This window comes from Flectobacillus longus (assembly GCF_030056705.1).
Classification (GTDB): domain Bacteria; phylum Bacteroidota; class Bacteroidia; order Cytophagales; family Spirosomataceae; genus Flectobacillus; species Flectobacillus longus.
Genome location: NZ_JASHIC010000013.1, coordinates 115,343 through 173,013, shown reverse-complemented (window position 1 = coordinate 173,013; position 57,671 = coordinate 115,343). Strand labels below are relative to the sequence as shown.

General features: G+C 37.3%; 45 protein-coding genes and 1 tRNA gene (1 of these 46 cut by a window edge). 26 read left to right on the top strand and 20 right to left on the bottom strand.

Going from position 1 to position 57,671, the window contains the following annotated elements:
* Both QM491_RS11300 and QM491_RS11295 read left to right on the top strand, forming a co-directional pair.
* Window positions 1-106: the 3' end of a glycoside hydrolase family 2 protein gene (locus QM491_RS11300; RefSeq protein ID WP_283327599.1), read on the top strand. 1,781 nt of this gene lie to the left of the window's left edge; the window shows 106 of its 1,887 coding nt (coding positions 1,782-1,887); its start codon lies beyond the left edge, outside the window; it ends in the stop codon at window positions 104-106.
* Complete coding sequence (locus tag QM491_RS11295; RefSeq protein WP_283327598.1) at window positions 19-1,191, top strand: DUF4982 domain-containing protein; 1,173 nt, start codon at window positions 19-21, stop codon at window positions 1,189-1,191. The genes QM491_RS11300 and QM491_RS11295 overlap by 88 nt, the downstream gene beginning before the upstream one ends.
* 138 nt (window positions 1,192-1,329) lie before the next feature.
* Here the strand turns inward: QM491_RS11295 and QM491_RS11290 are convergent, their stop codons facing one another.
* Window positions 1,330-3,393, bottom strand: a complete 2,064-nt coding sequence (locus QM491_RS11290; RefSeq protein ID WP_283327597.1) for a M48 family metallopeptidase — start codon at window positions 3,391-3,393, stop codon at window positions 1,330-1,332.
* Between the two features lie 292 nt (window positions 3,394-3,685).
* Here QM491_RS11290 and QM491_RS11285 point away from each other — a divergent pair, with 292 nt between their 5' ends.
* The 4 genes from QM491_RS11285 (at window position 3,686) to pheT (ending at window position 12,432) form a co-directional block, all read left to right on the top strand.
* On the top strand, window positions 3,686-5,659 hold the full coding sequence (locus QM491_RS11285) for a DUF3858 domain-containing protein (protein ID WP_283327596.1): 1,974 nt from the start codon (window positions 3,686-3,688) through the stop codon (window positions 5,657-5,659).
* A 219-nt stretch (window positions 5,660-5,878) separates the two neighbouring features.
* Window positions 5,879-7,843, top strand: a complete 1,965-nt coding sequence (locus QM491_RS11280; RefSeq protein WP_283327595.1) for a DUF3858 domain-containing protein — start codon at window positions 5,879-5,881, stop codon at window positions 7,841-7,843.
* 4 nt (window positions 7,844-7,847) lie between these two features.
* Entirely contained in the window at window positions 7,848-9,764 is a 1,917-nt protein-coding gene (locus QM491_RS11275) for a DUF3857 domain-containing protein (RefSeq protein ID WP_283327594.1), read from the top strand.
* Between the two features lie 244 nt (window positions 9,765-10,008).
* The gene (gene pheT / locus QM491_RS11270) at window positions 10,009-12,432 is read left to right on the top strand and encodes a phenylalanine--tRNA ligase subunit beta (RefSeq protein ID WP_283327593.1); all 2,424 of its coding nucleotides are present in this window, start codon (window positions 10,009-10,011) and stop codon (window positions 12,430-12,432) included.
* A 227-nt stretch (window positions 12,433-12,659) separates the two neighbouring features.
* Here pheT and QM491_RS11265 read toward each other — a convergent pair whose 3' ends face one another.
* The 4 genes from QM491_RS11265 to QM491_RS11250 all read right to left on the bottom strand — a co-directional run bounded on the left by QM491_RS11265 (window position 12,660) and on the right by QM491_RS11250 (window position 16,180).
* Window positions 12,660-12,926, bottom strand: a complete 267-nt coding sequence (locus QM491_RS11265) for a hypothetical protein (protein ID WP_283327592.1) — start codon at window positions 12,924-12,926, stop codon at window positions 12,660-12,662.
* 98 nt (window positions 12,927-13,024) lie between these two features.
* Window positions 13,025-13,966 (bottom strand): metallophosphoesterase, encoded by a 942-nt coding sequence (locus tag QM491_RS11260; RefSeq protein ID WP_283327591.1) that lies wholly within the window; start codon window positions 13,964-13,966, stop codon window positions 13,025-13,027.
* Between the two features lie 320 nt (window positions 13,967-14,286).
* Window positions 14,287-15,102, bottom strand: coding sequence for an aldo/keto reductase (locus tag QM491_RS11255; protein ID WP_283327590.1), 816 nt, complete (start codon window positions 15,100-15,102; stop codon window positions 14,287-14,289).
* A gap of 97 nt (window positions 15,103-15,199) precedes the next feature.
* Entirely contained in the window at window positions 15,200-16,180 is a 981-nt protein-coding gene (locus tag QM491_RS11250; RefSeq protein WP_283327589.1) for a phytanoyl-CoA dioxygenase family protein, read from the bottom strand.
* Window positions 16,181-16,424: 244 nt separating this feature from the next.
* On the opposite strand from QM491_RS11250, the gene QM491_RS11245 reads away from it, so the two are divergent.
* From QM491_RS11245 to QM491_RS11210, 8 genes are all read left to right on the top strand, one after another.
* Window positions 16,425-17,270 carry an AraC family transcriptional regulator gene (locus QM491_RS11245; protein WP_283327588.1) on the top strand — a complete coding sequence of 282 codons (846 nt, stop codon included), beginning with the start codon at window positions 16,425-16,427 and terminating at the stop codon, window positions 17,268-17,270.
* Window positions 17,271-17,311: 41 nt separating this feature from the next.
* Window positions 17,312-18,790 carry an ATP-binding cassette domain-containing protein gene (locus tag QM491_RS11240; protein ID WP_283327587.1) on the top strand — a complete coding sequence of 493 codons (1,479 nt, stop codon included), beginning with the start codon at window positions 17,312-17,314 and terminating at the stop codon, window positions 18,788-18,790.
* Window positions 18,791-18,913: 123 nt separating this feature from the next.
* Window positions 18,914-19,405: a MarR family winged helix-turn-helix transcriptional regulator gene (locus QM491_RS11235; RefSeq protein ID WP_166579506.1), complete on the top strand. Its 492-nt coding sequence runs from the start codon at window positions 18,914-18,916 to the stop codon at window positions 19,403-19,405.
* A gap of 104 nt (window positions 19,406-19,509) precedes the next feature.
* Window positions 19,510-20,295 carry a PhzF family protein gene (locus tag QM491_RS11230; RefSeq protein ID WP_283327586.1) on the top strand — a complete coding sequence of 262 codons (786 nt, stop codon included), beginning with the start codon at window positions 19,510-19,512 and terminating at the stop codon, window positions 20,293-20,295.
* Between the two features lie 259 nt (window positions 20,296-20,554).
* On the top strand, window positions 20,555-21,022 hold the full coding sequence (locus QM491_RS11225) for a GNAT family N-acetyltransferase (protein WP_283327585.1): 468 nt from the start codon (window positions 20,555-20,557) through the stop codon (window positions 21,020-21,022).
* 246 nt (window positions 21,023-21,268) lie between these two features.
* Window positions 21,269-22,150: an NUDIX domain-containing protein gene (locus tag QM491_RS11220; protein WP_283327584.1), complete on the top strand. Its 882-nt coding sequence runs from the start codon at window positions 21,269-21,271 to the stop codon at window positions 22,148-22,150.
* Window positions 22,151-22,381: 231 nt separating this feature from the next.
* A complete protein-coding gene (locus QM491_RS11215) occupies window positions 22,382-23,752 on the top strand; it encodes a nicotinate phosphoribosyltransferase (protein WP_283327583.1) in 1,371 nt (456 codons plus the stop codon).
* A gap of 15 nt (window positions 23,753-23,767) precedes the next feature.
* Entirely contained in the window at window positions 23,768-24,166 is a 399-nt protein-coding gene (locus QM491_RS11210; RefSeq protein ID WP_283327582.1) for an NUDIX hydrolase, read from the top strand.
* Window positions 24,167-24,245: 79 nt separating this feature from the next.
* Here QM491_RS11210 and mgrA read toward each other — a convergent pair whose 3' ends face one another.
* The 7 genes from mgrA to QM491_RS11175 all read right to left on the bottom strand — a co-directional run bounded on the left by mgrA (window position 24,246) and on the right by QM491_RS11175 (window position 32,720).
* The gene (gene mgrA, locus QM491_RS11205; protein ID WP_283327581.1) at window positions 24,246-25,235 is read right to left on the bottom strand and encodes an L-glyceraldehyde 3-phosphate reductase; all 990 of its coding nucleotides are present in this window, start codon (window positions 25,233-25,235) and stop codon (window positions 24,246-24,248) included.
* A gap of 37 nt (window positions 25,236-25,272) precedes the next feature.
* Entirely contained in the window at window positions 25,273-26,274 is a 1,002-nt protein-coding gene (locus QM491_RS11200) for a Gfo/Idh/MocA family protein (protein ID WP_283327580.1), read from the bottom strand.
* A gap of 469 nt (window positions 26,275-26,743) precedes the next feature.
* Window positions 26,744-27,826, bottom strand: a complete 1,083-nt coding sequence (locus QM491_RS11195; protein WP_283327579.1) for an aminotransferase class V-fold PLP-dependent enzyme — start codon at window positions 27,824-27,826, stop codon at window positions 26,744-26,746.
* Window positions 27,819-28,454 (bottom strand): DUF4276 family protein, encoded by a 636-nt coding sequence (locus QM491_RS11190; RefSeq protein WP_283327578.1) that lies wholly within the window; start codon window positions 28,452-28,454, stop codon window positions 27,819-27,821. The genes QM491_RS11195 and QM491_RS11190 overlap by 8 nt, the downstream gene beginning before the upstream one ends.
* Window positions 28,448-29,662 carry an AAA family ATPase gene (locus QM491_RS11185; protein WP_283327577.1) on the bottom strand — a complete coding sequence of 405 codons (1,215 nt, stop codon included), beginning with the start codon at window positions 29,660-29,662 and terminating at the stop codon, window positions 28,448-28,450. Before QM491_RS11185 ends, QM491_RS11190 begins: the two co-directional genes overlap by 7 nt.
* 69 nt (window positions 29,663-29,731) lie before the next feature.
* Complete coding sequence (gene serA, locus QM491_RS11180; protein WP_283327576.1) at window positions 29,732-31,645, bottom strand: phosphoglycerate dehydrogenase; 1,914 nt, start codon at window positions 31,643-31,645, stop codon at window positions 29,732-29,734.
* Window positions 31,646-31,742: 97 nt separating this feature from the next.
* Window positions 31,743-32,720: a YheT family hydrolase gene (locus QM491_RS11175; RefSeq protein WP_283327575.1), complete on the bottom strand. Its 978-nt coding sequence runs from the start codon at window positions 32,718-32,720 to the stop codon at window positions 31,743-31,745.
* 304 nt (window positions 32,721-33,024) lie between these two features.
* Here QM491_RS11175 and QM491_RS11170 point away from each other — a divergent pair, with 304 nt between their 5' ends.
* On the top strand, window positions 33,025-33,921 hold the full coding sequence (locus QM491_RS11170; RefSeq protein ID WP_283327574.1) for an Rpn family recombination-promoting nuclease/putative transposase: 897 nt from the start codon (window positions 33,025-33,027) through the stop codon (window positions 33,919-33,921).
* Between the two features lie 74 nt (window positions 33,922-33,995).
* Here QM491_RS11170 and QM491_RS11165 read toward each other — a convergent pair whose 3' ends face one another.
* From QM491_RS11165 to QM491_RS11155, 3 genes are all read right to left on the bottom strand, one after another.
* Window positions 33,996-35,348 carry a M20/M25/M40 family metallo-hydrolase gene (locus tag QM491_RS11165; protein WP_283327573.1) on the bottom strand — a complete coding sequence of 451 codons (1,353 nt, stop codon included), beginning with the start codon at window positions 35,346-35,348 and terminating at the stop codon, window positions 33,996-33,998.
* A 143-nt stretch (window positions 35,349-35,491) separates the two neighbouring features.
* Window positions 35,492-35,574, bottom strand: a tRNA-Phe gene (locus QM491_RS11160).
* A 341-nt stretch (window positions 35,575-35,915) separates the two neighbouring features.
* Window positions 35,916-37,148 (bottom strand): isocitrate dehydrogenase (NADP(+)), encoded by a 1,233-nt coding sequence (locus QM491_RS11155; RefSeq protein ID WP_166550332.1) that lies wholly within the window; start codon window positions 37,146-37,148, stop codon window positions 35,916-35,918.
* 258 nt (window positions 37,149-37,406) lie between these two features.
* Here QM491_RS11155 and QM491_RS11150 point away from each other — a divergent pair, with 258 nt between their 5' ends.
* Complete coding sequence (locus QM491_RS11150) at window positions 37,407-37,817, top strand: GNAT family N-acetyltransferase (protein ID WP_283327572.1); 411 nt, start codon at window positions 37,407-37,409, stop codon at window positions 37,815-37,817.
* 225 nt (window positions 37,818-38,042) lie between these two features.
* The gene (gene purU / locus QM491_RS11145; RefSeq protein WP_283327571.1) at window positions 38,043-38,888 is read left to right on the top strand and encodes a formyltetrahydrofolate deformylase; all 846 of its coding nucleotides are present in this window, start codon (window positions 38,043-38,045) and stop codon (window positions 38,886-38,888) included.
* Window positions 38,889-38,980: 92 nt separating this feature from the next.
* On the opposite strand, the gene QM491_RS11140 is transcribed toward purU, so the two are convergent.
* Window positions 38,981-39,436 carry a hypothetical protein gene (locus QM491_RS11140; RefSeq protein ID WP_166550329.1) on the bottom strand — a complete coding sequence of 152 codons (456 nt, stop codon included), beginning with the start codon at window positions 39,434-39,436 and terminating at the stop codon, window positions 38,981-38,983.
* 352 nt (window positions 39,437-39,788) lie between these two features.
* On the opposite strand from QM491_RS11140, the gene ffh reads away from it, so the two are divergent.
* The gene (gene ffh / locus QM491_RS11135; RefSeq protein ID WP_283327570.1) at window positions 39,789-41,114 is read left to right on the top strand and encodes a signal recognition particle protein; all 1,326 of its coding nucleotides are present in this window, start codon (window positions 39,789-39,791) and stop codon (window positions 41,112-41,114) included.
* Between the two features lie 76 nt (window positions 41,115-41,190).
* Window positions 41,191-41,559, top strand: coding sequence for a VOC family protein (locus QM491_RS11130; RefSeq protein ID WP_283327569.1), 369 nt, complete (start codon window positions 41,191-41,193; stop codon window positions 41,557-41,559).
* Between the two features lie 56 nt (window positions 41,560-41,615).
* Here QM491_RS11130 and QM491_RS11125 read toward each other — a convergent pair whose 3' ends face one another.
* Window positions 41,616-42,125, bottom strand: coding sequence for a hypothetical protein (locus tag QM491_RS11125; RefSeq protein WP_283327568.1), 510 nt, complete (start codon window positions 42,123-42,125; stop codon window positions 41,616-41,618).
* A 611-nt stretch (window positions 42,126-42,736) separates the two neighbouring features.
* Here QM491_RS11125 and rhaT point away from each other — a divergent pair.
* The 5 genes from rhaT (at window position 42,737) to QM491_RS11100 (ending at window position 48,249) form a co-directional block, all read left to right on the top strand.
* Complete coding sequence (gene rhaT / locus QM491_RS11120; protein ID WP_283327567.1) at window positions 42,737-43,789, top strand: L-rhamnose/proton symporter RhaT; 1,053 nt, start codon at window positions 42,737-42,739, stop codon at window positions 43,787-43,789.
* A complete protein-coding gene (locus QM491_RS11115) occupies window positions 43,786-44,817 on the top strand; it encodes a GntR family transcriptional regulator (protein WP_283327566.1) in 1,032 nt (343 codons plus the stop codon). The genes rhaT and QM491_RS11115 overlap by 4 nt, the downstream gene beginning before the upstream one ends.
* 96 nt (window positions 44,818-44,913) lie before the next feature.
* On the top strand, window positions 44,914-45,774 hold the full coding sequence (locus QM491_RS11110) for a LysR family transcriptional regulator (RefSeq protein ID WP_283327565.1): 861 nt from the start codon (window positions 44,914-44,916) through the stop codon (window positions 45,772-45,774).
* 252 nt (window positions 45,775-46,026) lie between these two features.
* A complete protein-coding gene (locus QM491_RS11105; RefSeq protein WP_283327564.1) occupies window positions 46,027-46,884 on the top strand; it encodes a shikimate dehydrogenase family protein in 858 nt (285 codons plus the stop codon).
* A gap of 108 nt (window positions 46,885-46,992) precedes the next feature.
* Window positions 46,993-48,249 carry an MFS transporter gene (locus QM491_RS11100; protein ID WP_283327563.1) on the top strand — a complete coding sequence of 419 codons (1,257 nt, stop codon included), beginning with the start codon at window positions 46,993-46,995 and terminating at the stop codon, window positions 48,247-48,249.
* Window positions 48,250-48,385: 136 nt separating this feature from the next.
* On the opposite strand, the gene QM491_RS11095 is transcribed toward QM491_RS11100, so the two are convergent.
* The gene (locus QM491_RS11095) at window positions 48,386-50,305 is read right to left on the bottom strand and encodes a tetratricopeptide repeat protein (RefSeq protein ID WP_283327562.1); all 1,920 of its coding nucleotides are present in this window, start codon (window positions 50,303-50,305) and stop codon (window positions 48,386-48,388) included.
* A 553-nt stretch (window positions 50,306-50,858) separates the two neighbouring features.
* Here QM491_RS11095 and QM491_RS11090 point away from each other — a divergent pair.
* Window positions 50,859-53,675: a TonB-dependent receptor gene (locus QM491_RS11090; protein ID WP_283327561.1), complete on the top strand. Its 2,817-nt coding sequence runs from the start codon at window positions 50,859-50,861 to the stop codon at window positions 53,673-53,675.
* A 180-nt stretch (window positions 53,676-53,855) separates the two neighbouring features.
* On the top strand, window positions 53,856-55,178 hold the full coding sequence (locus QM491_RS11085) for a beta-helix domain-containing protein (protein WP_283327560.1): 1,323 nt from the start codon (window positions 53,856-53,858) through the stop codon (window positions 55,176-55,178).
* Window positions 55,179-55,705: 527 nt separating this feature from the next.
* Here QM491_RS11085 and thiH read toward each other — a convergent pair.
* A complete protein-coding gene (thiH, locus tag QM491_RS11080; protein WP_283327559.1) occupies window positions 55,706-56,818 on the bottom strand; it encodes a 2-iminoacetate synthase ThiH in 1,113 nt (370 codons plus the stop codon).
* A gap of 7 nt (window positions 56,819-56,825) precedes the next feature.
* Entirely contained in the window at window positions 56,826-57,590 is a 765-nt protein-coding gene (locus tag QM491_RS11075; RefSeq protein WP_283327558.1) for a thiazole synthase, read from the bottom strand.
* Window positions 57,591-57,671 lie beyond the last annotated feature (81 nt).

Genomic DNA, 57,671 nt, shown 5'->3' with positions numbered 1-57,671 from the left:
GAAAGATGGTTTTTATGAATGTGGGATGGTTGGGTCGATACTGAGAAATTTCGAGTACATATTATTGGTCACTGGAATTACCAGACTGGCACTGTCAAAGACATAAATGTAGTGGCATCGGGCGAAAAAACAGAGCTGTTTGTCAACGGTAAATCACAAGGCTTTGGCGCTCGTAGCAGTAACTTTTTATTTACTTTCAAGAATATTACTTGGCAAGTTGGAAGCATCAAAGCTGTGACTTACGATGCTAAAGGCAAAGTTTTGGCACAAGACGAAATCAAAACTGCTGGCGAGCCTGTAGCACTCCGTTTGACAGCACGTAGCAATCCGACGGGTTTTCGTGCTGATGGCGCAGATGTAATTCTGGCTCAGGTAGAGGTCGTAGACAAAGACGGAAATCGCTGTCCAACGGCTTTAAATATGATTCATTTTACTTTGACAGGCGAAGCCGAATGGCGTGGGGGAATTGCTCAAGGTCCAGATAACTACATTTTAGCCAAAAGTCTACCTGTAGAATGTGGTGTCAATCGGGTATTGATTCGCTCGACAACAAAAGCAGGAAAAGTAAACCTTATAGCCAATGCCGAAGGATTAAAAAGCGCTGAGTTGAATTTTGAAACGACTCCCGTAAAAATCAATGCAGGGTTGAATGAACAATGGCCTTCGGGTGGATTAAAGCCATCATTGACAAGAGGCGAAACACCACAGAGTCCTTCTTTTGTAGCTACTCGGAAGTCTCTTGAGATAGCAGATATTGTAGCTGGTGCCAATCAAGAAAAAGCCCAAGCAAGTATCGATGATAACGAATTGAGCGATTGGATAAATGATGGGAAAATCAATACTGCTTGGATTAAATATACACTCAAAAAAACAGCAACACTCGATGAGGTAAATATTAAACTTAATAACTTCCGTACCAAAGTGTATCCACTTCGTATTTTGGTTGATGACAAAATCGTATTTGAGGGAAATACCGAAAAATCATTAGGCTATTTCAAAGCGCTTTGCAAGCCAACCAGAGGAAAAGTAATTACGATTCAATTAATGAATGAAAATTCTGGAAAAGACGATTCACAAAGCGGTGTAGAAATGGGCGGTAAAAAACTCGATGATGGTATTGCCAGAAACGATGCCAACACCAAAGGCAATTTGAGTATTATCGAAGTAGAGTTTATCGAAAAAGTTAAATAGCAATAGGGTTGTACGAAGGATTTCTCTGATTGTGGAGTTGGGTAAATTGAGCTAGTTTAAATCTAATCTCAAAAATCCAAACTCTGCAATCAGAAATCCGATATAACAATTAAATCCTTCGTACATCATTTATTACTTTCATTTTAGTTCTTTTTCCAACCATGGCAATTGCACCTGTAAAAAGCTTCGTTTTTCTTCAAAAAACACCTTCCATTCCATTTTTTCAAAGATTTGTATAGCCGTAAAAAGAACATTCAGCGCTTTTGTGTCATATTCGGGATTGCTGAAATAAACAAAAGTTTCATTCAAAAACGTTTGACAAGAAACTCGGTCTTCTGCTTCCCAATATGTCTGCCAACGCTCGACTTCGAGTAAGTGTTGAAGGGCTGATTTAAGCTGTTTTTCAATTGGTAGAAAATCTTCGAAATACTTTATGATTTCCTGAAATGGTGTATTCACATGAGTAAACTGTAAGGCACCATATATTTTTTGCACCAACTCATAATTTTGTTCATGTAGTTGTTGAGTCTCAAGAAGCAATAATAATTCAGTTTCATATTGTTGTCCTTGTCCTTTAGCTGTAGCATGTTGAAAACTGAGAGCTGAAACCATTTGTTCATGTTCAAACAATGCTTTTGTACCCGTTTCCATTGCATCTTGAAGTTGTTCGAGAAGGTTATTTATCTCCGTTTGTGGCACTCTTTTATTATCATATTCAATAAAATCTGGTAGCTCAGGTAAGATAATGAGTTGTTGAAGTTTGGTGATATCGTTGTTCAGAATTGTTATTTCTTCTAATTTTTCGAATATCTCAGGTGAAAATAGGCTTTCTTGATCAATATTGGCATTTTTTAGAGATTCTTCAATAGGAGCAGGGTGACGCCAATCAAAATATCCTTTGTACTCAGGCGCATAACTATTATGTTTTTTTTCTTCCTGTATTATTTCCACAAATTGCTCATAACTCACTATCTCAGTAATCCTATCATATTGTACCATAGCAAACAATTGTTCAGTTTGGTGTTGTAAAATACTTTGAGAGTTTTGCAGTAAATTTATGGCTAAATCTTTGTGTGTTTGTTGTATAGAAATATTGAGTTTTTGGAGATGTTGTACTCTTTCAGTCATGCTTGGATGAGTAGCCCATTGGTCTTCAATAATGAGTTTAGACTGGATGATTTTGTCAAATTTTTCTAAGGTAACTTGTGGTAAATCACGATTTAGTGGTACATCATTGATTTCGGCAATGGACTTCATTATCCAACTTTGTTGAGGGTAAATGTTGTTGGTAATCTTAGCTTTACTAATATTTTTTTCATAAAAATTCAAAACAGTATAGTAGGCACTATTTGCTAAGTCAATTCTGAGAAGTGCATTCGCCAAAGCCTCAGACCCAGCTACGTGTGCAGCAATGGCATCGGCATGAAACTCCATTTCTCTCGAAAGTTTGAGATAATTAACATTGATAAGTTTGTAGAAAAACTGAAGAACTTTCTGGATACCAATGATAATATAAATTGCCACACGTACCCCCAATTTAATAAACCAATGGATGTTTGCCCATTGATCTAATAAACTTCCAAAGGCGTCATTTTGAAACAAAAGATTATGAATCACTTGGTTGGTATAATACACATAGCTACCAATTTTCATGGATTTTTGAGAAAAATGTCCAAACTCATGAGCAAGTACAGCTTTTAATTCGTCTTGTGTCAGACTGTTCATCAGTCCTAAGCCTATTTGGAGGTTTTTTTTGATAGGTAAAAACATACTTAAAAAGCTAGAATCATAAAAAACAGACGCATTGACCTCTGCTGTGAGATATACCTTTTTAGGAAAACTTGTTCCAACTTTTTGAACAATTTCATCTAGTAGGGCAAATAACTGAGGTTGTTCATTTTTAGTAATTTCTGTATATCTGTCTAAATTAGTAGTGTTTCGGATAAAGATAAATTTTATAAGAAAAATCAAAACTACTACACCAATACTCATCAGTCCTATACCTATGAATGCCCCCCAAATGTGAATTCGAGAAACCATAAGAATCATACAACTCAAACCAGCGACACCAAGAATTGCAGTAAGTCCGAGTGCAAGTATCAACAATAAAATGTAAATGCCAATAAATACAATTATTGAAATAGTTGCTGCAATAGCGGCATCTTTAAAGGTTTTTGAAGGAGGAGCAATAATTGTAGACATATTATAAAAGCATTGAGTTGAAACTAGATTTAGAGAGAGTAAATAAGATGGAGACTAGTACAAACTTATAATAATAACCAATAGATAGATACTCTAAAAGTTTAATTTTTTGATGAAATGTATTTTTAATTCTTGAAAATGTCTAAAGAAGTATAGAAAATAAGCAAAAATATTTTTGTCACATAATCTTAAATACCTCTTAATCAAAAACACTAAATATTTCTGGGAAAATTGTTGCTGAAGTTTTTTATTTTCTCTAAAATTGAAAGAATAAACTAACTTTTCATACAAAATGAATTATTTTTCTGCACTTAGATTTAAAGCTTTTTTTATTGCTTTAATCTTTAGCATCAATGGCCTTATAGCCCAAAAATCCCCCATTAAGTTTGGTGATGTACCAATCACAGATCTCGAAACTAAAGTATATTCTATCGACTCGTCGGCCTCTGCTGTAATTCTTTGTGATTATGCGACCTTAACTTATGTCTACTATCCCTCAGGTCTAAAAACCATGTTTACACATCATCGTCGAGTCAAAATTTTGAAGAAATCTGGCTATGACTGGGCTACTTTCGAAACCATCACACGAGGAGGAACTCAAGAATCTATTTTAGGTGTCAAGGGGGCAACTTACCGTTTGGTTGGAGGTAAAGTACAGGTTGATAAATTGGAAAAAGCCGCCATTTTTGAGAATAAATCTGATAAAAACTTTACGTCCCATAAGTTTACATTACCCAATGTACAGGAGGGAAGTGTGATTGAGTTTACGTATCAAATACAATCCAACTATGATACAGAGATTCCCACATGGCGTTTTCAACATTCAATACCTACACTTTGGAGCGAGTATTGGGTAAATGCACCTAATTTCTATGTGTTTAGATTACATACACAGGGATATGAGCCTTTCGCCATTTCCAAACAAGAGAAGTCAAGCCTAATGCTTGAAGGATCTAGTTATGAAAGTACTGAATATCATTTAGCTGTAAAAAATGCTCCCGCTATCAAAGAAGAGCCTTACACTACTACCATCGAGGATTTTACTGCTAAAATTCAGTTCGAAATTGCTGCGTATGTGCCACCAAATGGCATTAGTAAAAACTTTTCATTGACTTGGGAAAATCTTGATGAAGCCTTATTGGGGTATGACTCCTTTGGCAAATTAGCTAAACCTGATGGTGCTGTCAGAGACATTGTACCTTATCTCAAAAACACGGGATCCGATACCTTAGCACATTTAAACAAGGTACTCGATTACGTTCAAAAAACAGTACTCTGGAACGGAGATGCTAGTATGTATGGGTCAAATACTCGTAAAAAATTATTGGAAAGCAAGCTAGGGAATTCAGCAGACTTAAATCTTCTGTTAGTTGCTATTTTGAAAGAACTTAAATACGAAGCACAACCTCTGATTTTAAGTACTCGTAATCATGGTATGGTAAATGAATCGCAAGTGTTGGAAAAACGCTTCAACTATGTGGTAGCTGGCGTTTTGATGCCTAATCAACAATGGCTGTTATTGGATGCCACCGAACCGATGTGTAAAGCTGGTAGCGTACCATTTCGTTGTCTTAATCAACAAGGACGAATTGTGGCTTCGGGTACTGGAGAATGGATTGAAATTACTCCAAAAGAAAAATACACCTTTGCTCAAAGTGTACTTGTTAACATAAAAGCCAACGGTGATGCTGAGATAAAAGGAGATTTACTTTTCCAAGGATATGCAGCTATGAGCATGCGAAAAGTCTATCAAAAGGAAGGTGATAAAGCTTTAAGTGAATATTTGAAAAAGGAATATCCCAACCTTCAAATCAAATCCTTCAAAGTGACAGGTCAGAGCAAATATGAAGAAGCTTTTGCTATTTCTATTGATGCTGAAGTGTCAGAAGCTGTCAATATCGTTGGCGAGCGTATGTATATCAAACCAAGTTTTGGCTTAATCGATACCGAAAATCCTTTTCATAATAAAGACCGCAAGTTTCCTGTCAACTTTGGGTATCTGCAAGATGACCTATCTACCATTATGATTAATCTTCCTGACGGCTATGTGGTAGAAGAATTGCCGAAATCAGTAAAAGCCTTGACTCCTGATAAAATGGTAAATTATACTTATCAGCTATTTGCCAATGGAAATCAGGTTGCTTTTATGAATAAGCTATTTGTCAAAAAGAACTATTTTTATGCTGAAGAATATCATGATTTAAGACAAGTATTTGATTTTGTAGAACAACGTAACCTCCAACAGATTGTGTTGAAAAAGAAGTAATAAAGGCAACGACCCAATAATTCGAAAACGTCATTGCTACTATTTTAAGGTCGTCTTTTCTCTTGAAAAGACGACCAATTTTGCTATTAGAAAGTGGGTCAACTATGAGCGTTCTGCGATATGATTATGCTACTCGCGAAATATCCCTTCTGTAATATCAAAATCGATTCTCATCAAGCATAGTCTTTCCTGAACAACCCAAATAAAACCTTAACACTAATGAAAAGAGTAACCATTTTACTACTAATGTTTTCAATGGCTTTTATTGCCCATGCTCAACAAGACTTGCCTAAATTTCCACAAGTTACAGTCGAAGACCTGATTAAAAAAGTTTATCCCAAAGACTCTTCCGCTGAGGCTTATATCATGACCAATTACGGAAATGGCTGGGTGTATCAAAATTCAGAAGGTGGATATGAAATCGCCTATCAACATTTTATAAGAATTAAAATCTTGAAAAAAAGTGCTTTTGAGCGTGCTACTAAGGCTCTCTATCTATATATCGACAGCAATCAGCAGGATATAGAACTTGCACAAGAAATAAAAGGTAGAACGTATAATTTCAATAATGATGTCATCGAAATCGATGAGCTTCAAGCAAAGGATATTTTTAAAACCAAATACAATAAATCCTTCGATAAAGTGAGTTTTACCTTGCCCAAAGTAAAAGAAGGCTCGATTATAGAATATTCCTATGTGATACGCTCTCCTTTTCCTTTCAAACCCAAAGATTGGGATTTTCAAACAGATATTCCTTGCGAGCGTAGTGAATATACTTTTGGAAGTCCTACTAATTTTGCCTACCGAATGCTGATGCAATATTGTGAAGGAAAACTTTCTGAGGAAAAATGTAATACCTCTGATGATTTTAGATCTTGTAGATGGGTAATGGTCGATATTCCAGCCATGAAGGAGGAAAAGTATGTTGCTAATTTGGATGATTATACTCGTAAACTCCACTTTGAGTTGGCCGAATATGTGGTAAGAGGAATGGATACAGCCAAAAAACTATCCATGGATTGGCCTGACTTTGATAAACAATTACTTATGGATGATGATTTTGGTGGCAGAATTGGTAAAATATCCGCTTTTGACGCCACTGCTCAAAGTCTAAAAAGCCAGAAAACGGATACTCTTGAACTCGCCAAAGAAGTGTACAAATACGTTCAAAGTAATTTTACTTGGGATGGTAATAAGCGTTTGTTTACCCAAAGTTCGCTCAAAGAAGTATTTAATCGTAAAACGGGTTCAAGCTCAGAGCTAAATTTATTACTTATTTCATTACTCCGCCAAGTTGGAATAGCCGCCAAACCTGTAGTAATTAGCACTCGTGACCATGGTCGAATTTGGAAAGATTACCCCATGATTTCAAGATTTAACTATACCTTGGCGCAGGTAAATATCAGTGGACAAAATGTACTGTTGGATGTTACCGACAAAAATCTTCAATGGGGGCTATTGCCAGAGTATTGTATGGTTGGCGAAGGACGCTTGTTGATTTATAACAGGTCTCAATGGATACCTATTCAAACTCCAGAGAAAAGTGGTACGAAAATTAATATGGAATTTACCTTTAGCGCAAACGAACCTGAGCTGGAAAGCCAAATTTTATACACAGGAGTGGGGTATCAAGCCATTGATTATCGTTCGCAATACAATACTTTAGGAAAAGAAAAATTCATCGAAAAACTCCGCAATGATTTTTCGAGTATCGACAAACCTAAGATAGAATTAGAGGGCTTTATTAATGCTGATGCTGGTAGTCAACCTGTGATTATGATAACTGGTAAAAATACAGAAGGGTATAATAAAGTTAATGGAAAAATATACCTTAAAACAATCCCTTACGAAGGAACAACTGAGCATCCTTTTCCTAATGCCGACCGTTCATTCCCTGTTGATTTTACCTATCCAACTGAAGAAGTTATTACTTGCAAATACATTATTCCTGAAGGGTATAGCATTGCAGAACTTCCCAAAGGAATCCGTGTAGCTTTGCCCCAAGATGGAGGGAGATTCTATTTCTCGGTAACACAAGACCCCACAGGAAAAGAGGTAAATATTACAAGCCAGATCCTACTCAAAAAGTCTATTTATAGTGCCGATAAATATCAGGCTCTTCGTACGCTCTACGACCATGTGGTAACTAGACATAACCAAATGATTGTTCTTCAAAAAAAATAATACGATGATGTTTACTACACGATTATTAATTGCTTTACTATGGACTTGCTTGGTGATTCCTCTTTCTGCCCAAACGGTGGTGTGGAATGTGCAAGGGATTCCTGAAAAACTAAAAGAAAATGCACACGCCGTTATTCGTACTGACGAAAATCTATTGATTGTCAAGAATGAGGGGGCTTTGACTCGAAAAAAACACATTGTCATGACGATCCTCGACGAAGACGGCTTGAAATATGGACATCTCTATATTGATTACAACAAATTATCAAAAGTGACCGATCTCGAAGGGGTACTTTACGATGCTGCTGGCAATAAACTCCGTAAGCTCAAAAAAGAAGAGATAAACGATATTGGCAATGTGACCGCCTCTAATTTATTTGATGATTATCGCTATAAATCGGTGCAGTTTGGCTATGCTAACTTTCCATTTACAGTGGAGTTTACTTATGAAGTTTCTGATAAAAAAACAGCATTTTATGAGCGTTGGTTTCCTGGCGAAGATGCCGAAGATGTATCTGTTCAGACAAGTACTCTACGTATTGAGATGCCCGCCAATATGCCTTTGCGCTATAAAGAACTCAATAACGTAGCACCTGTCGAAAAATCTCAAAATGGTACAAATACCGTTTATACATGGAAAGTTAGTGATATTCCAATCAAAGCTTCTGAGCCTTACGCCCCAGCATGGTCACAGCGTGGTCCTGGTGTATGGACAGCCCCAGCTACTTTTGAAATGGATGGCTATAAAGGCGATTTTTCTACTTGGCAAAAAGTAGGAGAGTTTGATAACTTACTCAATAAAGGAAGAGAAACGTTGCCGTCTAATGTGATTTCTGAAATACAAACATTGGTCAAAAGCGAAACTTCACAAGAGGCAAAAGTAAAAAAGGTGTACGAATACCTTCAGCAGCATACTCGCTATATCAGTATTCAGTTGGGTATTGGAGGACTTCAGCCTTTCGAAGCAGCCGTGGTGGCCGACAAAGGTTATGGAGACTGTAAAGCTTTAAGTTTTTTTACAAAAGCATTATTAAAAACAGTTGGAATTGAGTCTCACTATGCGTCGATAAAAGCAGGAGAAGCTACCGCAGATATTCTGACAGACTTCCCTGCACAACAGTTCAACCACGTGATTTTGTGTGTACCTATGCCCAAAGATACCATTTGGCTCGAATGTACTTCTCAGACGAATCCTTTTGGGTATTTATCCAATTTTACTGCCAACCGTCATACTCTTTTGGCTACGCCTAGTGGAGGCGTATTGGTCAAAACGCCTGCTTTGTCTGCAAAAGACAATCAAGTTAGCCGAAAAGTCAAGATGGAATTAGGTGCTGATGGTTCAGCAAAGGCAAAAATTGATGCTAATTTCAAAGGTATTTTCTATGACGATGTCGTTGGTTTAATTCATGAAAATAATCAAGAAAAGACAACGACCTCTCTTTTAAAGAGCTTTTATTTGGGAAATGCACAGTTGAGTAAAATTGCATTACAAGAAAATAGAGATAAAATTCCAAGTGTTCAAATTGCTTTTGATGCGGATTTGAAGAAGTTAACCTCCCCAAGCGGATCAAGATTATTTGTGACCCCATCCATTTTTTACAAAGAAGATGGTGTACCATCATCAGGCTCCGAGCCTCGCACGATGGATGTTGAGTTATTTAATAATATTTCCTATAATGATGAGATTGAAATTCAACTGCCAACTTATCAGGCTGTGGAGGCGTTGCCAACCGATGTAAGCTTCATGTCAAAATTTGGAACCTTCCAAGTAAAGTACCAATTACAAGGTACTAAGTTGTTGCTGACTCGTAAGTTTACTCGTAATAATGGCAAATACAAAGCCAGCGATTTTCAAGAATTGATAGATTTTTATAAAAAAATCTCAAAAGCTGACCGAGCACAAATGGTTTTGAAGTTGTAAAAGCCCTTTAATAATCTCTTAAAGACCAACTCCGTAAGTTTTTCAAGAACTTACGGAGTTTTTGTTTTAATCAAGCAAGTACAAAAAGCGTAAAACTTGTAACTTTGCGCTCTCAAATACAAATACGGAAAAACAACAACTCATAATATCATTACTCAAGTGCCAAAACACTTTCCTAATACTTGAGTAAGTACTCTAACGGTACAAGATTGCACTAGCAAGGTATTATCTAATTTTATACACAATGAAAATTTCACTTAATTGGCTTAAACAGTTCATCGAAATTAATGAATCTCCCGAAGAGCTAGACCAAATGTTAACTGGTACTGGTTTGGAGGTAGAGGGCATCGAGCGTCACGATTCTATCCCAGGTGGGTTACAAGGCTTTGTTGTTGGCGAAGTACTTACTTGCGAACGATTTATGGTGAAAGAAAAACAGTTGAGCCTTACAACCGTAGATGTTGGTCAAGATACACCCTCTCAAATCGTTTGTGGGGCGGCCAACGTTGACGCTGGTCAAAAAGTGATTGTAGCAACAGTTGGAACAACTCTTTACGATAAAGAAGGTAAACCAGTATTTACTATTTCGAGCAAGAAAACCTACGGGCATTTGTCTGAAGGGATGATTTGTGCTGAAGACGAAATCGGTATTGGTTCTTCGCATGATGGTATTTTGGTATTGGATACAGATTTGCCAAATGGTACGCCTGCCACCAAATACTTCAACCTTGAAGCAGATTATATGATCGAAATCGGTTTGACACCAAACCGTGCCGATGCTGCATCGCACTGGGGCGTAGCTCGTGATATTAAAGCTGCTACTGGTCGCGAAATTACCTTGCCATCTGTTGAGGCTTTCAAAGTAGATAATACTAATTTCCCTATCGAGCTTGTTGTAGAAGATGCACAGGCTTGTCCACGTTTCTGTGGAGTAACTATCGATGGCGTTTCGGTAAAACCTTCACCAGAATGGTTGCAAAATGCGTTGATTACCATCGGTTTGCGTCCTATCAATAACATCGTTGATATTACCAATTTTATTTGTCATGGTTTGGGACAACCCATGCACGCTTATGATTGGAGTGCCATCAAAGGTCAAAAAGTAGTGGTAAAAACTTTACCAGCAGGGACTAAGTTTACCACACTTGATGAAGTTGAGCGTACTTTAGGCGAAACAGATTTGATGGTTTGTAATGCTGAGGAGCCAATGGGTATTGCGGGTGTGTTTGGTGGTGCTACTTCGGGTATCAAAGACGAAACAACTCGTGTATATTTGGAGGTAGCCTATTTTGATCCTGCTTCTGTTCGTAAAACAGCACAACGTCATGGATTAAAAACAGATGCTTCTTTCCGTTTTGAGCGTGGTACTGATCCAAATGCTAAATTATATGCTTTGAAATACGCAGCCTTGCTGATTCAAGAAATAGCGGGCGGTGTGATTGCTTCTGAAGTAAGTGATTTTTATCCAACTCCAATCCAAGATTTTGTGATACCTGTTACTTATCGCAATATCGACCGATTGATTGGTAAACAATTAGGAAAAGACCTTATTAAGTCTATTTTGGTATCTTTGGATATTCAGATTACAGAAGAAACTGAAGCGGGCTTTACGGCGATTGTTCCACCATACCGTGTAGACGTAACACGTGAGGCCGATATTATCGAAGAGATTTTACGTGTGTACGGTTTCAACAATATTGAACTTTCAGAAAATTTAGGAACAGACTATCTTTCTGATTTCCCTGCAAAAGACCGTGACAAATTGCAATGGAAAATTGCTACTAGCCTAGCTGGAAGTGGTTTCTCTGAAATCATCACTAACTCTTTAACAAAACCTTCGTACGCAGCTTTGATTCAGAGCGATTTACAAGGTGAAAACGTTGAAATTCTCAATAAGCTTTCTGAAGATTTGGCGGTAATGCGTCAATCAATGGTTTTCTCGGGTTTGGAAGTATTGGCTCACAATATCAACCGTCGCCAGAAGGATTTGAGATTGTTTGATTTTGGAAAGACTTATCATAAAGTAAATGACAAATACGTTGAAAAACGTCATTTGGCGATTTACTTAACGGGTAATATTTCGGCAGAAACTTGGCAGGCAAAATCTGAAAAGATTTCTTTCCACACTTTAGCGAATGTTGTGAGTAAATTGTTGAAAAGCTTAGGATTTAAAGATTTCCAAACAAAACCAATCGAAGGTTCTGCTACTTTTGAATATGGTTTGAGCTATGTTATCAACAAAAAAGAATGTGTAAGCCTAGGTTTAGTAAAAGCAAAATTGGCGAAGGCTGCCGATGTAAAACAGTCGGTATTCTATGCTGATTTGGACTGGGATTATTTGTTCAAACAATACAAAGAAAACGTGGTATTTACTGAATTGTCTAAATTCCCAGAAGTTCGTCGTGACCTTTCGTTGGTATTGGACAAAGAAGTTACTTTTGACCAAATCCAGAAATTGGCAAAGCAGTATGAGAAGAACTTATTGCGCCAAATCAACGTATTTGATGTATATCAAGGCGAAAACTTGGGTGAGGGTAAAAAGTCTTACTCGGTAAGCTTTATTTTACAAGACAACGAACAAACGTTGACAGATAAAGTAATCGACAAAACAATGGAGCGTTTAATGGCTGGATTCGAGAAAGAAATCGGAGCAGTAATTAGAAAATAAATTAGCTGTAGGCTATAGGCATTCAGCAAAAATACTTCTTATGAATTAATAGAAGGTTTCCTGCTTAATGCTTATAGCCCAAAGCTCGATACAATAAAAAAAGCTGAGAAGACGAATCTTCTCAGCTTTTTTTATTTTAGTTCATTTTATCAGTAAATGAAATTATTTAGTGCTGTTTCTGACAACAGATATACCAGTAATAAATAACCTTTTACTGCTGAACAGAACTATTGTAAGGCAGTACTTTTTTGGATGAGTTCTTCTATTTCTAATAAAAGTTTTTTGCCAAATCCCGACCATGAGTTCATGGTACCGTTCTGGAAAAGTTCAACCAACTGGTCAAAACTCACAACATTGTGGTCTTGGAGGAAGCGCTTTAAGTTTTTACTGGCACTAAGCGTTTCTAAAAAATTTCCTGCGTTTAGTTTTTGCTCCTCGTACTCTTTAATAATCCTGAGTGCATTTAGATATTCAGAATGAGAAATTGTAGTCATTGCTGTTAATCAATAGTTTTTGTGTTACACCTAAAAAGTTGTACCGTGTGCTAGTTATAGATTCCAGTGTGCTAATATACGACATTTTATGGCACAACTTATGGAACAATTATTTTATCTTTCGAATATAGCACTTTTCCGGTACTATCCACAAAGCTTGTGGTAATCAAATTATCCTTGATTTTGACTGAAGTAAAAGCTGGAGTATTGGTGCCAAAAAGCAAATAAGGATGTTCTTTTCTTACGATATCATTGGCATACGCAGCTCCGCCACTCACCAACAGTTCCGTATCTAGGTCTGGAGCCTTTAGATATTGGCTATTATGGCTATGGCTTGAAATATATAACTGTACTTTGTATTTACTCAAAAGAGGTTTGATAATACTAATAACTTCTGCTTGGTCGCCTCTACCTGTTCCAGCAGAATACATAGGGTGGTGTCCTACCACAATTTTGATTTTTTCTTTACTAATACTCAAAGTACTATCCAACCATTTTAATTGCCTTTGAGTATCCTGCGACAAAATATCAGAGTGCATGAAAGCATTAGTTCGGTGCTCGTTAATGAATGGAGTCGTGTCAATAATCACAAAACGTACATTATTGTTATTCGCCATTTCACGTACAAAAGTATAATATCTATTAGGCAAAATCCATCGCTTATTGATTTTAGCATAATCCAATTGCGCAGTAGGGTTGCCCATATAATCATGATTACCAAGGGTGATATACCAATTTTTTAAAATATTAGACCCGCTATATACTTGTTCAAAGGATTGTTTCCAATGTGCATCGTTGACATCGGCTACACCATTTTCATAAAAATTATCTCCTGTCGAAAAAATAAAGTCAATAGGGGCTAACTTGGCCGATTTGTCCATTTGCTTCGCAATGGGTGTTTGGGCATATTGTCCCATACGTCCCCAGTCTCCGACTATATAAAACGATGTTTCTTTGGGTAAATCCACAGTAACTTCTTGTTTACAACTCCAGTAAATTCCGATAGCAAGAATAAAGATTAATAAGGTAAATTTTCTCATGTTGAATTTTCTTATTGGCGAATTTTATTTGAATGTAAAATTCGTTGCATTTTACAAAAAAAAGAAACTTAGATGCCTGAAAAACAATAAAAACTATTCAACGGAAAGGGAGAGAGGGAACAGGCACAGAGGCACAAAGGGGTTTTCGGTAGAAACGCAATGCTTGCGTCTGGAGGAAACAGGCACAAAGGCACATAGGGGCAAAGGGGGGGGGCGGTAGAGGCGCAATGTTTGCGTCTAATGGTAGAGAGATTTTTTCACACTTTGTGACTTTGTGCCTCTTTGCCTTTGTGCCTATACTGCAACTTTGCCCCTAAAAATCAATAAAACATCTCCATAGGGTCATCAACTACTCTTAATTGTTCATCAAAACCATCAATCATTAGCATATCTTCAGAAGAAATAGCAAAATCAAAGACATCAAAATTCTCCTTCAAACGTTTGAGATTGGATGATTTCGGAATAGTAGAAACCCCATGTTGGAGTGCCCAACGTAAAATGATTTGGGCGGGACTTTTATCATATTTTTCAGCCAAAGCAACAAGTCTTGGGTCATTCATCTTTTGCCCACGAACTAATGGCGTGTAGGCCTGCAACTGAATACCTTTTACTTGACATTCGGTTAATAAATCTTCCAGAAAAAGATAAGGACTAAATTCCACTTGATTGACCGCAGGGACGATATTAGCGTATTCTGAAAGCTCCTCTAGGAAAGGAGAAAGATAATTTGCCACACCAACTGAGCGAACCATCCCTTCTTGATATAGATGCTCAAGAGCCAGCCATGTTTCCTTTCGTGTTGCCTTGATAGGCCAATGCACCAAATATAAATCGATATAGTCTATCGAGAGTTTCTTGAGACTTTGGTCAAAAGCTCTTAAGGTCTTGTCATAACCTTGGTCGTTGTTGTGAACTTTGGTTGTCACAAACAATTCACTTCTAGCTATATTACTTCTTCGTATGGCATTGCCGATTTCTAGCTCATTTTCATACATCGAAGCCGTATCTATTAATCGATAACCCGTTTCTATTGCCCACTCTACGGCTTGTTCAGCTTCTTGGTTGTACATATCATACACGCCAAGCCCCAGCAAAGGCATAGTTTGTCCTGTATTTAAAGTTGTATATAACTGCATGGTTGTATGTTAATTATGATTTAGAGAATGAGTGATTTTATTAAATATTCAGTCAATAAATTATTCAAAATCACTCAATCTGAATTCATTCAATTACTCAATAACTCTCAAGTCCGAGTAATTTTTTTCCTAAATCTGATAACACGGCTGTTTCGTAGCGGTCTCTTTCAAAGTTTCTTGGGTCGCCAGGAAATGCGTATCCTTCAGGAGCGATACGGTTTTTCCATGAGTTGATTCTCCAATTTTTCAAAGCCTCATTATCTTCCTCGGCTGGCATCATCGAAATATATTGAGCAATTCGTACTTTATCTTCACTTTTATTTGGACGAATACCATGTGGCTGTGTACTATTGAAAATAAGCAAATCGCCAGCTTCTAGTTTTACTTTTACAAAATGCTCTTCGAGACCAGTGGTGTCTGGTTTAAATCTGTCTCTATCTTCTGGTTGAGTCAATTTCCAAGTGTCATAAGTACGATAAAGCTCTGGAATACATTGAAAGCCACCCATATTTTCATCTGTTTGGTCTGCTAATGCCAAAACTCCTTGTACATTTTGAGGGCGAGTTTCTGGGTCATAATCCCAGTGAATAAAACCCTTGAAAATATGATTGGGACGCATCGGAAAGTTGAGATTGGCTCTATCAATCGTCACCCACAATTTTTCAGTACCCCAAACGTCCACAAAGGCGTCATACACGCGTTGCGCCTGACGATTTTCCCATAACAACTGATGGTTATAAACCTCGACCATGCCACTACCCACTAGTTCCTTCATCTGCATTTCGGCTCTTGGTGCCGAATACCACGTGTCGGAATTATTAGGATCTTTTTCCTCAAACTCCCACAGAAAGGCTGCGGTTTTAGCTGCTTGCTCACGTGAGATAGCATTTTTGATGACGACATACCCATTATGAATCCAAAATTGCCAATCTTCTTCGCTCAATACACGTAAGGGTTTACCATTGCTACGATCGTTCAAACCGATTTTGCTACTTGTCGCAGTAGAAGGATTGCCTGGAATATCTCTATGATTTTGATTGGCCATCATTGTCGGAGCCATTGTTGGAGTCATTTGCATGGTCTTGTTAGTTTAGTAATATCTGTTATTGAAATTGTTATACAAATTTAACCTGTTGCAATAGTCAAAATCTTGGCTAATAATTGCCATTTTTTGAACAATTTTGATTTTTTTATAAATAATGATTTGTAATTGGATAAATAAAGTTCAAAATTTGACAAATTCGTAGCAAGTTAACAAGCCAGTTGAGTGTGCTTAAACGGTATTTTGAAGATTTTGTCTTAAAACCCATTAGGAGTGAATTATGAAACTCATTCTAGAAGAATTTTCGCCAGACTCTAATAGCTCATTTCGGATTATGCAAAATCCAAGATTGAGTCAGATTTTTTATTGGCATTTTCACCCCGAAATCGAGCTGGTCTATATCGAAGGCACAGATGGAACTCGGCATGTGGGCGAACATATATCACGTTATCGTTACAATGATTTGGTGCTGATTGGCTCCAATATTCCGCATCTCAATTTTGATTACATGGTCAAGACGGAGGATTATGAGAAAGTAGTTTTGCAATTGAGTCCGTCATTTTTGGGAAATGGACTTAGCAAAACACCTGAACTCAAAGGAATAGCCGAGCTGTTTGAGCGTTCACAATACGGTATTGCTTTCGGCGAAAATGTGAAGTTAGCATTGGCCGAAAGAATGAAAAATATTCGTACAATACCGCCATTTGAGCAGTTTTTGGAAGTACTCAGTATTTTTCAGTTACTCGCCAACACGACTGAATACGAACTTTTACATGAGAAGCCTGTCGAAAATCAGTACAACAAAAAAGACCAAGAGCGTATCAAACGCCTGTATCAGTTTATTGATGAAAACTATCAGCGTAAAATAGAATTGAGCGAAGTCGCCGAAATGACCAATCTTTCAGAAGCGGCTTTTTGCCGTTATTTTAAGAGAATGACACGACTGACTTTTATCGAATTTTTAAATCATTATCGGGTCAATCAAGCCAAAAATTTATTGCTTTTAGATAAAAATGTGACAGAAACCTGCTTCGATTGCGGTTTTGAAAGTATGTCTTATTTTAACAGAACTTTCAAAAAGCTGACTGGAGTCAACCCTTTGGCATTTAAAAAGCATTATTTTTGAAACTTTAGTAATGAAAAAGCATGGTTAACCAATAAAATATAATGACTCCTTTTATCAGTTTAGAAAATACAGCTCTCAGAAAATTTGAAAAAATTGTCGTTCGCAACCTTACTTGGCAAATAGAAGACCAACAACATTGGGCTATTGTTGGAGAAAATGGTTCGGGTAAAACCACTTTGTTAGAAGCTTTGGCAGGTAAAATTCCATTTGTGGGAGGGAAAGTTAAATTCCATTTCTTGGAAGAAGGACAATTGCTGAAAGATAAAATCGAGTTGGTATCAAGAGATTATTCAGGAAATCGTATCCTGAATTCTGCCGCACAATATTACCAGCAGCGTTTCAACGTGTATGATGCCGAAAACTCGCCAACAGTTCGTGAGTTTTTGACAGACCAAATGAAACCTATTGGTACAATCGATGAAAAATCGGTTCAATTACCACCTTCACCATATACCGAGGAAGAGCTATTGAATGCCGCCAGAGTATTACGCATCGAACATCTGCTTGAACGTAAATTAATGACTCTTTCGAACGGCGAAACTCGTCGTACTTTGCTGACGCGTTCGTTTCTCAAACGTCCCAAAGTAATGTTGTTAGATACCCCATTTGTGGGTTTAGATATTGCTTCCAGAACGATATTACATGAAGCCATCAATGCTATATCGCAACATGGCACCCATATTATTTTGGTAACTACACCCGACGAAATACCGACTTGTATTACGAATGTTTTTGAATTGAAAAAAAGCATAGAGGCAGGAGCCACACAGGAAGTAAAGTTAGATCATGCTTTGCTAGAAGAACTTTTGGCATCGAGTACAAGTCAAGATACCTTCGAATACGCTGTCCGTATGCGTAACGTAAACGTAAGTTATGGAAGTAAAAAAGTATTAAATACGCTCAATTGGGAAGTAAAACGTGGTGAAAAATGGGCTGTATTAGGACCAAATGGTTCTGGAAAATCTACGCTTCTAAGTCTCATCAATGCCGATAATCCACAAAGTTATGCTAACGATTTTGACCTTTTCGACCGTAAAAGAGGCTCGGGAGAGTCGATTTGGGATATTAAAGGCAAGATAGGCTTTGTGTCGCCCGAATTGCATTTGTTTTTTACCAAAAGAACAGAGGTTTTCAAAGCTGTAGCCTCAGGTTTGTACAATACCAATGGACTGTATCAGTCATTAAAGCCTGGACAGCAAGAGCTAGCCGAAAAATATCTACGCTTGTTGGGAATTGAGCATTTATCGCAAAAGCGTTTTTCTGAAATTTCAACAGGCGAACAGCGTATGGTATTGCTGGCAAGAGCTTTGATTAAAAACCCTCCTTTATTGGTATTAGATGAGCCTTGTCAAGGGCTTGACCAACAGCATATTCGTTATTTTAGAGATTTGGTAGATGAAATTTGTGTCAAATTGAATAAAACATTGCTTTACGTAACGCATTATGAAGGGGAGATACCAGCCTGTGTTTCAAAGGTGTTAAAAATGACTGAAGGTAATGCTGAAATCTTAGATAGATAGTATCTGGCAGTCGGCTAGGAGCAGTCATCTTTTAGCCGACTATCATAAAATTCTTATCTTTTATTTTTTTAGTTAAAATAAATAATTAATTTAGTAACTGGTTACGTAACTGATTACATAAAAATGGATATTATTAAAGAATTAGGCCCTTTGGCGATTGCGAGTAGGATGAAACGTCTTGCCGAATTGGTTTTTAAGCAGGCCATTAATGTGTACCGTGTACACGGCATCGATTTTGAACCCAAATGGTTTCCTCTTTTTTACTTGTTGTCTCAAAAAGAATCTATCGGTGTGATGGAAGCCTCAGAGTATCTAAATATTTCGCATCCTGCGGTGATTCAATTTGTAAAAGAATTAGAGAAAAAAGGCTGGGTTATGTCCGAAAAGTCGCCTGAAGATGCTCGTAAACGTATTTTGAAACTGACAGAAAAAGGCTGGGCATTTTTACCCCAGTTACAAGAAATTTGGGACAACATCAAAACGGTTAATCAACAATTGATTAGCAAAGAAGCACATGATTTAATGCGTTCTGTGGAGGCATTCGAGCAGTATTTTTTGAAAGATGGTTTTTATATAGATTACTATCAAAAATATATTGATGAAAAATCAAAGTAGCTCATAGTAATAACTTTTGAGAAACAGAAAAGAAAGTTCTTTTAAAGCCCAAAACTGACGCCCGAAAGCTATAACCCAATTACATAAACTTCAATATTAATACAATGCAAATTTCTATTTATCAAGTAGATGCGTTTTCTTCTCAAGTTTTTGGAGGAAATCCAGCGGCAGTTTGCCCGCTAGAATCATGGCTGACAGATGATCTAATGCAAAAAATTGCATTGGAAAACAATCTGGCTGAAACTGCCTTTTTTGTACAAGAAACAGACACTCGTTTTCATATTCGCTGGTTTACCCCAACGGTAGAAGTGGATTTGTGTGGTCATGCTACTTTGGCAACTGCGCATGTATTGTTTACTGAATTAGGTTATAAGCATGAGGTTATCGAGTTTTTTTCAAGAAGTGGCATCTTAACGGTTCAGAAACAAGATGATTTATTAGAATTAAATTTTCCTGTAGACGAAATCAAGGAGGTAGAGCCATTGCCAGCTTTGAATGAATGTTTGGGCGTAAATATCCTTCATACCTATCGTGGCAAATCGGATTATATGGTCGTGCTCGAAAATGAAACATTGGTCTTGGAACTTCGTCCAGATTTGCGAAAAATGGCTACTATCGAAGCCAGAGGAATTATTGCAACTGCCAAAGGTAGTAAGGTAGATTTTGTGTCACGTTTCTTCGGACCACAATCAGGGATTGACGAAGATCCCGTTACTGGTTCGGCACATACGACTTTGACACCCTATTGGGCTCAACAACTCGGCAAGACAGCGCTAACCGCATGGCAAATATCACCTCGCAAAGGAGAGTTATGGTGCAAACTTGAAGGCGATAGAGTCAAAATTGCAGGAAAGGCTGTATTATATCTTAAGGGTCAAATCTTTGTGTAGGCTTTAAGCTCTCGGCTATAGGCATTAGGCAAAAGAGCTTAAGTTATTTCATGAGAAATTCATTTCAACTTTTAGCCTACAGCATAAAGCCTAGAGCTTAAAGCGGGTAAAATTATTTTAATTTTGCCCACTAAGTTAATTTGAAAGTACTAATCTGGTGATGAGTGCAATCCAATAACTGATATACCAATAACTGATAACTTTTTTATCAACCATTTGCCAAAAGCCTATGGCTCTAGGCGTATAGCATGATAGATTTATGTCAAAGGAATCAATACAAATCGAATCATACCAACCTCAGTACAAAGAGGATTTTAAGACTTTGAATTTAGAATGGATTCAAAAGTATTTTAAAGTAGAACCACATGATGTGGAGCAACTGGAAAATCCCGAAAAATATATTTTGGAAAGTGGAGGTCAGATTTTCTTTGCCCTTTTTCAAAATCAAGTAGTAGGAACAGTTGCCTTAGTCAAAAATAGTGATACCGATTATGAAATGGCTAAAATGGCTGTAAACCCTCAATATCAAGGTATCGGAGCAGGAAAGGTTCTATGTGCGCATACGATTCAGGCGGCAAAAGATTTAGGTGCAACAGTTCTATGGTTAGTTTCCTCGACTCAACTTACACCAGCTTTAACCATGTATCGTAAATTAGGCTTCGTCGAAGTTCCAATTGGTGAAACCGAATATTCTCGTGCTGATATTAAAATGGAGATAGTATTTTAGAAAATCTCAAACAGATATTTCTGTTTGAGTAAAAGCGCCGTAGGTGCGACAGACTTCAATATCATTGGCTTTCTGTCGCACCTACGGCGCTCTTTTTAACGATTCTAGTTTACCTGATAAACAGACTTTTCTCTATGGGATTAGGTTTGACTATGCACCTATTGACAAATGAATAAACTTAGGAAACCCTTCTTTTCAAGAAATGGTTGTATTTTTAAAGTACTCAAAGAAAAATAGACCAAGAGTATGACTCAAAATACCTCATCAGTTTTATACGCCGTAGTGGTTGGCACTTTTCAACAAATCGAAATAGGAGCTTTTGAAAAAGCTTTTATCAACCAATTACAAAATCAATATCCTGAAGTGATTCTTGTAATAGCTTCAGCGCCTATTCCTTCTAGCAAAAATCATCCTTTGGATATAGAAACCAGAAAGTTGATGTTGGAAAAGGAATTTCCAAAGGCTAAGATTATATCCTTCAAAAAGCAAATATCTGCACAAGCAACTTCACAAGCATTGGAAAATGCTATTATTAAGGTGGTTGGTGAAAATAAAGATTGTCAGTTATTTGTCTTCAAAGAAAGTAATAACCTCACTCATTATGAACTTACTTATCCTATCGAATGGGTTGATTTGCCCGAATATGCACCGTACATCATCAGCGATGCTGACCGTTCGCAAGAAGCCTATCGAGTAGGCGTATTTCAAACCGTTCGAGCGCAATATCCAAAAGTATTTCCTACTGTCGATGTAGCTATCGTGTCTGGCGATAAAGTTTTACTTGGCAGAAAACCCCAACAAGCACTTTTTAGATTTATCGGAGGGTTTATCGACCCCGAAGATGATTGTTTCGAAGATGCAGCCATCCGAGAAGCCGAGGAAGAAACGGGTTTGAAATTAACCAAAGCTCGATACATTGGTACTGCCAAAATAGACGATTGGCGATACAGAGAAGAGGTTGACAAAATTATCACTAGCTTTTTTGTAGCCGAATACGAAGGAGGAACTCCCACAGCGCAAGACGATATTGAGGAGTTAAAATGGTTCGATATTGCTTCTCTGACTGAGCAAGACTTTGTAGAAGAGCACCGTGTGATTTTTAGATTGTGGGAAAAAAAGGGATTTTAAGGATTGGGGATGTCGGATATTTGATTTCGGATTCTTTAGAGCTTGTTGCCCAAAGCCCCGAATAAATATTTTTCTTGATAAGTTCTTTACTACATCAAGAATTCTATCTTTGTTTTTTAATAAAAACTTAACGTAAGCTAAATTAACCTAACTTAAGAAATTGGGAAATGGCTTGATAGCCTTTAGTTTACTGCTATAAATATAGCTTTTCGAAGCTCAAACCGAGTTGATATGCAAAATAATATCCTCCTACTCACCGACAGCTACAAGCTGAGTCATTACAAACAATATCCTTCTGGAACCAGTCATATCTACAGTTATTTCGAGAGTCGCGGAGGAAAATTCGAGCAAGTTACCTTTTTTGGATTGCAGTATTTGCTCAAGGAATATTTGGCAGGAGAAGTCGTTACGCAAGCTAAGATAGACCAAGCTGCTAAACTTTATGCCGCACATTTTGGCTCAGAAACGCTATTTAACCGTGAAGGCTGGGAATATATTCTCGAAAAATATCAAGGTAGACTTCCAATAAGAATCAAGGCCGTTGCTGAAGGGGCAGTTATTCCGACTCATCATGTACTAATGACCGTTGAAAATACCGATCCTAAATGCTATTGGTTAAGCAATTTTCTAGAAACCCTATTGGTACAACTATGGTATCCATGTACAGTTGCTACCACTAGTAAGGCTGTTCGTTCATTGATTTTATCTTATTTAGAAAAAACAGGTGACCCAAGCCTTATTGATTTCAAACTTCATGATTTTGGTTTTAGAGGAGTCTCTAGTGTCGAAAGTGCAGGTGTAGGAGGAGCTGCGCATTTGGTAAACTTCATGGGTACGGATACCGTTATGGCATTGACATTTATCCAAGAGTACTATCAGCCAGATAGTATGTTTGGTTTCAGTATTCCTGCTGCCGAACACAGCACGATTACGAGTTGGAAACAAGAAGGCGAGCTAGATGCCTATCGCAATATGCTTGACCAATATCCAGAAGGGTTAGTAGCTGTTGTGAGCGATAGCTACGACGTGTATCATGCTTGCGAAAAACTGTGGGGAGAGGCCTTAAAAGAAAAGATTTTAGCTAGAAATGGTACTTTAGTAGTTCGTCCAGATAGTGGCGTTCCAAAAGATGTAGTGTTGAAAGTAACTGAAATTTTAGGCGAGAAAATAGGATATACCATTAATGAAAAAGGATATAAAGTATTAGTGCCTCAAATCAGAGTAATCCAAGGCGATGGAGTCAACTATGAAAGTATTGGCGAAATCCTTGAAAATCTTGCCACAAATGGTTGGAGTGCAGATAATATTACCTTTGGTATGGGTGGGGCTCTTTTGCAAAAAGTACATAGAGATACCCAAAAATTTGCCTTCAAATGTAGTTGCGCTACCGTCGACGGACAAGACCGTTTGGTATTTAAAGACCCCATTACCGACCACGGTAAAAAGAGTAAAAAAGGACGTTTGAAACTCATTTTCAAAGACAACGAATATCATACAGTTAACCTCGACGAAGAAGGGGAGGATTTACTCGTAACAGTTTTTGAAAATGGTGAAATCTTGAAAGATTACACTTTTGACGAAGTGAAGGGGAATAGTTTATAAAAAAACATCTTAAATATGAAGGTTATAGATAAGCTTGCTTGGATAGAGTTACAGAATCAATCTATCCTTTCCACAAAAAGTTATGGGAAGGATAAGTTCTATATCCCAGGTGGAAAAAGAGAGGTTGGAGAAACAGATGAGCAAGCGTTACTTCGAGAAATTGAAGAGGAATTGAGTGTAAAGCTTGACGCAGAAACGTTGCATTACATTGGTACTTTTGAAGCACAAGCGCATGGACATCCTGAAGGAGTTATGGTAAAAATGACTTGTTATGGAGGAAAATATGTTGGTGACTTGAAAGCAAGCGCAGAGATAGAAGAGATTCAATGGCTCAAATACACAGACCAAGACAAAATTGCAGAAGTTGACAAGTTGATTTTTGACTATTTAAAACAAAAAGGTTTGTTAGATTAAACTCTTTTTCAAAAATATAAAAACACCCCTCCTGATTCGCTCAAAGGCATTAGGAAGGGTGTTTTGCATTAGCGAAAATCTATTTCAAAATCGTTTCGATTTTTTCTAACTCTTCTGCTGAAAAGTTGGTGTTTTTAAGGCATTCCAACGAATCTAATAACTGAGCTGGTCGGCTAGCACCTACTAATACTGACGTTACTCTAGGGTCTTTCAAAATCCATGAGAGAGCCATTTGAGCTAAACTTTGTCCGCGCTCTTGAGCCAAGGTATTTAATTGCTGTATTTGCTCTAGTTTTTCAGGAGTAATTATCGCCGTTTTCAAGAAACCATGAGGCTTGGCAGCTCTGGAATCTTCTGGTACACCTTGAAGATATTTGTTGGTCAATAAACCCTGTGCCAATGGCGAGAAAGGGATACAGCCAATACCTTCTTTTTCCAGAGTATCCAATAATCCTCCTTCTACCCAACGTTCAAACATCGAGTATTTGGGCTGGTGAATAACACAAGGCGTACCCAACTGCTTGAGAATAGCGCTTGCTTGAGCCGTTTCTTCAGCTTTATAATTAGAGATTCCCACATATAACGCTTTTCCTTGACGAACAATCAAGTCTAATGCCGCCATGGTTTCTTCTAAGGGCGTATTTGGGTCAGGGCGATGGTGATAGAAAATATCTACGTATTCCAAACCCATACGCTTGAGGCTTTGATCAAGACTCGCAACAAGATACTTTTTCGAACCCCAATCGCCATAAGGTCCAGGCCACATGGTATATCCTGCTTTGGTCGAAATGATTAATTCGTCACGATAGGGCAAAAAATCTTTTTTGAGAATTGTTCCAAAATTTTCCTCTGCCGAGCCTGAAGGAGGCCCGTAATTATTGGCAAGGTCAAAATGCGTTACACCTTGGTCAAAAGCCGTATGAAGTATCGCACGGTAGTTTTCGAAGGTATCTACCCCTCCGAAATTATGCCATAAGCCCAACGAAAGTGCTGGAAGTTGTAGTCCACTACGTCCACAACGACGATATGTCATGCCATTGTAGCGTGTAGGATTAGCAAGGTAAGTCATTTATGAAAAATAGAGTTTAGCTGTAAATCATTATAAATTATGCTTCTTGAGGGTATTTTAAGCCCACTTGAGCACGAATTTCATCCATAAGTTCCATTAATTCTAAACTAAACTGTAAAGGAAGTTTATCGTTTTCGATACGTCCCTCAGCCAAACAACGTTGTACATCGATAGCTTCATAGCTATAGCCCCAACCATTACGTTCAGTTGAAATCTCTTTTGGTTCTTCGCCTTCGATAGTCAGTGTAAAACCAAATGTTTCATGGAAACGACCGTGAATATAGATTTTACCTTTGGTGCCATAAATGGTACAAGTTGTATCTGTTTGAGCTGCTAATGTAGAGAACAATGATGCTGTTGCACCACTAGGAAACGCAAGAGCAATAGACATGTTCATATCTACACCTGTAGGTGCCATTACAGCCACAGCTTTTATCTGTGAAGGAATACCAAGCAATAGTTTGCTAATAAACAAGGGATAAATACCAATATCCATCAACGAACCACCTGTCAGCTCAGGGTTAAATAAACGGCTTTCTGGGTCATAATTTGCCAAGAAGCCAAAGTCTGCAACGATATGTTTGATTTCTCCGATGGTGCCATTTTCAATAATCTCTTTGATTTGATTAATAGCAGGGTGAAAACGAGTCCAGATAGCTTCCATCAAGAATACTTGTTTTTCTTGAGATTTAGCAATCATACTTTTCACCATTGGGCTATTGATAGCAAATGCTTTTTCGCATAATACTGGCACTCCAGCTTCGAGGCACATTAAGGTATTTTCACAATGTTGTGCATGAGGTGTTGCAATATAAATTACATCGACAAGACCGCTGTTGGCTAGTTCTTCATAACTTCCAAACGTGTTGGGACAATTGTAAGGATTGGCAAATTCCTGTGCTTTTTCGAGATTACGAGATGCCACTGCATTAAGTACTGCATTGGGAACGTTCATAAGGTCATCAGCAAATTTTTGAGCGATTTTTCCACAGCCAATAATTCCCCAACGAGTAGGGGAGGTCGAGATTGTATTTTCCACGGGAGTAGGTAATTTGTTAAATTGAGGATAGACAGTTTGAGGAGTGATAATATTACAGAACCACTCAAAATACTTGCTTAAAGATAGGGACAAAGAAGGGAACAGACAAGCTACTTTTGCTAACAGTGATAGAAGAGATTTATCCTATTTAGTAATTTGCAATTGAGTGGAAGAATGAGTGTTATGTATATTTTATCTGTAGATAAATATTATTTTACGTCTAAAGCGATTATGTTCTTAAATAGATCATCAAAAAAAGGCGTTCGAAAAACTTATTTCGAACGCCTTTTTTATCCTAAAATTCAAGGTGATGCCTTAGAGATGTTTTGGTTATCTACTGTTGGATTTCGGAAGTTTAGCTTACTTTTTGACTGATATTTTGCAAAAAATTAAGGAATAAACTCTTGTTTCCAAAATCAGAAGTCCCAAATCCACAATAGCTTGAAAACATTGGCTTTTGTATAAAAAGTTATAGCTTTTTCATTACTTCAATTAAGCGTTCTACTTGCTCGATATTAACTGCCGCAAAGTTTGCAATACGAAGTTGCGTAGCTTTAAAATCTCCATAACCAGAGCCAATAACCATATTATCAGAAGTTTTGACAGCATCGATAATCTCAGCAGCAGGTTTCCCAACAGTATTTACTACTACTACTGTTTGCGAACGGTGTTCAGGGTTTTGCACAAAAATATCGAGGTAATCACACTTCGTAGCAAAATCATAAAGCATTTTGGCTTTGCGTTCTGTTTCTTTGCGAATCGTTTCGATACCGATTTTGTTCATGTCTTCGGCTACTTTTCCTAACACATAAATACCCATTACGTTTGGAGTTTCAGGTGTTTCGAATTTTTCGAAGTTTTTCCACAAAGATTGTAAAGTATGATAAGTACCAATAATACCATCGTTTTTCTTCAATGCTTTGGCTTTATCAAGCATGCTTGAGTTGGCAATCCAGCATCCCAAACCAGCAGGCATACCAAATGATTTTTGTACAGAGAAAAATGCTGTATCTATCAACTCAAAATCTAAATCAGGATAGGGAGCCGACGATACCATATCTACGGCAACGAACTTATCTTTATTCCCACGTTTGAGTTTGTGAATCTCAGCAGGGCGCATTTGTACACCCGAAGACGTTTCGTTGGCAGTGGTACAAATTAATTCTGAATATTGTGGTACTTCGATTTCGGCATAGTCAAAACCCTCACCAAAGGGTTTTTCGTATTTATGAGCAAATTTGCCTAGCTCGCCCGAGAAGTCGTAAAATTTCTTTGAAAAAGAGCCATTTACCAAGTGAAAACTTTCAAACTCTACGGTGTTTTGGATGATTCTCTCCCAAATTTCTGTTGCAGAGCCAGTAAAGAAAATACCCGACGATTCGGGAACATTCATCAGCATGCGAAGCTGCTCCACCGTATGCTGATAAATCTTGCGAAATTGAGCAGAACGGTGCGAAATAGACCCTAATTGAAGGTCAAACGCATCGCGGTAGTGTTGTTCAACAGTTGGAAAAAGTTCGGCTGGTCCTGGGGTAAAGTATGTTTTACGCATGAATCAATAGTTCTTTAATCTTGTTCAATAAATTTTTAACATCAATAAACTGTTCTTTCAAACGATGAATATCTAATTGCTCTAAAAGTATGTGTGAGTTTCCTAACTTTTTGTACTTTAACGGAATTAACTTCCCTTTTTTTTCTTGTTGAAAGTTTTCTTTTAATAAAGCGTCTAAAACTTTATCAGGAAATAAAATAGTATCTGGAGCAATATCTTTAATATAACGATTCTCAGCAACAGGCTTTTTCCCTACTTTGTATTGCTCAAATGCCTTTTCAATTGTCTCTGGTTGTGATAATATCCAACTTTCCATTGCTTGTACCATAAAGAATATAAATTCCCGATATTCCTTAATAGAATCAATACTTTCCTCTCCTCTTTGGAACACGTCAAAATCAATTAAAGCTAACGTTTGAGGTGAAAGTGGTTGTTTCTTAAAATCTATAACGGCTTTATAAGAACCACGCATCTCTACTTTTAAACTAATATTATCCTTTTCATCTAAGCCAGCACTTAAAAGTTTGTACAAACTCTCCCGTAACTTTGTACTATTTTCATAGGTATCGGCACTGTCATTACTGTTAGGATGAAGCCCACCTTCAACTAAAAGACTAACTTCTACCATCTTTTACCTCCAATTTGACCTCTTAACCACATTTGTCCTACTAAAAAGTTTCCTTCAGACGAAGGAAATTCATCTTCCGATATTGTCTTAACAATACTTTGGTTAATCTTATCTTTTTCAAATATCATTAAATCTTCTAAAATAAAATCATTTAGTAACAAAGGCGAATGCGTAGCAATAATCATTTGCGTACCATTTTGAGCAGCATACTTAATTCCTCTGGCAATACCATAAATCATATCAGGATGCAAACCTGTTTCTGGTTCGTCAATACATACTACGCTTCCTCTTTTAGGATTATAGAAAATAGATAATAGCAGTAAATAACGTAATGTTCCATCAGAAATATGCTCAATAGAAATAGTTTTATCTAAGTTCTTTTCTTTTAATGAGAGTAAGCTTTTTCCTGCAACTGGTGTAGTAAAAACAAGTTCTCTGAAATTTGGATTAACATTTTTAAACTCCTCTATTATTTTATCATAAGCTCTAACAGAAGTACTATTCAAAGAGCTTAATAATGAAGTAAGGTTTTTCCCATCAGGAAAAAGTTTATCCTCAGAAAAATAAGACGAAAGTCTTCTGATTGGACTTTCAAAAGTTGTATCAAAGTAACTATATAAGTCTATCTGCTCAATAGCTTTTTTTAAAGTATAAATTGGGAAATACCTATCAGGGTCATTAATCTGTTTAAAAACGGACTCGTTAGACTTCAATAACTCTAACCTTTTTATTTTTGATTCTTTAGCTCCTTTTTCTGAAATTAATCCATTATTTCCCTTTTCAACTTTTAAATAAGTAAATGGAGAAGAGACCCCTTTTTTTGTACTTTCATTATAAATCCACTCTGAAAGAGAATAGCCTGCTTCACCCTTTTTGTGAATTTTTACTTGGTAAATAGGGTTTGCATGGAATAAAAAATATCCTTGAAAATTCTTTTTTAGGAAATCTTTATCAAATTCATAAGTTATGGCTATTTCATCTACATCAGGATTGATGAAATTCATTACACTACTAAAGCCACCCCATTTTTCAGAAAATAGTTTTTCAAAGTCTCCTAAGGCTATTTCACAAAGCAACCGTATCGCCTTAATGAAATTTGATTTTCCTGTTCCGTTAATTCCTACCAGAACATTGGTATCAGCATTCAATTCGATGGTTTGTTCATTGCCAAAGCTGAAGAAATTTTGAATCGTTATTTTTTTTATCATGCTTTTTAAATGGGGATAAAAAACTTGTGCCACGAAATACGTGGCACAAAGATATAAGAATACAAGATTTTAATACAACATTCTAAATTTGATGGTATTATCTAAGCCTTTTAGCTCTTCTACAATCTCGTCTGCGTATTCTTTTGCCACGTCAGTGATTACATAACCGATGTTGTTGGTTGTTTTGAGATACTGACCTTTGATGTTAACATTGTATTTAGCAAAAATACCGTTGATCTTGGCCAAAATACCTGGTACGTTTTGGTGTACGTGCAACAAACGGTGGGCATCTTCCAAAGCTGGTAATTGTAATTCTGGGAAGTTTACCGAACCATACGTGCTACCGTTGTTCATGAACTGCAACAATTTGCTTGGTACAAATTCACCGATATTTGCTTGAGCTTCTTCTGTAGAGCCACCAATGTGTGGAGTCAAAATGACTCTTGGCAAACTACGCAATTCGTTCATGAACTCCTCGTCGTTAGTTTTTGGTTCGTAAGGGAATACGTCAACAGCCGCTCCCCAAACTTTACCCGATTTCAAGGCGTTTACTAATGCTGGAATATCTACTACATGACCTCTTGAAAGGTTGATGAAGATTACATTGTCTTTCATCATAGCAAATTCTTTTTCTCCAATAATGTTTGAGTTAGTCTTACGACCATCAACGTGCATCGAAATGAAATCTGCAATACCTAAAAGCTCTTCTAAAGTCTTGCATTTTTTGGCATTACCCAAGGCTAATTTATCAACGGCATCATAGAAGTAAACTTCCATACCCATTGCCTCGGCAATAACCGAAAGTTGCGTACCGATGCTTCCATAACCTACCAAACCGAGCTTCTTGCCACGAATTTCGTAAGAGTTAGTTGCAGATTTGTCCCAAACACCTTGGTGCATTTTATTTGATTTCGTGAAAATGTCACGAGTCAACATAATCATTTCACCAATTGCCAATTCTACTACTGAACGAGTGTTTGAATAAGGTGCATTGAATACAGCAATACCACGTCTTTCACATTCAGCTAAATCGATTTGGTTTGTACCAATACAGAATGCTCCAACGGTCATCAAACGACTAGCATTTGGATGCTCAAGCACACGTTTGGTAAGATTAGTTTTAGAACGTAAACCTAAAATCGAAACACCTTTGATGCGTTCGATAAGTTCTTCTTCGTCCAAAGCACCTTTCAATAGCTCTACCTGAAACCCTTCATTTTTGAAAGCTGCAACAGCTTTTGGGTGAACGTTTTCTAATAATAAAACTTTGATTTTTGATTTTGGATAAGATTGAGAACGGCTCAAGCCATTGATATATAGGAATTCATCTAATGAAGCTACAACCTCATCAGCTTTTTCTACAACTTTTTGACGCTCTACGTTTTCGATGAAAGCGAAGAACTTATTCGCCAAACCAGACTCACGAAGTTCATAGTCAGTATACCCATCGCCGATCGCATACACATCGCCTTCCAATTGCAAGGCTTGAAGTAATTTTACTTTACCTTTATCTTGAGAAAGCAAGTTGCTTTCGTCGTATCCAATGATATTTCCTTCTGCGTCGTAAGTAAATGTATTTGCAAAAACATTTTCTTCTTTTACGCCCATTGACACGGCTACAGGAACAATAAAATCTTTGAAACCACTCGACACAATGTAGATATTTTCACGATACATCGAGATAAACTCTCTGTTACGAGCAAATGAGTCTGAGATTTTACCCATCAAAAACTCAATCAAAGTATTTACATGGTCGCGGTGTGCTGGCAATAAGGCTACTCTCGCCTTCAAGGAATCAGCAAACCCAATTTCACCCAACATACCTTTGTCAGTAATCGCTTTGATTTCACCGACAATTTTTTCGCTGTCTTTGTTGCCTGCCAATGCAATGGCCGCTAATTCGTCAAGACCTTCTACCTGAGTGAAAGTGCTGTCAAAGTCAATGACGAAATTTACTTGATGTTCTGCTGTTTTAGTCAACATGTTCTTACTGTATATCGCAAGTCAGGGTCAAAGCCTTTTCCTACGGATTTGAAACTCTAGTTATTTATGTATTGGTTAACCTATTTGGTACTCGTTGCTAGTTTTTGGACAAAAAGCCTAATGCTTGATATTCCGACCAGAGGGTTTCCTCATAGCCTTTTTGCATAAACCCACAATGTCCACCTTTTTCGGGAGCTTGGAAAAATACTTTTTCTAAGCGATTTACCTTATCGAAAGGGAAACATTCTTTCGATAAAAAAGGGTCATTTTGGGCATTAATTATTAACGTGGGTATTTGGATTTTTTCAATAAAATATAGTGAACTATTTTTCTGATAATAGTCCTCTGCATCTTTGAATCCGTGAAGTTGTGAAGTGTAATAATTGTCAAAATCACGCAGGGTGCGTATTTTCGACAAATTTGTAGTGTTGATGTTTTCAGGAAAGTAAACTGCCTTTTCTTGGATTTTTTTGGTAAGTGTTTTATTAAAACGGCGGGTATATACCCAGTCTTGCCAACTTTCCATTTTGGAGCTACTTCCAGAAAGGTGCAAAGGTACGGAAAATGTTACAGCCTTTTTGATTTCAGGACGAAGATTTTCGCCATTTTCACCCAAATACTTTAGGGTAAGATTTCCTCCTAAGCTGAAGCCCATGAGGTATATTTCCTTATATTTTTGCGCTGCGTACGTGATTACCAAGTCCAAATCATCGGTAGCACCACTATGATAAAAACGTACTTGCTTATTGATTTCTCCTGAGCAACTTCTAAAATTCCATGCCAAACAATCAAACTGGTGTTGGTTAAACAACCTGACCATACCCGTGATATATTGTCTGGTAGAATCACCTTCGAGACCATGTGATAAAATCAAAAGTGGGCGCTGTGAATGAGTTTCATGAGGATTAACTTTTGACCAATCCAAGTCCAAAAAATCATGGTCAGGAGTTGATAAACGCACACGCTGATAACTTATCCCATCTACTTTACGAAACAAGGAAGGATAAATGGTTTGGAAATGACCATTTGGCAGCCATAAAGGAGGCTGGTAATCAGAGTGTTTTACAACTGGCATTTTGTTTCAGAATTAACACTTGAATTTAGGAGTATTCTTTGAATAGTTGAATGTTTTGGCGGAATTTCATAACTTTTTATTGAAAAAGTATTATTTGATTCTTCGAAAGAAGTTATAGTAAAAGGAGACCAAGTAAAAAGAGTAGGATTTCACAAAAAGATCTATTGCTAAAAAAGGAAATGTGATGCACACCATAGAATAAGTCTAAATTGCTCAAGCAATTGGAAATCAAACTTGTATGCTAACAAATGTTTAGTCCTAAAAATTGTCTAACTTTGGATTTTAGAACTACTCCTTTACAAACATGAAAGCAAAATATCTTAATCCATTTACGGACTTCGGGTTCAAAAAAATCTTTGGTGAAGAAGCCAGTAAGCCACAACTTATTGACTTCCTAAACTCCCTTTTGCCCGAAAGAGACCAAATCGTAGAACTCACCTTCAAAAACAATGAACAATTAGGCTTTACGCCTTATGACCGAAAAGCCATTTATGACATCTATTGCGAAAATCAAAATGGTGAAAAGTTTATCGTAGAATTACAAAAAGCCAAACAGAATTATTTCAGAGAAAGGACTATTTACTACTCAACTTTTCCGATTCGGGAGCAAGCCGAAAAAGGTATCTGGAATTACAATCTCAAAGCGGTGTACTGTATTGGCGTGCTAGATTTCACTTTTGATGATTACGAATCTGAACCTGAAAAATCAGAGGTTGTACATACCATCAATCTCAAAAATCAGCATGGAAAGGTCTTCTACGACAAGTTGACCTATATCTATCTGGAAATGCCTAATTTCAGAAAAGAAGAATCCCAGTTATATACTCGATTAGATAAGTGGCTATATTTTATCAAAAACCTAGAAGACTTTCAGAACATACCAGAATTGTTCAAAGATGAAGTATTTACCCATGCTTTTCAGATAGCTGAACTAGCCAAAATGGATAGAGAGGATTGGGAAAGGTACGAATACAGTCTCAAAGTATTTAGGGATAACAAAGCCACATACGACTATGCCGTAGAAACTGCCCATGAAGAAGGACTCCTTAAAGGAATCCAAGAAGGAATGGAGAAAGGTATTCAAGAGGGATTGAGAGAGGGACAACGAAATATTGCTCGTCAAGCTAAAATGATGGGACTTGATATTGCCAGTATACAAAAATTAACAGGACTTTCAGAGGAAGAAATTACGAATTTATAGTTCAAATAAGAGAGCCAAGAATCTCAGCTTTAACACTGATTTCTTGGCTCTTTTATCAACACACCTACAGAATCTTACATTCCTACTTTTGGCAATATGGGTAAACTTTCATTACCATCTTCGCCAACTGCTTGTACGGCAAAGAAATAATGGTCTTTTGAGTAAGGAATATTAATACCATTTTTAGTGGTAAAAATTTTCTTTTGCCAGAAAGGCTGATAGGTCTCACGAACTAATACATAATATCCTTTTACCTTACCTGATTTTGGTGTTTGCCAAAATAACGTAGTACTGTTGGTCAATGATTTGGTATCAATTGTTACATTCTGAGGTGTGGCTGGAGCTTTTGCTAAGTTAGCCAACGTTGCTAAATTCATGGCAGTATTTTTTCTCAAATACTCAAAATCCATAAACTCTGGTAAATCTCCATATTGAGTACCTTTTTCAGTACGCAAATCTTGGTGCTGATGGTCAAAATTTTCGTTCATCTCAGTGACACGAACTGCTGCAAAACCACGATTGACAAATGGCGTATGGTCGCCACCACGTAAAAAGCGGTCGTTGCGATACACCATTACTACTTCCAAATTGTCTATATATCTTTCTCCAATTTCCTTAGCATAACGTGCTAACTGACGGGCTTTCCCATCGTTTTCTTGTCCCATATTGCGAATGCTAGTCGCTTTTTTGTCAAGCTCAAAAGCTGGAAGCCCTTCACTAAAAATACGAACACGAGTGTTGTCTATGATTCTAGTTTCATTACTGTTGTTAGAACCTACAATATCATTATTCATGATAGCCTCGATATTCCATTTTTCGTTGACTGCTTTTTGGGCTAAATAATCAGCCCCAAGAAGCCCTTGTTCTTCACCACTAACCACCAAGAAAATAACGGTTGCTGGAAATTGTGCTTTAGCCATCACACGAGCTAGTTCAATAACTGTAGCTGTACCTGAACCATCGTCGTTGGCTCCTGGGGCGGTAGCTTCGCGATTCATGACATTGGTTACACGGCTATCAATATGCCCCGAAACGATAAAAATACGGTCGTCGTTCGGGTCTGTTCCTTTCAAAATCCCCATGACATTACCCATATCTTGATCTTTGTCGACACGTTTGCCATCTGGTTTGAGTACCCACGAATCAATCATAGCTGTCATACGACCACCTGATTGTTTGGCATATTCTTGGAATCTGCTTAAGACCCAACGCCTTGCAGCCCCAATACCACGTTTTTCTTCAGTAGTGGTACTCATGGTATGACGAGTGTCAAAACTTACCAATTTTTTGATATGTGATTGCAAACTATCAGCATTTACTTCAGCAACGAGTTGTTCGATGGCTGGATCACGCTGAACAATTTTTTGAGCGTTAGCTTCTGTAAAAAGTGCAAATGATAAAATTAGCGGGAGGTAGTGTTTTTTCATGAATGATGAAGCATTTTAATGAATGAAAATTCTAATATACATTTTTTTTCTAAAAAGGCTATCCTTTGGATAAAGAGGTCTCATAGAATCCAAAAGCCCCCTCACCAATCTGTTGAAAGATAGTGAGGGGGCTAGTATAATTGCGGAGAGAAAGGGATTCGAACCCTTGGGTCTGTTAAGACCGACAACTTTTCAGGCTGTTCCATTAGACCGCTCTGGCACCTCCGATAAGATTGCTTCTAGTCGGAGATTACATTGCTTCAAATTTAAAAATAAAGATTACAATTTAAAAGAAAATGCTATTTATTTATCTATTATCGTAGGAAGAAGTTGGTTATACTATTTCTAAAAATAGATTCTTCGCCTTACTTTTTGTCTTGAAACAAAAAGTAACAAAAAATTCAAGAATTTATAAACTCGCTTCGCTCAAACAGTATAAATTCATTGCTTACGCCAATAGTTTTATGAAAGTTTAAGTAACTTTAAGTTATAACAATGAAAAGGCCAAGCTTAGCCAAACTATATAGTTTGGCTAAGCTTGGCCTCTCAAAACTATTTTAGCAAAAATTATTTCGCCAAAGCAGCTTTCAAATTCTCGTCAATTGCTGCCAAGAATTCTTCAGTATATAAGTAGTGTTCTCCATGAGAAACTTTGTTTCCGTGGATACACACTGCTAAGTCTTTAGTCATTTTACCTGACTCAACTGTTTCGATACATACTTTTTCCAAAGTTTGGCTAAAGTTGATCAACTCTTGGTTACCGTCCAATTTACCACGGAATTCCAAACCACGAGTCCAAGCAAAGATAGATGCAATTGGGTTAGTAGAAGTAGGTTTTCCAGCTTGGTGGTCACGGTAGTGACGAGTTACAGTTCCGTGAGCTGCTTCAGCTTCCATTACAGTACCATCTGGCGTAACCAATACTGAAGTCATCAAACCTAATGAACCGAAACCTTGTGCTACTGTATCTGACTGAACGTCACCATCGTAGTTTTTACAAGCCCATACGAAGTTACCATTCCATTTCAAGGCAGAAGCTACCATGTCATCAATCAAACGGTGTTCGTAAACGATTCCAGCTGCTACAAATTTCTCTTTGTAGTCTGCTTGGTAGATTTCTTCAAAAATATCTTTGAAACGACCATCGTATTTTTTCAAGATGGTATTTTTAGTAGATAAATATAAAGGCCATCCTTTGCTCAATGCCATGTTGAAACATGAGTGAGCAAAACCACGAATAGACTCGTCAGTGTTGTACATGGTTAATGCTACACCGTCGTTTTTGAAGTTGAATACTTCAAAAGTTTGTGGTTCAGAACCGTCTTCTGGCGTGAAAGTAACTGTTAATTTACCTTTTCCTTTTGTCAAAAAGTCAGTTGCTCTGTATTGGTCACCAAAAGCGTGACGACCAATCATAATTGGAGCAGTCCAGTTTGGAACTAATCTAGGAACATTTGAACAAACGATAGGCTCACGGAATACAGTACCATCCAAGATGTTACGGATTGTACCGTTTGGTGATTTCCACATTTGTTTCAAGTTGAATTCTTTTACACGAGCTTCATCTGGTGTGATAGTAGCACATTTGATACCTACACCGTATTTCTTGATAGCCTCAGCAGCATCAACTGTAACTTGGTCATTGGTTTCGTCACGGTACTCCATGCCCAAATCATAATATTTGATATCCAAATCCAAGTAAGGAATGATTAATTTATCCTTGATGAATTTCCAGATAATTCTAGTCATTTCGTCGCCATCAAGCTCAACGACAGGATTTTCAACTTTAATTTTTCCCATTTTTGTATGAAAACGTTATGCGTTATTAATGATGCGTGAATAGTTTGCGCATTTCGACTGCAAATGTACGGAATGTTATGATACGTAGGGAACATTATTAGGTGAGAATCAATAGTTTTTTCAGAAAAGCATTGCTAAAAAATATATAGTTAGCCTTTTTTTCTTTAGGTTTGAGGTTTATCAAATACCTTAAAATGCTAAAAGACAAGATAAATACTGAGACTCACATTTAGCATATTTCAATTTTAAATACCAACTATGACATACATTATCAAGCAAATATCAGCAGATCAAACTTGGCCTATTCGTCATGAAGTTATGTGGCCAGATTATCCTTTAGATTTTGTTAAAATCAAAAATGATGAGGATGGACTTCATTTTGGCTTGTGGTTAGATTCAGAATTAGTATCTGTGATTTCTTTATTTATTGAAGGGCAAGAAGCACAATTTCGAAAGTTTGCTACACTCGAACATTTACAGGGGAAAGGCTTAGGAACAGCACTATTAAGTCATTTGATTGATTTTTCGAAAAAACATAAAGTACAATTACTTTGGTGTCATGCACGCACTTCAGCATTACCATTTTATCAAAAATTTGGACTAGATGCCACTGGGGATACTTTCGTAAAAGAAGGAATCGAATATGTAAAAATGGAAATACAATTGTAGATGAGTACAAATTTGAAGATTTGAAAATTTGATTATGAGCTGAAGTTTTATTTTATAGAATCTAAACTTCTAGTGATGATTCAAATCTCTACACTCTATAGTTTTTGTATTTTAATTCTGTAATAATTAGCGATTTAGTAAAACGAATAAGTAATTTTGCAGGCTGTTGAAAGTTATGTTGTAAAAGTATCATAGCTCGCTGTTAGCCATTATAATAATTTTGAAATGACGGATTATATATTAAGAATTGATTGCCCTGATGAAAAAGGGCTTGTGCATAAAATCACTGGAGTATTATTTTTTAATAACCTCAATGTAGAAAGAACCGACGAATTTGTCGAAAGAGATACCAATCAGTTTTTTATGCGTGTGGCTTTTTCTGGAAATTGCGACCCTGAAAAAATTGAAGATGGATTAAGAGGTATTTTACCCAACAAAGCCAATATCAACCTTTCTAAAAAAGAAATTAAAGATGTTGTGATTTTGGTAACCAAAGAGCATCATTGTATCAGTGATTTGTTGATTCGTAATGAGTTTAAAGACTTGCCCATCAATATTTTAGCCGTAATTGGGAATCATGAGATATTACGCTCATTAACTGAGCGCTTCGGGATACCGTTTCATTACATTCCTGCCAAAGGAACCGACGAGGCGTCGAGATTAGACCATGAAAACCAAATTCATGAGTTGTTGGCTACTTACAGTTTTGATTATTTGGTGTTGGCAAAATTTATGCGTGTTTTAACTCCATCTTTTACTGAGCGTTACAAAGGAAAAGTAATCAATATTCACCACTCGTTTTTACCTGCTTTTATTGGTGCTAATCCATATCGTCAGGCGTATGAACGTGGGGTAAAGATTATCGGAGCAACCGCCCACTTTGTGACAGATGATTTGGACGAGGGACCGATTATTTTCCAAGATGTGATTTCGGTAAATCACACCAAAACTGCTACCGAAATGGCTGCTGCTGGACGGGATGTAGAGAAAATTGTTCTTGCCAAAGCACTTAAGCTAGTACTAGAAGATAGAGTATTTATTGCTGGAAACAGAACAATTATTTTTGAGTAAAAACAAAAAGTAAACAGCGTTAAAGTAACAAAGGCACAAAGTGTATCATAATCACTTTGTGCCTTTGTTACTTTAACGCTTTGTCCCTTTATTTAATCTACCGTCTGAATTTGTCTATTAATGGTTAATACTTCTTTTCCTCCAACCTTTTCACAGACTAAATCTCCACTGGTGAGCAGAAAATGTTTGATAAAAAATTGATTTTCAGTTTTTACGACAAAAGTATATTCACCGTCTTCTAAGCCAGCCAAATGTAGGTTGAGCATCACATGGGAATCTTTTAAGTTAGCATCCTTTTGTTCGATGAAATCCGCAGAGTTGCGAGGGCGTAAATAAGTCATAATTGACTCAGCCTGTGTGTGGTTTATCAAAATTTTATAAATCAATGGATTTTTTTCATCTTGATGAATATCTACAAAAAGACCCGCTTTCCCTGCTTTTTTTACTTCTTTATGGCGAGCTTCGTCGATGCTAATAAATTGAGCTTTTGATAAAAAGCTTGAACAGATTAAGCAAATTACGTAAAGGATGATTTGAGGTGCTTTCATATAAGTATTGTATGTGTTTGATGAAATAAAATGGTTTTGTTGGTGCTTTAAATAGTTGTAATACAATAAATTGAGTGCACAAAATTATTTCAGGAAGATGGGTGAATCAATGATAATAAAAGGTAAACAAAAACAATAATTATCAAGAATGGTAGCAAGCCAAACTCATTGTTTGTCTGCAAGCCTCTGTAAATCTGTGGGGAAGGATATAAAGTTTGTAAGTATAAATTGGAGGTAGGGATATCTATTACAAGATAATAATTAGCAATTTATGAAACTACTAATGCTTAATTTTTTTTGTACCTTTGCGGTTCTATAGAATGAACTATAAGATTTTTAGCTATAACCGACAATGTTTGAGAATTTAAGTAATAAACTTAATACCGCAATGCGTACCCTTAAAGGTAAGGGACGTATCACGGACGTTAACGTAGCCGCTACAGTGAAAGAAATCCGTCGCGCTTTGATGGATGCCGATGTTAACTACAAAGTAGCGAAAGAAATTACCGACCGCATCAAGGATGAAGCGATGGGTCAAAAAATCGTTATTGCAGTTGACCCAGGTCAGATGTTGGTAAAAATTGTACACGATGAACTCGTAAAATTGATGGGCTCACAAGTACAAGGTATCAACCTCAAAAATGACCCTTCTGTTATCTTAATTGCTGGTTTACAAGGTTCTGGTAAAACTACATTCTCTGGTAAGTTAGCTCAGTACCTCAAAAAATCGGGTCGTAATGTACTCCTAGTTGCTTGCGATATTTACCGTCCTGCGGCGATTGACCAGTTGAAGGTATTAGGAGAGCAGGTAGAGGTTGAAGTTTATGCTGAACCAGAAAATAAAAATGCTGTAGAAATTGCCCAAAATGCGTTAGAATATGCTCGCAAAATGGGTAAAAAAGTAATCATTGTCGATACTGCGGGTCGTTTAGCTGTAGATGAAGCCATGATGAACGAGATTGCAGCAGTAAAAGAAGCTATCAAACCATCTGAAACCTTGTTCGTAGTAGACTCTATGACAGGGCAGGATGCAGTAAATACAGCCAAGGCATTCAACGACCGTTTGAATTTTGACGGGGTAGTTTTGACTAAGTTGGATGGTGATGCTCGTGGTGGTGCGGCGCTTTCGATTCGTCACGTTGTTGAGAAACCAATCAAGTTTATCTCGACAGGTGAGAAAATGGATGCTCTTGACCAATTTTATCCAGATCGTATGGCTAGCCGTATTTTGGGTATGGGTGACGTGCTTTCCTTGGTTGAAAGAGCACAAAATGCCTTTGACGAAGAAGAAGCAGAGCGTATCAATAAGAAAATCCGTCAAAACCAATTTAGTTTTGAGGACTTCTACTCTCAATTGCAACAAATCAAGAAAATGGGTAATATCAAAGATTTGATGGGTATGATTCCAGGGATGGGGCAGGCTATCAAAGACGTTGATATTTCGAATGATTCTTTCACACCAATTGAGGCAATTATTCAGTCAATGACTCCAAAAGAGCGTCAGAAACCAGAATTATTAGATATGTCTCGTAAGAAACGTATCGCTGCTGGTTCGGGTACTTCGGTTCAACAAATCAACAACTTGTTGAAGCAGTTTGAAGAAATGCGCAAAATGATGCGTATGATGAACCGTGTACAAGATGGTAAAATGAAATTGCCTAATTTCCCAAAGAAATAATTTCTAATTTACAATATTAGTCTTTTGTGTAATGCACATACGTTTTGGCGTATGTGCATTTGTTTTTAACTGTATCATGAAAATCAAAGAAATTAATCATGCCGCTCTTTTTGTCAAAAACCTACAGACATCAAAGGAGTTTTATGGAAATGTGTTAGAGTTACCAGAAGTACCACGCCCAAATTTTGACTTTGAAGGGGTTTGGTATGCTTTAGGAAGACATACTTTACATTTGATAGCGGGTCGTACCGATGAAATTATAGTAAGTGGCTCAAGACGTAATCATTTAGCATTGGAGGTGGAAGATATCCAAGAATGCGAGGCTTTTTTGAAGGTAAAAAAAATACCTATGGTTGGTCCTAAAATGCGTCCCGACGGTGTACCCCAAATTTTTATCCAAGACCCTGATGGTTATTGGATTGAGTTTACACTAAGTGTAAGTTAAGTATATGTTTGTTTTTACCTCAAAGAGGGTGAAAGTACCCTCTTAAATTTCAGTTACTAAATACTTAAATTGAGCGAAGCCAACGCCTTTTCAACTTCTTCAGGCTTTTGAGTTCCAATAAGTAAGGGCATTTTGTCTTTGAAAATAAGCTGAATACCCATATCTCCAGAAATATTTAACGCCCCGCCTGTATTCCCAAACCCTACCCGATAGCCCCAGCCTCCATATTCTTTTAAAGGAGAATATTTTCTTACATAAATTTCATCGAGCATATCCCAGCGATATATCCTTGTCTTCCGTTGGAGTGGAGCAAATCGTACGTAGATTCCATCTTCATGAATGCTTGTTTCTAAACAAAATAAACGCATGAAGAGTGTAAACAAAAACATAGCAAATACTGAAATCCATACTCCCAAGTCGCTCATAGGGTGATCGCCAAAAGGTATTTTAAGGTAGATTTGCTGAATCCATCCGTACAAAAACACGCCGTTTGTACCCAATAGAATAAGCCAAATCCACCATTGATTGAATCGTTGTTTTTCACTAAAGAGAGGTTGTTTTTCCATAGGTTTAAAAATATATTGGACTGATAATGAATACAAATACATTGGATAAGATGAAAAAAGATTAAATAATAATGTCTTTTTCTAAAACAAGATTTTAACTTTTGCTTTTAGTTATACACATATCCTAGTTTTAATCTATCTTATATCGTATCTCTATGTTTCTATATTTTAGAAACAGCTCCCTTGAAAAATGATATTTATTTAGAAATTGATAGCATATATTGGAATTTACAAAAAATTGTATTTCAAAAGAATAGCTTCAGTTGAATAAAAAATAATTCCTTTCTAAAGTCCTATTTTGTTCCCCTTTATGTGATATATCAATTTGATAGATTGACAAAATGTAATAGCCAAATGAGTAGATTTATAACTAATAGTTATTTTATATATAATTTTTAGAAATCAAAAAACTGCAATATTTAAAGATGCCTTAGGACAGTTGTAAGGGGGGCGAAGGGTTATATTTGTAGAATAATATTTGTTTTTCAATAATCAAACTTCATATAATCACAATTTTAAGGTTTACTTATGTTGGCTTAGTGGCAAGTAAAACCCATTGCCTTTGGCAAACATAGTCATGTAAATCTTAATCTATGTAAAAAAGACCTTTTATGGAATCTATTCTTGGCGTTATTTTCCACTCAGTAGGTGGTTTTGCTTCTGGGAGTTTTTATATCCCTTACAATCGTGTAAAATCATGGGCATGGGAGAGTGCTTGGATTGTGGGTGGTGTGGTATCGTGGCTATTAGTGCCATACTTGGCTGCCTATCTTACTATTCCTGATTTTATGACGATTATCAAAACTACCGATCAAGGTGTGATTTTTTGGACATTTTTGATGGGCTTACTTTGGGGTATCGGTGGTTTGACCTTTGGTTTGGCTATGCGTTATTTGGGTATGTCCTTGGGTATGTCTATCGCCTTGAGTTTGTGTTCTACATTTGGGGCATTGCTGCCAGCAGTGTATCGCGATGTATTTACCAACGATGTTGAGGGTACTTTTTCTTACATGATTAGCCACACTGGCGGTCAAGTGGTATTATTGGGTATTTTGGTTTGTTTGGGGGGTATTATGGTTTGTGGTAAGGCTGGGATGATGAAGGAAAAGGAACTTACCGAAGAACAAAAAACAGAAACTATCAAAGAATTCAATCTTACCAAAGGTCTTATCGTGGCTACGATTTCGGGTATGATGAGTGCTTGTTTTAACTTTGGTATTGAGGCAGGAAAAGCAATGGCCGAAACAGCGGTAGCAAAAGGCTGTAACCCATTATTCCAAAACAATGTTATCTTTGTGGTTGTACTTTGGGGTGGGTTTGTCACCAACTTTGTATGGTGTATGTATCTGAATACTCGTAACAAAACTTTTGGTGACTATTTGAATGCTAAAGCTCCTTTAAAGAAAAATTATACTTTTGCAGCAGTAGCTGGTACAACATGGTTTTTGCAGTTTTTCTTCTACGGAATGGGCGAAAGTAAATTAGGAAATGGCGCTAGCTCATGGATTTTGCACATGGCAACCATTATCCTAACTTCTAACTGCTGGGGTATTGTATTAGGCGAATGGAAAGGCGTTTCAAAATCAATTTTCCGTACGATTTTAACAGGTATTGGTATTATCCTTTTATCGGTGATTATTGTCGGTATCGGTAATTCTCTATGAAAAAAGAGCGTTTTTTAGAACACTTAAATATTGATGAATTTTCGGCTACTCCGAAATATCAGCAACTTGTCAACTCGGTACTTAGTGCTATTAGACAGGGTATCCTCACTACTGGGGATTTATTGCCCTCGATAAACGAACTAAGTATCGAGTTCGATATTTCACGTATTACCGTCGAGAAAGGCTATAACGAACTACGCAAGCTGGGAGTTTTGACTTCTTCGCCAGGAAAAGGCTATTTTGTGGCAAGTACTTTTTTGTCACAAGAACTCAAGATTTTCTTAGTATTCAATAAGCTGAGTCCGCACAAAAAAATTATTTATGATGCTTTTGTCAAAACACTGGGCGACAAAGCGGCTATTGATTTTTATATTTACAACAACGATTACGTACTTTTTAGTAAACTACTGGGACAACAAAAAAGCAATTATACGCACTATGTTGTGATTCCACATTTTATCGATGAGGAAGAAAAAGCGTATAAATTGCTAGATCAGCTCCCAAAAGACAAACTGATTATTATTGATAAAAAAGTCAAAGAGATTCAGGGGAGTTATGGGGCTGTGTATGAAAACTTTGAAAAAGATATTTTTAACTCATTGAGCCAAGCTTTGGATGCTTTGAGTAAATATCATACCATTAAATTAGTCTTTCCTGAGCATAGTTATTATCCTCAGGAAATTTTGAAAGGCTTCAAAACTTTTTGTAGTAACTATGCCTTCAACCATCACATTGTTCATGATTTGAACGAAGAGCCTGTCAATGAAGGAGAGGTATTTATTAGTTTGATGGAAGATGATTTAGTACAACTTTTAGAGAAAATTATCACACTTAATCTCACGGTAGGGGAACACGTAGGAATAATTTCTTATAACGAAACTCCACTCAAAAAGTTTATTATGAAAGGACTCACGACCATTTCTACAGACTTTGAGGCTATGGGGATTACAGCCGCCAAATTAGTGCTTAATTCATCGAAAGAACATATCGAAAATCCCTTTTATCTCAATATGAGAGGCTCTTTATGATTTTGGATTTCGGATATTTGATTTCGGGTTTTAGGGAAATCAAATATCCGAAATCCAAAATAAATTGCCCCTTTTTATCACTCAATAAGTATCCAGATGGAGCTACGACAACTCAAATATTTTCTTGAAGTAGCACGAGAGTTGCATTTTGGTCGAGCAGCCGAAAATCTTTGTATATCTCAACCTGCGTTGACCAAACAAATCAATCTTATTGAACAAGAGCTAGGAATTGAGTTGTTTGATAAAAATAAAAGACTGCTACACAAAAAAGTTGAATTGACCGAAGCAGGTTTTTTCCTCTTGAAAGATGCTTCGAGATTTACAGAACAATTTGACCGAATGCTAGAAAATACCAAGAAATTGGGTGCCAAAGCAAAGCAAATTAATCTAGGATATTATCGCCTTTTTCCTAAATCTAAAATTATTGAGTTTACTCAAAAAGTACAAGATTGGTACCCTGACTCATCTATAAAATTGGTGGAATATAATACTGCCGAAGGTGTGCAAGAAGGTGTAATTCGTGATGATATAGCCTTAGGGATTACACATTTCCCTCTTCTTTTTTCTAATCTTTCATCTCAATATTTGGAGCTAAATTGTTTAAAAGTTTTAGTTCCAAGTAAGCATCCACTAGCTAATTATAAGAAAATCAAAATTGAACAACTACGTAACGAACGTTGGATAGAAGTACAGCGTAATTTATATACGCTATACGATGAAGTGGAACGTCGTTGTAAGACCGCAGGATTCCATCGTGAGCCTCAAATTGTGCAGGAAGTCTCTAGTATCGAATTGCTTGTAGGCTTAGTAGGTATTGGAATGGGAGTCGCATTGGTAAGTTCGTCTTTATCTATTACCGACAACGATTCTGTAGTTTTGAAAGACCTAATATTTAGTGACAATCCAACGCATGCTAATTTTGAGATTACTCATGCGATTGTCTGCAAGAAGGTTTAATAATTAATGTTTCCTCAATGTCCTTTGCAAGTACATCCTAAAACTCTTCACTCACAACTCCTCACTCCACATTCTACAATGTATCATTTTGATTTATTAAATCGATTTCATGATATTATTTGCTGAAAATATTCTATTCAAAAGGTATTATCTCGTAATTTTAGAGGAAAACTGTTATCCAATCTAACTAGTACTTATTCCTTTGATTAAATGATAGGCGAAAAGCTTTAGCGTTTTTCCTCTAACTAACGTATGAATACAACAGAAATATTTTCCCCAGAAATTGACGGTAAAACTTTGGTATTTGCAACCCCAGGCTATCCTGTCAAACAGATTCGCTTACCTATTTTGATGAATCAAGTTTTTCCTGCATTAGGCATCAATGCCATTTGGATTCCTATAGAAGTTGAGCCTGCCAATCTTTCTAGCATTTTTACGGCTTTTAGACATTTTAATAATTTCAAAGGAATGACGATTGCGATTCCATATAAAAATCCTTTGGTAGATTTGGTGGATGAAGCTACCGAGCGTGCTAAGCGTTCAGGAAGTGTCAATTTGATTCGATTTGACGAAAATGGTCGTTCATACGGAGATACCGTTGACGGTCTTGGGTTTGTGGTTGGTCTTGAAGCCAAAGGAGTTATTTGTAAAGGTAAAAGCGTGTATTTGGTTGGTACAGGAGGAGCAGGTTGTGCCTTAGCGGTGGCACTTTGTGATGCAGGGATTTCTACGTTGTATTTGAGCGATATTTTTCCAGAAAAAGCAGAAGCTTTAGCTGAAAGACTACGTTCTTTTTACCCTGAAACTACAATATTAGCACAAGAAGTACCCCCAACTCACATTGATTTGGCGATTAATGCGAGTAATAGCGGATTACAACCCAACGACCCATTACCTTTTGACCCAACGTTTTTTGAAAAACATACAGTCATTGCAGATATTATTATGAAACCTAAGGAAACTGCTTTGTTACAAAAAGCGGCATCTTTGGGCTATCAAATCCATCATGGACATCATACACTCGACTATCAGGTTTCGCTATATTTGGACTATTTTGGGATTGAACACGACCCCAGTGTAGTGCTAGAATTGGTACAACAAATACCCTAGTGAAATGGAAGAAGAGGTTATCAGTTAATGGTATATCTGTTATTTGAAAGTACTCACAATTCACAACTCATCATTCAGCCTTAATACATATATCCCTAAACTAAAACTATGCAAACCAAACCACAAGGTAAGATACGCTGGACAATCTGTGCGATGATTTTTGCTGCTACTACTATCAATTTACTAGATCGACAGGTGCTGGGTATTTTGGCTAGTGACTTACAAAAAAAGATTGGCTGGAACGAAATGCAATATGGCTATATCGTAAGTGCATTTCAGTTATCTTATGCGATTGGAATGGCCGTTGTAGGGCGTATTTTGGATAGCATAGGCACAAGGTTGGGCTATACACTTACCATTTTGTTGTGGAGTTTGGCATCGATGGCGCATGCTTTTGTAGGCACGCCCATGGGATTTGGATTGGCTAGAGTATTTTTAGGTTTATCAGAGTCTGGAAATTTTCCTGCGGCCATCAAGGCTACTTCGGAATGGTTTCCTGCACATGAGCGCTCGATTGTGGCAGGTATTATCAATGCAGGCTCGAACATGGGCGTAATCGTAGCAGCTTTATTGGTTCCTTTATTGACCATACAGTTTGGTTGGCAAGCCACCTTTATTATGACAGGTGCGCTAGGATTTTTAGTCGTAATTTGGATGTGGAGTTATTATCGAACACCCGACCAGCACGCAAGTGTAAGCGAGGAAGAAAGGAGTTATATTCAGTCAGAACAACGAGCCGTAAAACCTATTGCTTGGCGAGAGCTTTTGAATTATAAAGCCCTTTGGACTTTTACCATCATGAAGTTTTTGATTGACCCAGTATGGTACTTCTATCTGTATTGGCTACCTAAATTTTTGGACAAAACCTTTGGCATTCCTCTTGGCAAACTGAGTTTGCCATTAATGACAGTCTATTTACTATCCGATGCAGGTAGTGTGATAGGAGGGTGGTTTCCCACATGGCTGATTCAAAAGAAATCATATAGTATTGACAGCGCTCGAAAAACAGCATTTTTGGTATGTGCTTGTGCAGTGTTACCCATGTTTTTCGGAAGTTATTTTACCAATTTATGGTTTGCTGTCATAATGGTAGGTATTGCCTTGGCAGCACAACAAGCTTGGTCTTCCAATGCTTACACGCTTGTGTCAGATATTTTTCCGAGCAATGCTGTGGCAACCGTTGTAGGATTTGGCAGTATGGCAGGTGCATTGGGAGGCGTATTGTTTTCGATGATTATAGGATGGGTATTAGAAAAAACAGGGAGTTATACCCCTCTATTCGCCTATGCAGCAAGTGCCTATATGATAGCCTTTACGCTATTGAAATTGCTGATTCCGAAGATTGAGAGGATAGAGATTGTATAAATATGAGTCATCCCGAATTTAGCGATTTAGTGTTTGAGCGAATGAGTGATTATTTTTAACTAGTAGAGATGCAATGCTTTACGTCTCTACAGGTAACATTCATCTTAAAATAATCACTCGTGCACTCAATTAAAATTTACCTCTTCACCCCTAAAAGACTCAATGCCTGAGTGGCTTGTGGATGGTCTGGTTTTAATTGTAGACATCGTTTAATATCAATAATTGCTGCCTCCAAATGACCTAATTTATGATGAGTTACACCTCTATTATAAAAATGCTCAGGGTTTTGACTACCATATTGATCAATAGCGATATTGAAATTTTTGAGGGCTTCTTCTGTTCTGTTGGTATTAAGTTGTGCCGTCGCCAAAGAACCGTAGTTTACACCAATGCGCTTATTTTCGGGCATCGTGAGTGCTTTTTCTAAATCAGGAAGTGCCTTGTCGGGCATCTGGGCATTGAGATACGTATTGCCTCGATTCAGATAGGTATCTGCAGATGGAAATTGCTGAATGGCTTTTGTCAAATATTCTATTGCTTTAGGATAGTCGCCTTTACGTTCATAAGCCGAAGCCAGATTGCCCAATGGCGTAACGTCAATTTTGTAACCCAGCTGAATCGCCTTTTCACTGTAGGCAATTGCCAAATCCAGATTATTTTCTTTTGCACCATAATATTGCCCTGCAGCACTATAGGCTCTTTCGTCTTTTTCTGGGGCTAGTTCTATTCTACGAGAAAAAAGCGTTCCTGAGTTTTGCCACGTACCTACTTGTTTTCTAGTAATGACAAGCAAAATTCCTAACCAAACGATACATCCTGCCCATACAGCCTGTTGCATTTTTGGATTATCTATTAGTTTTGAAATACCCACCGCTAGCATAAAAAACAAACCTATATAGGGCAAATAAGTATATCGGTCAGCCATAATAGCACCACCCACCTGCAAAATTTGAAGTACTAGAATGATACTTACCGTGAAAAAGCCAATCCCAAAGGCGATGAGTTTATTGCGTTTAATATTAAAAATTCCCCAGCCTAAAATTCCGAGCATTACTACTAAACCCAAATAATATTCAGAATGAAAAAGTGTTGGGTCTTCGTACATGTACATCGAGCGCAAACCGATTGGAGCCACCAAGTGTACCCAATACATCATAAAACCGTATCCTGCGTAGGTAATAGTTTTGAAATAGCTGATGTCTTCTGGTTTGAATGCTACGCCTGTTGCTGCAATCGGGTGAATCATTCCTCCCAAATTTCCTCCTCCTTGTATATTAATGGCTATCAAACCGAATACAACTGATACCACGAAAAACGGAATTTTTTCTACAAACACTTTGATAGAAAATTCTCTATTTCTCCAATAGTCAAAAAGAAATAGGACTAATGGAAAAATAACAGCTTGTCCTTTTGACAAACATGAAGCTAGATATAGTAAGAATGCAAATATCAAATGAATCACTTTCTGACCTTTATCCACATATTTGAAATACTGCAAGCTACCCAGCAATAGAAAAAATACATATAAAACGTCTTTGCGCTCCGACACCCAAATAACTGACTCGACACGCATAGGGTGAATGGCAAAAAGTAGTGCGGTAAGAATGGCAATAAATTTCTTTTGGCGCTCACCTGTCTCATAACTTTCAAGAAGTTTTTGAGCCAAAATCCAAACCAGAATAACATTAAGAAAATGTATAAAAGTATTGGTTACGATAAAAGCTCGTGCCGATTCTGCTCCAGACATAACAGCGTTGAGCATCAGTGACCACATTGTCAGGGGATGATAATTACTGGCTACATGGCTTTGCCAAGCTTCGAGCCAATGCCCCGATGGATGCGTAACAAGGATATTATCGACTACATACACGTGGTCGTCCCAGTCAACAAATTGATTACTAAAACCTCCGCTAAATCCAAGTAATACAACAACTGCAAATGCAATGATGGTTAAAATAGTATTTTTTGAAGTGTTTGAAGGCGTTGTGATTACCGTTTCTGAAGTCGCTTTGGGGGACTGTGTTTCTACTTTGGGCGATTTATTTTTCTTTGACATTTTTTGAAAAAGGTAAAAAGGCGGTTATTTCATGAGGGTAATATCCTCTTTGTTACTACAAATTTAACTTTCTGTATAATATAATAGTGTAAATATTTGAGCAAGAACCATGCTAAAACAAGCTTTGAAGTGCCTCTATTGTTATTAGCCCTATTGATTAAACAAGTATCACAATCTTTATGAAGTCAACATCAAAGCTTTCTTTTTCAATGAAACTATAAAAAGACTCAAATATCTTTAGATCATATAATTTTGATGTAAATCAATAAAGCTAGTGAATGATATTAGAGATAAATTCGTCGTTTAGCTAGAATTCTTAACAAACTTAATTTCTCCGTAATATCTGTTTTGAGTACTTTTTGCTAGAAATAGTCTAATAAAATATCATAAAAGTACTTTATGTTAAGTAATTGTTTCTAATGTTAAGATAATGTTATCAAATAGAGGGCATCCTTAACAGTTTGTTTAAAATTCACAAACACATAGGTAATATTCAAGTAATAATTTTGTTGCGTCGAAGATATAGAGACATTTCTATTTAATACACATACACATGCAACGCAAATTTTTACTCAGCACAATCGTACTTTTATTCATATCTCTCGTGTCTTATGCTCAGACAGGAAGCATTAAGGGTAGCCTTAAAGACGCAAAGTCCAACGAACCAATGTTGGGTACTGCAGTAAGAATTGAAGGTACACAAATTGGTACACAAACAAATATGCAAGGTGATTTTGAATTATCACGTGTACCTGCTGGAGTTCATACTGTAATTTTTTCTTTTGTTGGTTACGAAAATAAAGTTGTAGCAAACGTAAGAGTAGAAGCTGGCAAAACAACGCTCATTAATACCACTATTGCAGAAGCAAATACTACACTCGACGCAGTTGTAGTACGTGGTACCAAAAATAAAGGAACTGAAGTTTCGGTTATTACCGAAATCAAAAAGATAGAACAAATCGCAGTAGGTATTTCGGCACAGCAAATCCAAAAAACACAAGACCGTGACGCTTCGGCTGTTGTTCGTCGTGTGCCTGGGGTGTCTATCCAAGACGATCGCTTTGTGATTGTACGTGGTTTGAACGAACGTTATAATACTGTATTGCTCAACGATGCTATTACACCTTCTACAGAAGTAGATACAAAGGCTTTTTCATTTGACTTAATTCCTTCTACGGCAATTGACCGTATGTTGATTTTCAAATCTGGTTCGGCCGATCTTCCTGGTGAATTTGGAGGTGGTGTAATCAAGATTTATACTAAAACCATTCCAGATGGCAATTCTTTCACAGCTGGTTTTTCATTAGGACATCGTAGCAATACAACTTTCCAAACAGCTACTACGTATAAAGGAAGCGGTACAGACTTTTTAGGTTTTGATAACGGTTTGAGAGGTTTGCCTTCAACTATTCCGAGCACGGGTACAATCTTGTCGGGAGCCAATACGCCAGCAGTTGTTAATGCTTTTAAATCTTTACCTTCTTATTTTAACCAAAGTGCATTATCTGTATTGCCTGATTTTAGAGGTAATCTAGGGATGACACGTCGCTTTAATGTTGGTAATTTAGAAGTAGCTACAATCAATGCTGTTAACTATAGCCTTACGCACCAAAGAACGCCCAATATCGAATTTTATCGTTATGCTTACAACGCTGACGCTGGTAATACTGCAAGTGAAAAAGAATTTGCTTACAACGATAATGCTTATGCCGAAAACGTTAGAGTAGGTGTAATGTCAAACTGGGCTTTGATTATTAACCCTGCTAACAAAATTGAATTCCGTAATTTGTTTAACCAATTAGGCTCAAAAGAAACAGTTTTGAGAAATGGTTATAACAATAATAATATTGAATTGAAAAGCTACTCGATGACTTACGAACAAAAGAGTATTTACTCTGGTCAGTTGAGCGGTACGCACGAATTATCAGATATGACTAAGTTGACTTGGACAGGTGGTTACGGATACACAAACCGTCAGGAACCAGATAACCGTCGTTTTACTTCGAGCCGTACATTGGGTAGCAACGATCCATTCACCATCAATATTCAACAATCGCAAAGTCCAACTTTACAACAAGCAGCACGTTTTTACTCAGCATTAACTGAAAATGTAGTATCAGGACGTATCGACTTAGAGCACCGTATCGGTAAAGCAGATGCATCTGAAAAAGAATTGATTAAGCTTCGTGCTGGTACATATTTAGAAAAGAAAGACCGTAATTTCGCTGCCCGTTGGTTTGGTATCGTAAATGCCAATAATGTAGGAGATGCTATTTTGACACAATCACCTGACAAATTTTTCGACCCAGCCAACCTATCTACAACAGGATTATTTTATAATGAAGGTACAGGTTACGAAGATGCCTACAAAGCTCGTAACGAATTGTACGCAGGCTATGTAAATGCTTATGTTCCTTTCTCAAGTAAATTCAACGCTTCGTTTGGAGTAAGAGCAGAACAAAATCGTCAGCAGTTAGTAACCTTAAAACGTGGTAGCGGAGAGAAATTAAATATTGATAGACCATTGTTAAGCTGGTTGCCTTCTGTAACACTTTCGTATGTGTTGAACGAGAAAAACCAAATTCGTGCTGCCTACAGCCAAACAGTAAACCGTCCTGAGTTCCGCGAGTTAGCGCCATTCCCTTATTATGATTTTAACTACGATGTAACACGTGTAGGTAATGCAGAGCTAAAAACAGCTACTATTGCTAACTACGATTTGCGTTATGAATTCTATCCATCAGAAGGTGAAGTAATCTCACTTGCAGCATTCTACAAGCAATTTACAAACCCAATCGAAGCTAGAATTTTGAACGCAGGTTCAGGTATTGCCTTCGGTGTTGGAAATGCAGAGAAAGCATTTAGTAGAGGTTTGGAATTAGAAATGCGTAAATCATTGAAGGGCTTAGCTAGTTCAAAATTTGTGGATAACCTAACACTTTTGTTGAACGCTTCAATCATTGATTCAGATGTAAAAACAGGCTTTAGCGGACAATCTTCAGACAGTCGTTTCTTACAAGGTCAATCTCCTTACTTGATTAATGCAGGTGTGTATTTCAATGATAACGAAAGCAATCTATCTGCCAATGTTCTTTACAATGTTGTAGGTTCACGTATTTTCTTGGTGGGCGATGGCGTAGTGTTCCCTACAGTATATGAAATGCCAAGAAATGTAATCGACTTAAACGTTACAAAAGGTTTCGGAAAGCATATCGAAGTGAAAGTAGGTATCCAAGATTTGTTGAATCAACCATTTAGATTCTACAACGATACCAACAACGATAAGAAGATTGAAACTGGAAAAGATGATGTGTTCAGAACTTACAAACGTGGTACAACATCAACGATCGGTATCAATTACAAGTTCTAATCCAGTGAGAAGATTGGTTAATTGCATATCAGTTATCAGTAAATTATCAAAATCCATTAGCTGAGTGGTAGCTTCAGGAGTGAAACTAAACTCAGTTTTGTAAAACCGTACACAAACTTTTTTAACAGAATAAACATAAGCCATAGCTTAGCTATTTTGTAAAAGCCAATATCAGAAATCATGAAAAATATACATAAACTTCTTTACATCGCAGCCATTGCTTTAGCAACTACTTCATGTGGTAAATTGGAAAACGATTTTCAGGAACCAACACCCGTAGCAAGCCGTGAGATGGTGGTAGTAAAAGGAACAATCACTACAAATACCACTTGGACATCTGACAAGAAATACCTTTTAAATGGTTTTGTATATGTAGAAGAAGGCGTAACCCTAACGATTCAGCCGGGAACAATCATCAAAGGTGATTTGCCAACTAAAGGTACTTTGATTATCAAACCAGGGGCAAAAATTTTGGCAGAAGGCACAGAAGATAAACCAATCGTATTTACGTCTAACCAAGCAATCGGTCAACGTAAAGCTGGGGACTGGGGTGGTGTAATTATTTTAGGAAAAGCTAAAGTCAACAAAGTTCCTATCACAATTGAAGGTGAAAACGTAACAACTTTTGGTGGTACTAATGATTCGGACAACTCTGGTATTTTGAAATATGTACGTATCGAATTTGCAGGTGTTGCTTTCGAAACAGATAAAGAAGTTAATGGCTTGACACTTGGTGGCGTAGGTTATGGAACAAAAATTGACTATGTACAAGTTTCGCATTCTGGCGATGACGCTTTCGAATGGTTTGGTGGTGCTGTAAATGCCAAACACTTGATTTCATACCGTACTTTGGATGATGATTTTGACACAGATAATGGTTTCTCAGGTAATGTACAATATGCAGTAGCACTCCGTGACCCTTTAGTAGCTGACCAGTGTAGTTGTTCTGACTCAAACGGTTTTGAATCAGATAACGACGGTTCAGGTTCAACGGCTTTGCCACAAACTTCAGCCAAATTTGCAAACGTGAGTATCTATATTGCTAACGGTACTGTTGACAAAAAATACCGTTCGGCTTTCCGTATCAGACGTAACTCGGCTTTGAGTATTTATAATACCGTTGTAAATGGTGCGTTTCCAAAAGCTGGTTTAGAGTTAGAAGGAACATTGTCACAAGACAATTTCAAAAATGGTAAGTCTGATTATAAAGGAGTAGTCATTACGGGTGTAACAACTCCAATTTTGAATGTTGAGACAACTATGTTTAATGATGCTAACCGCAAAAATGCAATTAGCTGGTCATTAACTGATTTAGGTTTACAAGCAGATTTCAACCTTTTGGGTGCTCCAAAATTCAGCCCACAAAAAGGTTCAAGAATATTAGCTGATGGCGTGGTGTTGCCAACAGGTTTCGATTCAGCGAGTTTCAGAGGTGCTTTTGATGGCTCAAATGATTGGACTCAAAAATGGACGAATTTCAATCCTCAAACTACTGAGTACTAAAAGACAAGAAGTCCGTTAGGATTTTTTATATTGGTGTAATGAAGAAAAGCTTAAGGCCCTGCCTTAAGCTTTTTTGGTTTTGATGAATGATAACTAGGTATTAAAGCAAAATAAAATTGCCTTATGCAGTAAGCCGTAGGCATTAGGCTTTCAGGTATCGGCTTTCGGCGGTGGGCTTTGGAAAAAAGCATGTTCTTGGTTATTAAAAAACATTTTAAAACTCTTTGCCTGTTGCTTAGTGCCTAAAGCATACAACATAAATCTTATTTTGCTTAAGTATTATTGCAGAATTATGAATTAGTCCTGTACGAAAGATTAATCTTGGCTTCAGAATAAAATTCCAGTAGTGGTAACTCTTGCAGTTGCCATGCTGAATGTGGCAACTGCAAGGGTTGCTGATACCGCAAAAATGCTAATGATTAGAACGCTTTTGAATAAAATAATATCTTTCGTACAGCCCTAATAGTGAATGTAAAGTTTTGATTAATAAATGGTTCGTTGTTCAAATTCACAATTCTACATTTATCTCATTGCAAAAGTCTGTCCCAATTCTTCCAAACAGGTTCATAACCTTGCGCCTGAATCACCGAAGCAATTGCCTGTGGTGAGCGCTCATCGCTGATTTCAAATTGTTCCAAAGATTCTGGTTCAACCACATATCCACCTGGATTGGTTTTGGAGCCAGCACTCATCGACGTAATACCGAGTTTGATAATATTGTCTCTAAAAATCTCATTTTCTCGGGTAGAAATAGATAATTCTACTTCTTCATCAAAAATGCGATAGGCGCAAATCAATTGTACCAATTCTCGATCTGACATTTCTACTTTAGGCTCTAAGCCGCCCGAAAACGGTCGAAGCCTTGGAAAAGAGATGGAATAGGTACTTTGCCAATAGCGTTTTTCTAAATATCGAAGATGCAAGGCTGTGAAAAAGCAATCAACCCGCCAATCTTCCAAACCTATCAGTACGCCCAATCCCATCTTGTGAATCCCCGCTGCACCTAATCGGTCTGGGGTTTGGATTCTGTACTGGAAATTCGACTTTTTACCTTTTGGATGATGTTTTTTGTAATCCTCCTCATGGTAGGTTTCTTGATATACCAGTACTGCGTGTACCCCTTCAGCAACCAAAATTTCATATTCGTCTTGGTCGAGTGGCTGTATTTCGATAGATATTTGAGAAAAATAAGGTTTTATCAATCGAATTACTTTTTGCAAATAAGGTACGCCAACCGTCTGATTAGCTTCACCAGTTACCAATAGTACGTGTTCATACCCCATGCGTTTGAGCACAGCTACTTCCTGTAAAATCTCTTCTTCGGTAAGTGTCTTTCTTCTGATTTTGTTATCAAAACTAAACCCACAATAAGTACAGATATTTTGACACTCGTTTGAAAGATATAGCGGAACATACATCTGTATGGTTTTGCCAAAACGCTTTTGAGTTAGTCTGTGACTTAATTGAGCCATTTCTTCCAAAAAATCGGTGGCAGCAGGCGAAATCAAAGCTTTAAAATCTTCCAAATCTCGCTTACCCGATTTTTGAAGTGCTCTTATGACATCCTGAGGTGTTTTTTGATAAATACTCTCACGGATTTCGTCCCAAGTATGTTGTTGAAAAACTTGATAAAAGTCCATATTTCCACTAATTCAAAAATGTCGTTAATGGGCTACTAGCCACAGCCTGTTGTTGCATAGGAGCCAATTTAGCTTCGTATGCCATGCGCCCAGCTTCAACGGCATATTTGAATGCTAGACCCATTTGAACAGGATTTTCTGAAACGGCTATTGCCGTGTTGACCAATACTGCATCTGCACCCATTTCCATTGCCTTAGCTGCATCCGAAGGTGCTCCAATTCCAGCATCCACTACTACTGGTACACGGCTTTGTTCGATAATTATTTCAAGAAAATCAATCGTTTTCAAGCCTTTATTACTACCAATAGGCGACCCCAATGGCATTACTGCTGATACGCCAACCTCTTCGAGTCTCTTGCACAGCACAGGGTCGGCATGGATATAGGGTAATACTACAAAACCCAGTTTGACCAATTCCTCAGCTGCTTTTAGCGTCTCGATTGGGTCGGGCATTAAGTATTTTGGGTCAGGGTGAATTTCGAGTTTTAACCAATTGGTTTCTAATGCCTCACGAGCAACTTGTGCAGCAAAAATGGCTTCTTTTGCATTTCGAACACCAGAGGTATTAGGCAGCAAATTGATGCGGTCATGGTGGAGATATGACAGAATATCATCCTCCTTTTCTGTAAGACTTACTCGTTTGAGGGCAACAGTCACCAATTCTGATCCTGATGCCAGAATGCTCTCTTCCATGAGAGAAGCACTACTAAATTTTCCAGTCCCTGTAAATAACCTAGACTGAAAGGTTTTATCTGCAATTTGTAAAGACATAGTTGAGTAATGAGAGAGAAGATTTCAGATATTAGATATTAAACTAGCCGTGTTTCGGATATCGGATGTTGGATTTCGGAA

Coding starts and splice junctions, on each gene's coding strand:
- QM491_RS11295 (WP_283327598.1), top strand. CDS start 19: ATGTGGGATGGTTGGGTCGATACTGAGAAATTTCGAGTACATATTATT.
- QM491_RS11290 (WP_283327597.1), bottom strand. CDS start 3,393: ATGTCTACAATTATTGCTCCTCCTTCAAAAACCTTTAAAGATGCCGCT.
- QM491_RS11285 (WP_283327596.1), top strand. CDS start 3,686: ATGAATTATTTTTCTGCACTTAGATTTAAAGCTTTTTTTATTGCTTTA.
- QM491_RS11280 (WP_283327595.1), top strand. CDS start 5,879: ATGAAAAGAGTAACCATTTTACTACTAATGTTTTCAATGGCTTTTATT.
- QM491_RS11275 (WP_283327594.1), top strand. CDS start 7,848: ATGATGTTTACTACACGATTATTAATTGCTTTACTATGGACTTGCTTG.
- pheT (WP_283327593.1), top strand. CDS start 10,009: ATGAAAATTTCACTTAATTGGCTTAAACAGTTCATCGAAATTAATGAA.
- QM491_RS11265 (WP_283327592.1), bottom strand. CDS start 12,926: ATGACTACAATTTCTCATTCTGAATATCTAAATGCACTCAGGATTATT.
- QM491_RS11260 (WP_283327591.1), bottom strand. CDS start 13,966: ATGAGAAAATTTACCTTATTAATCTTTATTCTTGCTATCGGAATTTAC.
- QM491_RS11255 (WP_283327590.1), bottom strand. CDS start 15,102: ATGCAGTTATATACAACTTTAAATACAGGACAAACTATGCCTTTGCTG.
- QM491_RS11250 (WP_283327589.1), bottom strand. CDS start 16,180: ATGCAAATGACTCCAACAATGGCTCCGACAATGATGGCCAATCAAAAT.
- QM491_RS11245 (WP_283327588.1), top strand. CDS start 16,425: ATGAAACTCATTCTAGAAGAATTTTCGCCAGACTCTAATAGCTCATTT.
- QM491_RS11240 (WP_283327587.1), top strand. CDS start 17,312: ATGACTCCTTTTATCAGTTTAGAAAATACAGCTCTCAGAAAATTTGAA.
- QM491_RS11235 (WP_166579506.1), top strand. CDS start 18,914: ATGGATATTATTAAAGAATTAGGCCCTTTGGCGATTGCGAGTAGGATG.
- QM491_RS11230 (WP_283327586.1), top strand. CDS start 19,510: ATGCAAATTTCTATTTATCAAGTAGATGCGTTTTCTTCTCAAGTTTTT.
- QM491_RS11225 (WP_283327585.1), top strand. CDS start 20,555: ATGTCAAAGGAATCAATACAAATCGAATCATACCAACCTCAGTACAAA.
- QM491_RS11220 (WP_283327584.1), top strand. CDS start 21,269: ATGACTCAAAATACCTCATCAGTTTTATACGCCGTAGTGGTTGGCACT.
- QM491_RS11215 (WP_283327583.1), top strand. CDS start 22,382: ATGCAAAATAATATCCTCCTACTCACCGACAGCTACAAGCTGAGTCAT.
- QM491_RS11210 (WP_283327582.1), top strand. CDS start 23,768: ATGAAGGTTATAGATAAGCTTGCTTGGATAGAGTTACAGAATCAATCT.
- mgrA (WP_283327581.1), bottom strand. CDS start 25,235: ATGACTTACCTTGCTAATCCTACACGCTACAATGGCATGACATATCGT.
- QM491_RS11195 (WP_283327579.1), bottom strand. CDS start 27,826: ATGCGTAAAACATACTTTACCCCAGGACCAGCCGAACTTTTTCCAACT.
- QM491_RS11190 (WP_283327578.1), bottom strand. CDS start 28,454: ATGGTAGAAGTTAGTCTTTTAGTTGAAGGTGGGCTTCATCCTAACAGT.
- QM491_RS11185 (WP_283327577.1), bottom strand. CDS start 29,662: ATGATAAAAAAAATAACGATTCAAAATTTCTTCAGCTTTGGCAATGAA.
- serA (WP_283327576.1), bottom strand. CDS start 31,645: ATGTTGACTAAAACAGCAGAACATCAAGTAAATTTCGTCATTGACTTT.
- QM491_RS11175 (WP_283327575.1), bottom strand. CDS start 32,720: ATGCCAGTTGTAAAACACTCTGATTACCAGCCTCCTTTATGGCTGCCA.
- QM491_RS11170 (WP_283327574.1), top strand. CDS start 33,025: ATGAAAGCAAAATATCTTAATCCATTTACGGACTTCGGGTTCAAAAAA.
- QM491_RS11165 (WP_283327573.1), bottom strand. CDS start 35,348: ATGAAAAAACACTACCTCCCGCTAATTTTATCATTTGCACTTTTTACA.
- QM491_RS11155 (WP_166550332.1), bottom strand. CDS start 37,148: ATGGGAAAAATTAAAGTTGAAAATCCTGTCGTTGAGCTTGATGGCGAC.
- QM491_RS11150 (WP_283327572.1), top strand. CDS start 37,407: ATGACATACATTATCAAGCAAATATCAGCAGATCAAACTTGGCCTATT.
- purU (WP_283327571.1), top strand. CDS start 38,043: ATGACGGATTATATATTAAGAATTGATTGCCCTGATGAAAAAGGGCTT.
- QM491_RS11140 (WP_166550329.1), bottom strand. CDS start 39,436: ATGAAAGCACCTCAAATCATCCTTTACGTAATTTGCTTAATCTGTTCA.
- ffh (WP_283327570.1), top strand. CDS start 39,789: ATGTTTGAGAATTTAAGTAATAAACTTAATACCGCAATGCGTACCCTT.
- QM491_RS11130 (WP_283327569.1), top strand. CDS start 41,191: ATGAAAATCAAAGAAATTAATCATGCCGCTCTTTTTGTCAAAAACCTA.
- QM491_RS11125 (WP_283327568.1), bottom strand. CDS start 42,125: ATGGAAAAACAACCTCTCTTTAGTGAAAAACAACGATTCAATCAATGG.
- rhaT (WP_283327567.1), top strand. CDS start 42,737: ATGGAATCTATTCTTGGCGTTATTTTCCACTCAGTAGGTGGTTTTGCT.
- QM491_RS11115 (WP_283327566.1), top strand. CDS start 43,786: ATGAAAAAAGAGCGTTTTTTAGAACACTTAAATATTGATGAATTTTCG.
- QM491_RS11110 (WP_283327565.1), top strand. CDS start 44,914: ATGGAGCTACGACAACTCAAATATTTTCTTGAAGTAGCACGAGAGTTG.
- QM491_RS11105 (WP_283327564.1), top strand. CDS start 46,027: ATGAATACAACAGAAATATTTTCCCCAGAAATTGACGGTAAAACTTTG.
- QM491_RS11100 (WP_283327563.1), top strand. CDS start 46,993: ATGCAAACCAAACCACAAGGTAAGATACGCTGGACAATCTGTGCGATG.
- QM491_RS11095 (WP_283327562.1), bottom strand. CDS start 50,305: ATGTCAAAGAAAAATAAATCGCCCAAAGTAGAAACACAGTCCCCCAAA.
- QM491_RS11090 (WP_283327561.1), top strand. CDS start 50,859: ATGCAACGCAAATTTTTACTCAGCACAATCGTACTTTTATTCATATCT.
- QM491_RS11085 (WP_283327560.1), top strand. CDS start 53,856: ATGAAAAATATACATAAACTTCTTTACATCGCAGCCATTGCTTTAGCA.
- thiH (WP_283327559.1), bottom strand. CDS start 56,818: ATGGACTTTTATCAAGTTTTTCAACAACATACTTGGGACGAAATCCGT.
- QM491_RS11075 (WP_283327558.1), bottom strand. CDS start 57,590: ATGTCTTTACAAATTGCAGATAAAACCTTTCAGTCTAGGTTATTTACA.